The organism is Pseudoalteromonas phenolica, assembly GCF_005876835.1.
Lineage (GTDB): Bacteria > Pseudomonadota > Gammaproteobacteria > Enterobacterales > Alteromonadaceae > Pseudoalteromonas > Pseudoalteromonas phenolica_B.
On the sequence record NZ_PPSW01000006.1, the window covers coordinates 172404 to 230074 of the forward strand.

Genomic DNA, 57671 nt, shown 5'->3' on the forward strand with positions numbered 1-57671 from the left:
GAATTCTTCGCCACATAGTAAAAACTCTACCGTACCTGCACCACGATAGTTAATTGCTTGAGCACAACGTACCGCTGCTTCACCCATCTCGCGGCGAAGTTCGTTAGATAAACCTGGGGCTGGGGCTTCTTCAATCACTTTTTGGTGACGGCGTTGTAAAGAGCAATCGCGGTCGCCTAAATAAACACAGTTACCGAGGGTATCTGCAAAGACTTGTACTTCAACGTGACGTGGTGTATCGACGTAACGCTCGAGTAATACTAGGTCGTTTCCGAATCCAGCAAGCGCTTCACGCTTTGCGCCTTCTAAGGCGCTCACGAACTCTGACGCTTCGCGTACAACACGCATGCCTTTACCACCGCCGCCAAATGCCGCTTTGATAAGCACTGGATAGCCAATTTTCTCAGCTTCAGCCGTTAAAAAGTCAACATCTTGGTTTTGACCATAATAACCTGGTACAAGCGGTACATTAGCTTCAGCCATGATCTCTTTAGCGCGTGTTTTTGAACCCATGGCTTCAATAGAGCTTGCAAGTGGTCCTAAAAAAGCAATACCCGAGTCTTCGCACTTTTGAGCAAAAATATCATTTTCAGATAAAAAACCATAGCCCGGATGAATACAATCTGCGCCAGCCATCTTGGCGACTTCTAGCACTCTATCAGCAACTAAGTAAGAATCTTTACTCGGTGCTGGACCAATATGGTAGGCTTCATCAGCCTGTTTAACATGCAGGGCATTGGCATCTGCATCTGAATAAACAGCAACTGTACGCAAACCTAAGCGCTTAGCTGTTTTCATAACGCGGCAGGCAATTTCACCACGGTTCGCAATTAGAATTTTCTTTAACATTGTAATGACCTTATTGCTTTGCGGCGGTTTGCCAATTAGGCGCACGTTTGTCGAAAAATGCAGATAAGCCTTCTTGGCCTTCTTCGCTTACTCTGATTTCAGCAATGCGTTTTGCCGTATGAAGGATTAACTCTGCGTTGATGTCTTGATTAGCCACTTCATTAATTAATGACTTTGCTGATTTAACAGCGGCAGGACCGTTGTTAAGTAATAGTTCAACAAACTGGTCTTGTGCAGCAGCTAGATCATCATTAATCTCATGAATTAAGCCCATATCTAGCGCTTTTTCAGCCATAAACACTTCGGCCGTTAAAAAGTAGCGACGCGCTTGGCGCTCACCAATGGCTTTAATGACATAAGGGCTAATAACCGCAGGAATAAGACCTAGCTTAACTTCGCTTAAACAGAATTTAGCGTTGCTATTAGCAACTGCAATGTCACAACAGGCGATTAACCCCAGTGCGCCACCAAATGCGGCACCTTGAACTAAACAAAGAGTTGGGTGAGGGCTGGTAGCCAACAAATGCATTAACTTTGCAAGTTGCTCTGAATCTGCGACGTTTTCATCGTAATTATTCCCGGCCATTGATTTCATCCAACCAAGGTCAGCACCTGCAGAGAAGTGTTTGCCTTCGGTTTTTAAAACCAAAGCGCGGATATCAAGGCTATTTGCATGCTCAATACATTGGATCAACTCGTTGATCACGTGCGAGTCAAAGGCGTTATGTTTTTCAGGGCGACTTAGTTCTAAAATCGCCACTTTTGTTTTTGTTATATTTAAAGTGACCGACATAGTGCGCTCCTTACATTCTGAAAATGCCGAACTTAGATTCTTGCTTAGGCGCGTTAGCAGCGGCTTCAAGTGCAAGACCTAAAACAGTACGAGTATCAGCTGGGTCAATGATGCCGTCGTCCCATAAACGGGCGCTTGCATAGTACGGGTGACCTTGCTCTTCGTATTGTGCAACGATTGGCTTTTTGAATTCAGCAACTTCTTCGTCAGTCATGCTTAAACCTTTACGTGCAAGACCATCTTGACGCACTTGTGTAAGCACACCTGCAGCTTGTTCGCCGCCCATCACTGAAATCCGCGCGTTTGGCCACATCCACATCATGGTAGGCTCGTAAGCTCGACCGCACATACCATAGTTACCCGCGCCGTATGAGCCACCAATTAGTACAGTAAACTTAGGTACGTCAGCACAAGATACAGCAGTTACCATTTTGGCACCGTGTTTGGCGATACCTTCTGCTTCGTATTTTTGACCCACCATGAAGCCTGTGATGTTTTGTAAAAACAGCAAAGGAATATCGCGCTGTGCACATAATTGAATAAAGTGTGCACCTTTTTGTGCTGACTCTGAGAATAAGATACCGTTGTTGGCAACAATCCCTACTTGGTGACCGTAGATTTCAGCAAAGCCAGTAACAAGGGTTTCACCAAAGTAGCGCTTGAATTCGTCAAATTGAGAATCATCAACAATACGTGCAATTACTTCACGTACATCAAATGGTTTTTTAAGATCCGTACCGACAATGCCATACACTTCACGAATATCGTAACGTGGTGGTTTTTCGTCTTTCAGTATTGGTGCAGTAGGGCGCTGATGGTTTAAACGGGCAACACATTGACGGGCAATCGATAGGGCATGTTCGTCGTTTTCTGCGTAGTGATCGGCAACACCTGACGTTTTACAGTGCACATCTGCACCGCCTAAGTCTTCGGCAGAGACTTCCTCACCCGTAGCTGCTTTTACCAGTGGTGGGCCAGCTAAGAAGATCGTGCCTTGTTCTTTTACGATGATACTTTCATCGGCCATTGCTGGTACATATGCGCCACCTGCGGTACATAATCCCATTACCACAGCAATTTGTGGAATGCCTTTAGCCGACATGCGCGCCTGATTATAGAAGATTCGACCGAAATGCAGTTTGTCTGGAAATACTTCGTCTTGTTCAGGTAAGTTTGCGCCCCCTGAATCAACTAAATAGATACAAGGTAAATGACAGCGCTCTGCGATTTCTTGGGCGCGTAGGTGCTTTTTAACAGTCAGTGGGAAGTAAGTGCCGCCTTTTACGGTTGCATCGTTACCGACAATCATACACTCAACGCCTTGAACTCGGCCGATACCAGCAACCACACCTGCACAAGGTATATCTTGCTCGTATACGCCGAACGCAGCAAATTGAGAGATTTCTAGAAAAGGAGAACCTTCGTCGAGAAGGGTATTGATACGGTCACGAACAAACATTTTTCCGCGACTTTCATGACGAGCGATAAGTGATTCACCACCGCCTTGTGCAAGTTGAGCAACTTTGTCGTTTAAATCTGCAACCAGTGAAGCCATGGCTTCACTGTTTGCTTTAAACTGACTGTCATGCACATTAATAGATGAGTTTAAAACAGTCATGGTGTGTCCTTAGCGGCTTTCTGTGAATAGTTCACGACCAATCAACATACGGCGAATTTCAGACGTACCCGCACCAATCTCATAGAGTTTGGCATCACGAAGTAGACGACCCGTTGCGTATTCGTTGATGTAACCATTACCACCTAAAATTTGGATCGCATCTAGTGCAAGCTTAGTTGCCAACTCTGCAGCATATAAAATGGCACCTGCAGCATCTTTACGGGTTGTTTCACCACGGTCACAAGCTTTTGCTACCGTGTATACGTATGAACGCGCAGCATTCATTTGCGTATACATGTCAGCGACTTTACCTTGAATTAACTGGAACTCACCAATTGATTTATTGAACTGTTTACGCTCGTGAATATACGGCACAACAATGTCCATACACGCTTGCATAATACCCAGTGGTCCACCTGCAAGCACAACACGCTCATAATCAAGACCACTCATTAGCACCTTAACACCTTCGTTTAGGGTGCCTAGAATGTTTTCTTCTGGTACTTCACAGTCTTCAAAAACCAGTTCACAGGTGTTTGAGCCGCGCATACCTAATTTATCTAGCTTTTGTGCGGTAGAAAAACCTGGGAAGTCTTTTTCAATGATGAATGCTGTGATCCCTTTAGAACCCGCTTCTAAATCAGTCTTTGCATAAACGACTAACACATCTGCGTCTGGGCCATTGGTGATCCACATTTTATTACCATTAAGAATGTACTTATCGCCTTTCTTTTCAGCTTTTAGCTTCATAGAAACAACGTCAGAACCCGCATTTGGCTCACTCATAGCAAGTGCGCCAATGTGTTCGCCGCTAATTAACTTAGGCAGATACTTTTGTTTTTGCGCGTCGTTACCGTTGCGGTTAATTTGGTTTACACACAGGTTAGAGTGAGCGCCATAGCTTAAACCGATAGAGGCACTTGCACGGCTGATCTCTTCAATCGCAATTACGTGTTCAAGGTAGCCCATATTTGCACCACCAAATTCTTCAGGTACGGTAATACCTAATAAGCCCATCTCCCCGAATTGTGGCCAAAGTTGATTTGGGAATGCATTGTCTAAATCAGTTTTCTCAGCAAGTGGTGCAATTTCAGCACTTGCAAAGCTGTTTACATGATCACGTATCATGTCAGCTGTTTCACCTAATCCAAAGTTTAATTCTTTATATAAAGATACAGTGCTCATCTTGGTTATCCTGTGTGAGAGTTATTATAAATTTATTTAGTCTTCGTGCTCTTCAAGCTCTTTTAGGGTGTCGTGACAACGACGCTCTGCGGTAACGAGTTCCATCAAAACCACTTTAATGTCATCCATTTGTTGACTTAAATCAGCTTTCTTTTCTTCTATTAACGCCAGCATAGTGGTGAGCTGTTTCGCACTTGATTTATCGGCATCGTATAGTTCAAATAATCGGCCTGTTTCAGCCAGAGTGAAGCCTAAGCGCTTGCCGCGTAAGATAAGTTTTAGACGTACTTTGTCTCGTTTTGAATAAATGCGGGTTTGACCATTTCGCTCTGGCGAAATTAATCCCTGATCTTCATAAAAACGAATAGAACGGGTGGTAATGTCAAATTCCTTAGCCAATTCGCTAATAGAGAATGTAGGTTCGTTAAGGTTATCTTGCATAATTGTTTAACACTTACTTCAAAACAGATTAGACCAATATAAGTGAAGTTTACGTAAAGGTAAAGTTGCGTTTTGGGGAATGTATTATTGAGTGTTAACAAAAAGAGTGAATATTTAATGCAGTTCTAATTAAATAAACTGCCTTTTCGCAGTTTTCAGCAGTATTGGCAAGGAAAACGTGCAACTTAAGTTTACAGTTTAAGTCAACGCAATTAAGTTGATTTTAGATTTACGTTGGCGTAAACGTAAATATTAGGTATGCTCAAATCATCATTTTGAAACAAACAAGCAAGAAGCTTGTGAACAGGAGTTTAACATGAGTAACGAAGCAGTTGTAATCGTAGCAGCAAAACGTACCCCTATGGGTGGCTTTATGGGTGCACTTTCAGGCGCAAGCGCAACAGAGCTTGGCGCAACTGCAATCAAAAGCGTTATGAGCGAAACAGGGCTTACGGATGCATCAATTGATGAAGTGATCATGGGTTGTGTACTACCGGCAGGTCTTGGTCAAGCACCAGCACGTCAAGCTATGCTGCATGCAGGTCTAGCACGTTCAACCGGTGCAACAACGATTAACAAGGTATGTGGCTCAGGTCTAAAAGCAGCCATGCTTGCTCACGACCTAATTAAGGCGGGCAGCATTTCATCTGCAATTGCAGGTGGTATGGAAAGCATGACTAACTCACCATATTTTATTCCTAAAGCGCGTGGCGGTATGCGTATGGGTCATGGTGAGATTAAAGATCACATGATGGCCGATGGTCTTGAAGATGCATACGACAACAAAGCGATGGGTTGTTTTGCACAAGCAACTGCGGATGATTATGGCATCACCCGTGAAGAAATGGATGAGTTTGCGCTTAGCTCTTTAAGCAAAGCAAATGAAGCGATTGAAAGCGGCAGCTTCAATAACGAAGTAGTTTCTCATGTCTTAAAAACGCGTAAAGGTGACGTTGAAGTAGCCATTGATGAGCAACCAGGTAATGCGCGTCCAGATAAAATTCCAGGTTTACGTCCAGCATTCAAAAAAGACGGCACGATTACCGCAGCAAACTCATCATCGATTTCAGATGGCGCTGCAGCACTTATTTTAATGAGTGAGTCAGAAGCTAAAAAGCAAGGTTTAACACCGCTTTGTAAAGTGGTTGCTCACGCGACTCACTCACAAGCGCCAGCAGAATTCACGGTTGCTCCAGTTGGCGCAATGAACACGCTACTTGAAAAAGCGGGTTGGAACAAAGCTGACGTAGATTTATGGGAAATCAACGAAGCATTTGCCATGGTGACTATGCTAGCAATTAAAGAGCTAGGTCTTGAGCAAAGCAAAGTTAACGTTAATGGTGGTGCATGTGCCCTTGGTCACCCAATCGGTGCAAGTGGTGCGCGTATCCTCGTTACTCTAATTCATGCCCTACGTAATCGCGGCCTTTCAAAAGGTGTTGCATCACTGTGTATCGGTGGTGGTGAAGCGGTAGCACTGGCAGTCGAAGTTTAATCACACCAAGTTGTAGGCACCGTATAAATAATATAACAGCGGTGCCTTTTTTCTATTTACCAGGGGAGGAGTGCAGATGCACCAAGTACCTTTATACATCAACGGCGAATTCACTCAATCATCATCAGAGCAATGGATTGATGTTGTTAATCCAGCAAACCAAGAAGTACTTGCAAAAGTACCTTGCGCGACAGAGCAAGAAGTAAAAGCAGCGATTGACTCTGCACAAGAAGCATTTAAGACTTGGCGCAACGTGCCAGTACCAGAGCGTGCGCGTATCATGATGAAATACGCGGCGCTTTTGAAAGAGCACCAAGAAGAAATCGCGACCATTATCTGTCATGAATTAGGTAAGACGTTCGAAGATGCAAAAGGCGATGTATGGCGTGGTATTGAAGTGGTTGAACAAGCTGCAAATGCCCCTGCAATGATGATGGGTGAAACTGTTGAAAACGTTGCCCGCAACATTGATACGTATTCTTACACTCAACCGCTAGGTGTGTGTGCCGGTATTACCCCATTTAACTTCCCGGCTATGATCCCACTTTGGATGTTCCCAATGGCGATTGTATGCGGTAACACTTTTGTACTTAAACCATCAGAGCAAGATCCACTTACGCCAATGCGTTTAGTCGAGTTATTCGAAGAAGCGGGTGCACCAAAAGGCGTGCTGCAAGTTGTACACGGTACAAAAAACCAAGTTGACCAAATTCTAGAAGCACCAGAAATCAAAGCGGTGTCATTTGTTGGTTCTTGTAATGTCGGTCATTACATTTATAGCAAAGGCACACAGCACAAGAAACGTGTTCAAGCGTGCGTTGGTGCTAAAAACCACATGGTGATCATGCCTGATGCGTCAAAAGCACAAACAGTGAATAACCTAGTTGGTGCGTCAGTGGGTGCTGGTGGTCAACGTTGTATGGGTATTTCGGTAGCTGTGTTTGTTGGCTCATCGAAAGAGTGGGTAGAAGACATTAAAAAAGGTTTTGAAGGCGTACGTCCAGGTCTTTGGAACGACCCTGAAGCGGCTTATGGCCCGCAAACAACACCACAAGCAAAGCAGCGTATTCTTTCACTTATTCAAAGTGGTAAAGACCAAGGCGCAACCTGTTTAGTTGATGGTTCAGATTATACCGTTGAAGGTTATGAAGCAGGTAACTGGGTAGGCCCGACGCTATTTACTGATGTGAATGAAGAGATGGAAATCTACAAAGAAGAAATCTTTGGTCCAGTTTTAAGCTGTGTATTTGTAGATACGCTAGACGAAGCAATCGCGCTAATTAACCGCAACCCATACGGTAACGGTACGTCTTTATTTACAGCAAGCGGTGCAGCAGCACGTAAATTCCAACAGCAAATTGAAGTAGGTCAAGTGGGTATTAATATTCCAATTCCTGTGCCACTCCCTTTCTTCTCATTCACAGGTTGGAAAAACTCTTTCTATGGTGACCAACACACTTACGGTAAGCAAGGCGTGCGTTTCTACACAGAAACGAAAACGGTGACTTCACGTTGGTTTGATGATGAGGTCGTGACTGGCCCTAATATGAGCATCAACTTACGTTAATCCTTTCTATTCTATTTTTATAATAACAATGTGAGCCGACATGAGCGGCTCACCTTTGACAACAAGAGGTCTTTTATGGACTTTAATCTAAATGAAGATCAACAGGCATTTGCCGAAACAGCATATCAATTCGCAATGAGTGAACTAGCGCCAAATGCTGCGCTGTGGGACCGCGAACATATTTTCCCTAAAGACGTGATTAAAAAAGCCGGTGAACTTGGCTTTTGTGGTTTATACACGCCAGAAGAGGCAGGTGGCCTTGGTTTATCACGTTTAGATTCAAGCATTATTTTTGAACAGCTTGCTATGGGCTGTACAGCAACAACTGCCATGCTAACAATCCACAACATGGCAACTTGGATGATCGCAAGCTTTGGTACTGACGCCGTTAAAGAGCAATATATCGATCAACTAGTGATGGGTGAATTGTTAGCATCATATTGTTTAACTGAGCCAGGTTCAGGCTCTGATGCCGCATCGCTTAAAACTAAAGCTGATAAAGATGGCGACAGCTATGTGTTAAACGGCTCGAAAATGTTTATCTCAGGTGCCGGTGAAACAGACGTACTTGTGGTAATGGCACGTACTGGTGAAGCGGGTCCGAAAGGTATTTCTGCGTTTGTTGTACCAGCGGATGCTGAAGGTATTTCATACGGTAAAGCTGAAGAGAAAATGGGTTGGAATGCACAACCAACACGCCTTGTCACACTTGAAAACGTGCGTATTCCTGCTGCAAACCTAATGGGTGCAGAAGGTGAAGGCTTTAAATTTGCGATGCAAGGCTTAGACGGTGGTCGTATTAACATTGCAACTTGTTCAATCGGTACTGCACAGCAAGCGCTTAACACAGCTAAGCAATATATGACTGAGCGCGAGCAGTTCGGTAAGCCTCTTGCGGCATTCCAAGCACTACAGTTTAAAATTGCAGATATGAATACTGAGCTTGTTGCTGCGCGACAAATGGTTCGCCTTGCGGCATTCAAACTAGATACCAATGACAGCGAAAAAACCACTTACTGTGCAATGGCTAAACGATTTGCTACTGATGTAGGTTTTAAAGTGTGTGACGACGCATTACAAATTCATGGTGGTTACGGCTATATCAAAGAATATCCACTAGAGCGTCATGTTCGTGATGTACGTGTTCACCAAATTCTTGAAGGTACCAATGAGATAATGCGCGTGATAATCGGCCGTCGTATTTTAGCTGAAGGCGCGCCAAGCGTATTGTAATAAGGAAACCCAAATGACTGCACAACTTAAATTAGAAAAGCAGGGTAACATCGCGGTAGTAACAATGAGCAACCCGCCTGCGAATACATGGACACGTGATACCTTGGTAGGGTTAAAAAACCTTGTACACGAACTAAATCAAGATAAAGAAATTTATGCTTTAGTGATCACAGGTGAAGGCGAGAAATTCTTCTCAGCAGGTGCTGATTTAAATGTATTTGCTGACGGTGACAAAGGTGTTGCTGCTGATATGTCTCGTGTATTCGGTGAAGCGTTCGAAACCTTGAGTGATTTCAGAGGTGTTTCGATTGCCGCTATCAATGGTTTTGCTATGGGTGGTGGTCTTGAAGTGGCATTGGCTTGTGATATTCGTATTGCAGAAAGCCAAGCACAAATGGCGTTACCAGAAGCTAAAGTTGGTTTACTGCCTTGTGCTGGTGGTACGCAAAACCTATCGTGGCTTGTTGGTGAAGGTTGGGCTAAGCGCATGATTTTATGTGGCGAGCGGCTAAAAGCTGACAAAGCACAACAAATTGGTTTAGTGGAAGAAGTCGTAGAAACTGGCGAAGCACTCAATGCCGCACTTGCTCTAGCTGAAAAAGTGGCAGATCAAAGCCCAGTGGCGGTGACAGCTTGTAAAGCACTTATTCAAAAAGGTCGTACAGGTACAATTAACAGTGCGCTGCCACTAGAGCGAGAACTGTTTGTAACGCTATTTGATACACAAGACCAAAAAGAAGGCGTGAACGCGTTCTTAGAAAAACGTAAACCAAACTGGGTGAACGGCTAATGGCAAAATTACAGTTATTAAACCAAGCAGATGCGCCGGTCGTATTTGAGTTGGCTGACTGTGATAATGGCAAAAAGGTGGCGTTTGCCACCTTAAACGTGCCAAAAGCACTGAATGCACTCAACTTAGATATGATCCGTTTATTAGCGCCTCAGCTAACCGAATGGGCAAATGAAGATGACATCGCTTTGGTGGTGTTAAAAGGTCATGGTGAAAAAGCGTTTTGCGCCGGTGGTGATGTAGTTAGCTTATACAAAGCGATGGCTGCCAATGATGGTAACAACCACATCGAAACCTTCTTCAGCGAAGAATATACACTTGATTACCAAATCCACACTTATGAAAAGCCAATCTTACTTTGGGGTAACGGCATCATCATGGGTGGCGGTTTAGGTCTAATGGCAGGCGCTAGTCACCGTGTAGTGACAGAAACAGCCCGTATTGCCATGCCTGAGATCACAATTGGTCTTTACCCAGATGTCGGTGGCAGCTATTTCTTGAATAAAATGCCTGCAGGTGTCGGTTTATTCTTAGGCCTGACTGGCGCATCAATTAATGCCAAAGACGCACAATTTGTTGGTCTGGCAGATCATTTTGTTAATGCTGAACTTTATGGTGAGCTGCTTGCCACGTTACTTGGTACAGATTGGAAAGACAATGAAGAATATAACCATGGTTTACTTTCTGAGCTGTTACACAGCTTACAAAGCCAATCTAGTAATGAGCCAGCAAGTGAAATTGAACCACTACAATCTGTGATAGCTGAGCTTGTAACTAAAGACAGTCTTGAGTCGCAAATCGATGCCATCTTGTCCCTTGATGCAACAGATAACAAATGGCTTTCTCGTGCACAAAAATCATTACACCATGGCTCACCATTAAGTGCAAAGCTGGTTAGTGAGCAATTAAATCGTGCAAAAGGGTTGAGCTTAGCTGATTGCTTTAGATTAGAGCTTGGTATGTCAGTGACTGCAGGTGAATTTGGTGAATTCCAAGAAGGTATTCGCGCATTATTAATCGATAAAGATGGCGCACCGAATTGGCAGTTTGAAAATACACAAAGTGTGACAGATGACGCGATTAACACTTTTTTCAAAGCGCGTTGGTCAGATCATCCACTTCAAGGTTTGTAAGGAATGTAACAATGGCAAAAATTGGATTTATTGGTTTAGGGAATATGGGTGGTCCAATGGCCATCAACTTGGTTAAAGCCGGTCACGAAGTACGCGTTTTTGATTTAAGCCCAGATGCAATCGCAACCCTTGTAGAAGCCGGTGCAACAGCTGTAAACGCGGTAGAAGAAGTCTGTGAGAATGCTGATTTTGTTGTCAGTATGTTACCTGCAGGCAAGCATGTAAAAGCGATTTACACTGGCGAAAATGGGCTAGTTAACCATTTAAACAAAAACACCTTAGTCATTGATTGTTCAACAATTGATGCTGAATCAGCACAATTCGTTGGTAAAGCACTTGGCGAAGCAGGTATTAAATTTGTAGATGCGCCAGTGTCTGGTGGTGTTGCTGGTGCTGCTGCCGGTACGTTAACCTTTATTGTTGGCGGTTCAACGACTTGTTTTGAATTAGCGAATACGATACTGCCTAACATGGGTAAAAATATTTACCATGCAGGTGACATTGGCGCCGGGCAAGTTGCGAAGATCTGTAACAATATGCTGTTAAGTATACTTATGGCAGGGACCAGTGAAGCGCTACAGATGGGTATAGACCATGGTCTAGATCCAAAAGTACTGAGTGAGATTATGCTTAACAGCTCAGGTCGTAACTGGACGTTAGAGCTTTATAATCCTTGTCCAGATGTACTTGAAAATGTTCCGAGTTCAAATGGCTATAAGCCGGGCTTTATGGTGGACTTAATGGCCAAAGATTTAGGTTTAGCTCAGCAAGCTGCGCAACAAACTAACTCGGCAACACCTATGGGCGCATTGGCGAAAAACCTTTATAACTTGATGCAAAATCAAGGTAAAGGTGCCGAAGACTTTAGCGCAATCTTTAAACTTTATAGTGAAAAATAGACTGCATTATGGACATTAAAAATAAAACGGTTGTCATTACCGGTGGCGCGCAAGGCCTTGGCTTTGCAATGGCGACACAAATGGCAGAATTAGGCGCTAATCTTGCGTTAATTGATATGCAAGATGAAGTATTGGCTGAAGCAAAAGCTGAATTGGTTAAGCTCGATGTTAAAGTTGAAACCTATGTGGCTAACGTGAGCGTTGAGGCTGAAATTGAAGCGGTTTTCAATAATATCGTTAGTGATTTCGGTGCCGTACATGTACTGATCAACAACGCTGGCATTCTGCGCGATGGTCTGCTATTGAAAGCAAAAGATGGCGTAGTGACTGCAAAAATGGAATTATCACAATACCAGTCTGTTATTGACGTTAACCTAACGGGTGTTTTCCTTTGTGGCCGAGAAGCTGCTGTAAAAATGGTTGAAAGCGGTGAAGGTGGTGTCATTGTTAATATGTCGAGCGTAGCTCGTGCTGGTAATATGGGTCAAACCAATTACGCTGCAGCTAAAGCGGGCGTGGTTGCCATGACAACGACATGGGCGAAAGAGCTTGGTCTTTTTGGTATTCGTGTTGGTGCAATTGCACCAGGTGTGATCCGTACCAAAATGACGGATGCGATGAAACCTGAAGCGAAAGAGCGTTTGGTTAAGATGAAACCGGTTGGTCGTTTAGGCGAAGCAGAAGAAATTGCGCACACAGCAAAATACATCATTGAAAATGACTTTTTCACAGGTCGTGTTGTCGAAGTAGATGGCGGTATTCGACTTTAAAGATTGATATTATCAAGGCTTTGCTCCATGCAAAGCCTTTTTTTTACTCAAATTTTTTCCTATTTTCTCAGCTGTTTACTATCTTTTAAGTACTAATCTTCGTGCAATGGATCTCTTGTCATGTTTGATGGCTTGATTAATAACTTAAAAATTAAAACCAAAATTACACTCCTCAGTGTTATCCCAACATTTTTTGTTTTAATTAGTTTTATTTATTTGGTTTTTTCTCAATTTATAAATTATAAGGAAGCATCACGATTAGAATCTTATGTTAATGCAGTTCGTGTATTAGACAATACTGCACATAATTTTGCCGTAGAGCGCGGTCTAACAGCTGGTTTTCTTGCCTCTGGCGGTAACGGGAAAGAAAAGGTACTAGCGCAGAGAAAGAAAGCTGATTCAGCCAAAATACAACTTTTTAAGCTAGCATCAGAGCAGCTTGATGACTTCCCTAAATCTACCCAACTCATTATTAACGATTTACTTAAGCACTTTGAAGCATTAGATATAGTTCGAACTCAGGTAGACCAACTAGATAAACAATCTGGCGCATTTGGGTTTTATTCTAAGGCAAATAAATATGCATTAGATGCAGCAAGTACTTTTGCGAATTATATTGATGACCCACATGCTACCAAAAGTATGAAGAGCTTAATCGCCATTCTTTGGATGAAAGAGCGTGCGGGGCAAGAACGTGGCCTTTTAAACGGTGTTTTTAATCGCGGCGATATTTCGCTGCCTCAACTTGCTAGTTTATCTTTATTTCAAAGTGACCAACTACAGCAAGTCGATTTCATTAAGCAATTACTTGATGCTAAATTATTTAAGTCAGAATTTTCTCAGCTAAATAACCTTGACGAACAAATACTGCCATACCGTGCATTTATCTCAGAACAACTCAGTAGCGGTAATTTAGTTTTTTCAGGGCGTGATAACTCCAACTGGTTTGTAGATGCAACAAGCAGAATAAAGTCGATTAAAGGCATTGCAGATAAAAAATCGCATTTAATCAGCCAATATGCGCAATCTACTAAAACAAAAGCCATGTCACTTCTAATTATTTCTTTAGTGAGCTGTTTGGTTATTATTTACTTAATTGTCAGTTTTGCATCGAGAGTCGCTAAAAGTTTAAATGATGGCTTGCAAAAGCTTAGTGGGTTTATTAACAAAGTAAACCAAGATTTTGATTTTTCCAAATCGATTAGCTCAGATCTTAACGATGAGGTTGGTCAAGCGACACGGTCATTTAATAGCTTTTTACAAGAGTTAAATGCGGTAAATAGTGAAATTCAGTCTGTAATGAGCCGAGTTTCAAATGGTGATTTCAGTCATAGAGTACATTACCCCTGTAAAGGCGATATGTCAGTTTTAAAAGAAGGAGTTAATAACAGTAGTAATACCCTTGAATTTACTATGAATGCGCTTGATGAAGTTATGAATGGGCTTGCTGAAGGCGACTTTACTGTAAGAATGTCACCAAGTGTAAAAGGGCCGCTAAGGGCTAAAGTCGATAACTCAATTGAAACCATAGATGATGCCATTAAAGAAATCTCTAAAAGTATGGAGCAGCTTCAAAGCGGTAATTTTTCGGGGCGCATCTTATCTGAACAAAAAGGCGCATTGAATGAACTAAAACTATCATTTAATGAAAGCATGTCGTCGCTCGAAAATGCAATGAACGAAATCTCAGGCTCGTTACTGTCGCAGAAGAATGGCGAATTTGACAATCGACTTGAAGGTAATTATAGCGGTCGTTTGTTACAACTTAAAAATGCATTTAATGAATCATCAGAAAACTTAGAACTATTTGTTTCCGATATTGAGAATCTATTTGAGCATTTACAAATGGGAGAATATTCGTCACGAATCACAAATGAGTATTCAGGTCGACTGGCTTCGCTTCAGACGAATGTCAATTCATCATTAGAAAATTTAGAAAGTGCAATTCTCAACATAGTTCAAGTTTCAGTCCATCAAAGTGAAGGTGTATTAAGCTCTCGCGTTGTCGGAGAATACTCAGGTCATTTAGAAAAACTGCAACGCGCAATGAACCTCTCAAGTGAGAGAGTTGAGGAAGTATTAAATGAGTTAGCAGGTGTTGTTGAAAGTATAAAGTCAGGTCAGTTTGATAAACAAATTCAAGGTGATATGCATGGACAATATGCCAGTTTAAAAGCAGATATGAATGAAATGCTTCATTTACTAAATAGTGCGATGGAAGAAATTCAAACGTCGTCAGAATTACAGCAACAAGGTGCATTATATCACCAAATAAGCAAAACCTTTCCTGGTGATTTGGACAAAATATGTTCAGCAATTAATACGTCAACAATTGAACTTAAAAGCGCTTTCAAAGATATCAATAAGTCAGCAGAACACACTCTTGCATTGTGCACAGATCAAAAACAATTTTCAGTTGATATTTCGAAGCGCAGTACTGAGCAAGCCGTGGCCCTCGAGCAAATAGCTGCCTCTATGGAACAAATGGCATCAAGCGTAAATGAAACAGCAGATCAAAGCCTTGTTGTTACAAAGCAAATGCAAGATTCGAAACAAATTGCTGAAGATGCCATGGAAGTGATGAAAGGCTCCGTAGATGTAACACAGAGTATGCGAGATTCAAGCCGAGAGATTGCACAAATAACGGTTATGATTGATGAAATTGCGTTTCAAACTAACCTCCTTGCCCTAAACGCTTCCGTTGAGGCAGCAAGAGCTGGAGAACAGGGTAAAGGTTTTTCTGTGGTAGCTAGTGAAGTGCGAGAACTTGCGCAACGTTCGGCAGACGCGGCTAAAAAAATCAAAGAGTTAGTCTCTGAGAATATAGATAAAGTTGAAATTAGTTTTAATAGCTCACAAGACTCACATCAACGTCTAGAAAATATTCAATATAATATTTCTGAAGTAAATAGCATGATGCATAATTTAAATGACGCCACTAGACAGCAAAGCACTAGTATTAGTGAGGTTAATTCAGCGGTTAGTAACCTTGATAGGTCTACGCAACAAAATACCTCTATGCTTGAACAAATGTCTCAAGATATGTCGAAGCTTGAAAGATCAACAAAAGAAGTCAGCAACCGATTAAGTTTTTTCAAATTAAAACAAGAACAATAAAAAGGTGAGTGTTTGAAAGTTACGTTATTATTTAATGTTTTATTCATCTGCTTACTAAGCACTTTAGGGGCTCACGCAAAAGAGTCATTAAGATATAATTTAGCAGCTTCAGAGTCTTGGTATCCGTACTACATACCAGACGAAGACAAACCAGGAATTTTAGGCGAGTTAATTCCACTTATTTTAGATAAAGCAAAAATTCATGGTATTGAGTTACGGTTTCCGCCAAAGAGAACCATCTATGCAATGGATAATGGCCTACTTGATTTTGACGTTGTTTCACCTGTTTGGTTTCCAGGCGGTGATGCTGGTGAACAGTTTGTATTTTCACACAAGTTGTTTGGTATTGAAGAGTATTACGCGAGTCTAGATGGAACTCAACTTGGACCAATGGTTTATAAAGAAGAAGTTGGAACCATACTAGGATATTACTATTTCGATGAAAATACTTTCACACGTATCGACTTCGCTTCTGAAAAAGAGCTTGTTCTAGCATTACATAAGAATAGGGTGGAGCGTATTTTAATTGGTGATTTACCTGCGAAATACTGGGCAAACAAATTGAGTGTTTCAATTCGCCTTGATCAGCTTCATACCAAAGGTGAGCTTAAAATCAGGTTGAACAAGTCAAAGATTCACTTATTGCCATTATTAAATAAAGCCATTACAGAGCTTCAACAAACGGGGAAAATTGACATACTAGTAAGTAAATACACGGTCAACCAAAAATAAAGGTGTTGTTTAGTTTAATTAAACAACACCTACACTAAACACAAGATTAAGCGTTATAGCTTATGTGTTGGAAAAAGCGCACATTGAGTGCTTGTCTTTGAGCCGACAATTCTAATGTCTGTGATAAACCTCTGATCATAGACTCGACATTATTCATAAACTTGCCATATCCGACATCTTTATTATCACTGGCTTTGGCAACCACAACAAAATGTAACGTATCTACCAACTGGTTTTTATCCCAATGGGCTTTGTATTGTGTTTCTTCAGAGCAAATATCAAAGCTTAACTTTTGCAGTTCACTATTTTGTGCAGACTTATCAATTTTACTATTTCTGACCAGTGGTAACCGACCATCTGCGATGAAAGCGGCCTGGCTGATCTGCTTATAGCCACAAGCACTGAAAAACTTATCTTCAATAAATGAATAAAATTGTGTGTAATGTTCGTCTTCGAGTAAATGTTGAAATTGTGTTTTTAAAGCACGCGTCATTGGAATATTGAAAGTGACATAGGTCATTTCAGTGTGTTCGGCTGGAATTTCACACTTTCTTGCTTCATAGCGTGGATATAAACTTCTCAGTTTATAGCCGTACGTTTCTTTGTGGCCTTTAACGCGAGCAAATAAATCATAAGTTAAATGCTGGTGGTCTCTTATCTTAAAAGCATCTTCAACGCCCAAGTTTACTTTTAAATCATGTAGTGTCTTTTGAACTTTATTATGAAAATTTGCAGCATTTGCTCTAAGCTCGTCACCTGTTGCTAAAAACAGAAGGCGTACTTTCTTTGCTCTAACACCTTGTTGCCAATAAAACTTATGTGCTTCATGGTATTTGGGGTTGTAGAAAAACAACATTTGCTTCTCTGTTTGTAGGCAATATGACTCTTCATGAAAACGTGTAATAGGCAACTTATCGTTGGCAATCATATGAACGTTGTACAAGCCATTTTCTTCACAGGCTAAAAATAACTTTCGTGCAATGCGCTCATAACAACTATCAATGTTGTCAAAGCTTGATACAAACTCATCGCTTGGTTTGAACTCAGCTAAAATGTACTGGTTATTTCTTGCGTTTGTTGGAATATAAACTCGGTTAGAACTGCTAGATGCCATTGTCTTAAATCCTTGGTAATCAATCTGTGGCGAACATTAACGAGTTTTCATGAAAGATTTATTGCGTTAGGACAATATTTGCGACAATTGTCACAATTTTGAACGGAAAGATAAATCTAGCCGAGTTTATACAAATAATAAGCTCTAGCATCTGTTAGTTCTTAATTGTTTTTGTAATAATGCGGCATGTATAAGAATGCTTGATTCAGAGGAATGCATATCTATGGCGGAAACAGAAAATCGCCCAACTAACTTTATTCGAAATATCATTGATGCTGATTTAGCAAGTGGCAAGCATCAATCTACGCATACACGTTTTCCACCTGAGCCAAATGGTTTTCTACACATTGGCCATGCGAAATCTATTTGTTTAAACTTCGGCATTGCTCAAGATTACCAAGGTTTATGTAACTTACGTTTTGATGACACAAACCCAGAAAAAGAAGACATCAACTACGTTAAGTCGATTCAAGAAGACGTATCTTGGTTAGGTTTTAACTGGGATGGTGAAATTTGCTATTCATCTAATTACTTCGATAAGCTTCATGGCTATGCAGTTGAACTTATCGAAAAAGGTTTGGCATACGTATGTTTCCTATCGCCTGATGAAGCGCGTGAATACCGCGGCACATTAACAGAGCCAGGTAAAAATAGTCCGTACAGAGACACACCAGTTGATGAAAACTTAGCTTTATTCGAAAAAATGCGCAAAGGTGAGTTCAAAGAGGGCGAATGTGTTCTTAGAGCTAAGATTGATATGGCTAGCTCATTCATGGTACTTCGTGATCCTATCATTTACCGTATCCGCTTTGCACATCACCACCAAACAGGTGATAAGTGGTGCATTTACCCTATGTATGACTTCACTCATTGTATTTCTGATGCGTTAGAAGGCATTACACATTCACTATGTACACTTGAGTTCCAAGATAACCGCCGTCTTTATGACTGGGTTTTAGATAACATCTCTTTAGAGTGTCACCCTCAACAGATCGAATTTTCTCGCTTAAACCTTGAATATACGGTTATGTCAAAGCGTAAGCTAAATGATTTAGTGGTTGAGAATCATGTTGATGGTTGGGATGACCCACGCATGCCTACTATCGCAGGCCTTCGTCGTCGTGGTTACACACCTGTTTCAATTCGCGAGTTCTGTAAGCGTATCGGTATCACTAAGCAAGATAACATGGTTGAAATGGGCATGTTAGAAGCATGTATTCGTGATGACCTAAACAATAACGCACCACGTGCGATGGCAGTTATCGACCCTGTACGTATTGTGATAGAAAACTTTGATGAAGGTAAAGTTGAGCAATTAGTTGCGCCTAACCATCCTTCTGAAGAATCTATGGGCACGCGTGAATTACCATTTACGAAAGAGTTATTCATTGAGCGTGAAGATTTCCGCGTTGAAGCGAATAAGAAGTTCAAGCGTCTAGTACTTGGCAAAGAAGTACGCTTACGCAATGCTTATGTCATTAAAGCTGAACGTATTGAAGAAGATGCTGAAGGTAATATCACAACTATCTTCTGTAGTTATGATGCAGATACACTAGGCAAAAACCCAGCTGATGGCCGTAAAGTAAAAGGTGTTATTCACTGGGTATCTGCAACACACTGTGTAGAAGCTGAAGTACGTCAGTATGACAGATTGTTCAATGTACCAAACCCAGCTGCAGCTGAGTCGTTTGTTGCAACGCTTAACCCTGACTCACTCACTGTGATTAAGTCAGCGAAACTTGAGCCGTCTTTAGCACAAGCAGCCGTTGAACAAGGCTTCCAATTTGAGCGCTTAGGGTATTATTGCCGCGACAATAAAGAAGAAGGTCTTGTATTCAACCAAACGGTTGGGTTAAGAGATTCTTGGGCTAAAATAGAACAAGCTTAATCTTCAATTTAAAAGGCCGATTTATCGGCCTTTTTTGATCAAAATAACAATATTTATGACTGCCAAATCAATCAATAATTTCTATATAAACGAACAGCAATCTATTTATCTTCTCTCTCACCACGACGCAAAAAAGCATAGGCAGTGGCTAAATATATGTAAGAAGCAATTGCAGTTACTGGGTTATAGCGATGTTGAAGAAATTGGCTCAGGTGCGTTTGGATTTGTTTTCGCAGGCATTGGTGAAGACGAGCAGGAATGGGTGTTTAAGTTTTCTCGAATTACTCTTGCTCAAAGTGTCAGAGATAGACTTGAAGACGAAGCCTATATGCTATCGCAAATAAACAACCCCATGGTGCCTAAGTTTTTTGCTTTTGAACGGGTAAAAAAACAAGGTATTTTGATGATGGCACGAGCAAAAGGGGAAGACTTAGAAAAAATCTCACTTAAACGTGGTCGTTTCTCGGTACAAGACATTATGAGCTTAGCGTTAAAACTCAGAAATGTCTTACTTGACTTGCGCAAACATAAAAATGGTTTAAGCCCACAACCTATTGTCCACGGAGACATCAAACCCTCTAATATTGTTTGGGATGTTGATACTGATGAGTTCTCTCTGGTTGATTGGGGAAGCTCTGTTTATGCGCAGATTGATGAATACGGAGAAGTCGTTGCCAGCAACATCATGGATTTAATGTCAGCAGATTTATCGAGTACCAATGCCCGCATGGGCGATGTGTATTTTATTGGTGATGAACAAATGTCAGGCATGCAATCATCGCCTCGATTCGATGAACAAGGTGTTGCGTCAACACTCTATGCTTTGGCAAGTGCACAATCATGCCGTTTTGGGGTGGGTGTTATCCCAGCGGCAAGTCTTGGCTTACCTCAGGAGTTTGCGACAGTCATAGACAATATGCTGTCAAAGGATAAAAAATTAAGAGATGCGGCAGGAGACTACTTTATCCGCAATATGCCAAGTATGGCTAAAGTTTACTTGCCTGAACTAGATAACAAAACAGTCAAAGCGAACATTCCATTTTGGGTTAATGAATTTGAATTTGAACCTGACACAGTTGTTTACAGTTCTCGCAAAGAGTTCTTACGAAGAGCAGATCATAATCAACAACTGCTTGATGTTAACGATGCACAATTAGATAGATACTATAAAGAGTTTTTGTTTGATACTGGAGATACCGAAAAAGCCTTTTTAGCGTCAATCAGTCGCCTTGCAAAATTTCCCGTAGTTGGTGGCTTAAGTTTTCATTGGCGAGAAGAAAATCTGCATATTGAATCAAGTCTGATTTTGCACGATGAAACTCTACATCAAGCATTTACCGATTCTGTTAATGCAACGGTCATGCTTGCGCAAGGCATAACCCAAAAAGGCTTGTTTAAATGTTGCTTGTTCGATGCAAGGCAAACAATTCAGTTAGAAAGAGACAGCACGGGTGCGTTTATTTTCGATGTATTACCTCAGCTACATTACTCGGTTGTTGATACCAGTAGCCAAGAAATTACCCGACCACATAGTTATTTTGAAGATGGTAAAGATCCTGACGAGCAATTACAGCTACCAAAAAGCATTATTCAATGTGTTTTTGAGCTGAATAAAATTCACCACACAGGGTGTATTATTTTTGAATCGGTAGAAAACCGTTTAAAGATCCACCATTATTACCGCTTATTGGATGCATCTAAAGAAGCGCAATTTAAGACGCTTTTAGAAGAAATCATGCAGTACGCCTTATGTATAGACAACTTTGGTGTAGCAGGGTTTATGAAGCTACCCTATAAAAATACCCGTGAATTTGACTTATGCCAGAGCCAGCCTACAAACTTCTATCCAAGAAACCCCAAAGCACTAAATAACCTGAGCTGTGGCTAATAAACTTATCTCCAGCGGCTACTTTCAACGTTAACTGCGTTGAATTCACTTGCAATAGGCCAGCTATTGACGCGTGAATTCGCCTTGTTATCACTAAAAGTTTCCGGCTGCAGAGTTGAAAAACTTTAATTACTTAAATATTAATGCGTAAGTAAATCTCTTAACCAAAGCTCAGGTTAAATAATTCAATATAAGATATGACGAAAGGCGTATTGAAGATTTCTGCATATTGATCAAAGGTAAAGACATGTGGAGCTTTGTATTAAATAATACATTTAAAAGATATTTACGGCCTAATTTAAATCCTAGAGGTGTGCTATGGAAAAGCAGCAGAGACAAGATATTTTAACTTTAAGTTGGTCAATTCATGACCAAGTTGAAGAAGCTATCAGGACGCACCCTGCAAGTCGTGCTGATGAAAATTGGCAAGAAAAACAACGTTTGCTTATGGCCGATATGGCATTACATTTATTGCAAACGGCATTAAAGCCAGGTGAGTTGCAAAAAGAAAAGTTAGTAAATAACTTAAATGCAATTCTGACGTTGAGTGATGACTACATTGAAAATGTAGATTTAAGAAAAGTGTCGGACTCTTTATATGACACACGTAAATAAACCGATATTCAGTGAGATAAATATCCGGCCTGAAATCGCCGGATATTTAGTGAGTCTACTTTTTATAGCTCTTCTGGGCGGTATGTTTTCATCATGATATAAACGTATGCGTTAACAAATGCCGTTTCTTGATATTTCTTAAGCCCAGTTTCTTCAAAGTCGATTGGTAAAGGGTTACGCTTCAATTGTTCTTTGATTTCAGTTGCAGATAAAATTTTAACATCCACGTCTTTTATTAATTGAATGGCAGCTTCGATTTTAAAGCCTGTCGCACTACCTGCAAACTTACCCTTTGGTGCGCGTTGCTTTATAGCAACAGAGTCAATTTGGTAATCTTCTAATAATTTTGCAAAATCAAATTGGAATTTGCGCATATCTTCAGTTTCTTGGCCAACCTGACCAAGGGTAAAGCGTGTTTGACGTACATCGCGAATATCAAAAACGTCTTCTTCTTTTGTCAGCAAGCATAAAAGTACTTCACTGCCTGTGATTTCAACACCACATGTTCTCATAATCTTTCCAATATATTGAAACTAGTTATTAATTATAACGGTGAGCAGAATAAACCTAAAGCTTAAACTGATAAATCAATCATGATGGCCGCATGATCTGAATAACGAATGTCTTCTCCGTCTCTTTGTGTGGTTAAGTGTCCATCAAAAGTAGCATAGTTTAATTCGTTAATTACACAGTTATGATGAACAGGGTCGAAGTGTTGAGACAGTAAAATATAATCTAATACATTACCTTTACCACGATAAAAGTGTGTTGCTGGTTTCTGTTTTCCTTCCATTGCTTGTTGTGAAAGTGTGTAACTATCAATTAAGCCACTTTCTGACGGAACGTCTTTGAACGAATGATCATTTGCTATATTAAAAGGTAACAAGCTGGCATGTTCAAGGTTATGATTAAAGTCACCCAAAACGACAACAGGCATATTTTGATTATTGGTCATCACATCATGCATGATTATAGAGGCTTCTAAGGAGCGATCTTGGCTATTTCTTAGTAATGCAAAAGATTGTTCGTAGTAGTGACGAAGTTTTGGCTCTGCATTGATTTGCTTGAATAGGTTGCCATCAGTGATAAGGCGCTGTGATTTTAAATGGACCACATAAAAACTGACAAAGCCAACGTCTGGCAGGTTTATCTTGCACTTGATTGGTGTCCGATTAAAACCAAAAGGTGTTTGATGACCAAAATAATCGAGCAAGTCCTTATTTGGCAGCAGACAATTTAAAGATTCAATTGGGTATTTAGAAGCGATTGCAACAACCGGTGAATACAGTACATCGGGTTTTAACGCTTCATGTTTTACAGCCGAAACGGCAGAGAAATAGGGGAGGCCTTGCTCTTTACAAATCTCTTTTAGTTCTTTAACTGAAAACACTTCTTGAAAGGCAATCACAGTTGGTGACATATGAGCCAACAATTCTGAAATAAATAAAGTTTTAGATTGCCACTGACTGTGTGTGTAGCCTTCAAACTCTGAATAAAAGCGATAAGGCGGCGCTGCAAAATTAAGCAGATTTAACGTAGCAATTTTTATAGATTTTTGTTCAGGCATTTAAAATTTCATTTATTCATCGATTTACAAAGTTAATTTTAGTCTTTCCCTTGAATTTAGTCACTGTGAAGGCCAAAATAAGCTTCACTAAAAATCCTTAGTTAACTTAGTCAATAAGTTTATCAATGCTTATTCGTAAAAGCGTTGTAAAAGGTACTCAATTTTTTAATTTTAATACACGTGATACTTGGTAGGTGTCACCACTGTAAATAGGAATTATCATGCCTGTAATTACGCTTCCTGACGGCAGTCAGCGTGCCTTTGAAAACCCAGTAACAACTTTAGAAGTAGCTCAAGATATCGGTCCTGGTCTTGCTAAGGCAACCATCGCTGGACGAGTGAATGGTGAAAGAGTTGATGCATGTGATTTAATCACTGAAGATGCAAACCTACAAATCATCACCGCAAAAGATGAAGATGGCTTAGAAATTATCCGTCACTCATGCGCTCACTTAATTGGTCATGCAATTAAACAGCTTTTCCCTGATGTAAAAATGGCGATTGGTCCGACTATCGACAATGGCTTTTACTACGACATCGATTTAGATCGTTCTTTAACACAAGAAGATTTAGATGCAATTGAAAAGCGCATGCTTGAGCTTGCTAAAACAAATTATGACGTTGTTAAGAAAACAGTATCTTGGCAAGAAGCAAGAGACACCTTTGAAGCACGCGGTGAGACTTACAAAATTGAAATCCTAGACGAAAATATCTCGAAGGATGACAAACCAGGTCTATATCATCACGAAGAATACGTAGACATGTGTCGTGGCCCTCACGTACCAAACATGAAGTTCTGTCAACACTTTAAGATCATGAAAGTGGCTGGCGCGTATTGGCGTGGTAACTCAGATAACAAGATGCTACAGCGTATTTACGGTACAGCTTGGGCCGATAAGAAGCAGCTTAAAGCGTACTTAAAGCGTCTTGAAGAAGCTGAAAAGCGTGATCACCGTAAAATTGGTAAAGCATTAGACTTATGGCACTGGCAAGAAGAAGCGCCAGGCATGGTATTTTGGCACAATGATGGCTGGAGCATTTACCGTGAACTTGAAGACTTTGTTCGTGAAAAGCTACGTGAGTACAGCTACGAAGAAGTAAAAGGCCCATTAATGATGGACCGTGGTCTTTGGGAAAAGTCTGGTCACTGGGATAAGTATTCAGATGCGATGTTTACAACTGAATCTGAAAAACGTGAATACGCTATAAAGCCTATGAACTGCCCGGGTCACGTGCAAATTTTCAATCAAGGCCTAAAGTCTTATCGTGATCTGCCATTACGTATGGCTGAGTTTGGTTGTTGTCACCGTAATGAGCCATCAGGTGCACTACATGGCTTAATGCGTGTACGTGGTTTCACACAAGATGATGCGCATGTATTCTGTACTGAAGAACAGGTGATGGATGAAGTGTCAGCTTGTATCAAGATGGTATATGACACGTATTCAACATTTGGTTTTGAAAATATTGTTGTTAAGTTATCGACTCGTCCAGAAAAGCGTATTGGTGACGATGAAATGTGGGACAAATCAGAAAAAGCCTTGGCTGATGCATTAGAAGCGAATGGTATTGAATTTGAATACCTACCAGGTGAAGGCGCATTCTACGGTCCTAAAATTGAATTCACATTGTATGATTGTTTAGACCGTGCATGGCAGTGTGGTACAGTGCAGTTAGATTTTGCATTACCGGGTCGTTTAGGTGCAACTTATGTTGCAGAAAACAACGAACGTAAGACGCCAGTTATGATCCACCGTGCAATTTTAGGTTCTATCGAACGATTCATCGGTATTTTAACTGAAGAATATGCGGGTCTTTTCCCTACTTGGTTAGCACCAAAGCAAGTGGTGATAATGAATATCACCGATAAACAAGCTGATTATGTACAAGAAATTGTGCAAAAATTAAATAAACTTGGAATTAGAGCCTGTGCTGACTTGAGAAATGAGAAGATAGGCTTTAAAATTCGCGAGCATACTTTAAAACGTATTCCGTACCTACTTGTTGTTGGTGACAAAGAAGTTGAACAGCAAGAAGTTGCGGTTAGAACACGCAAAGGTGAAGATCTTGGCAAGTTCTCGGTTGATGACTTTATCGCAAAGGTAAGCGAAGAGATTAAAAACCGTAAATAAAATTATGGCGTGTGGCTAACAACAATATATACAGCTACACGCTCTATCTTTTGATTTTTTGGAGGATCGTACCATTAGAGGCGGCAAAAAAGGGCAACCAACAGCTCAAAAACAACATCGTATTAACGAAGAAATCACAGCGAGAGAAATTCGCTTAACAGGCGTTGAAGGCCAGGAACCAAGTATTGTTTCGTTAAGAGAAGCTCAAGCTATTGCTGATGAACTAGGTGTAGATTTAGTAGAAATTAGTCCAAATGCTGAACCGCCAGTTTGTAAGGTGATGGATTACGGTAAGTTCCTTTTCGAAAAAGCAAAAGTACAAAAAGAACAAAAGAAAAAGCAGAAGCAGATCCAAATTAAAGAGATCAAGTTCCGTCCAGGTACTGATTCTGGTGACTACAACGTTAAACTACGCAATCTAAGAAAATTCTTAGAGGGTGGAGACAAAGCAAAAGTTACTATTCGCTTCCGCGGCCGTGAAATGGCTCACCAAGACATTGGTCTAGATTTATTAAACCGTGTAAAAGCTGATTTGGAAGACATAGCAACAGTAGAATCTTTCCCAAATCGTGTAGAAGGTCGTCAAATGATTATGATGTTGGCGCCTATTGCTAAAAAAGCATAAACACGGCATAATACGCTCCGATTTTGGACTAGGTTACAAATGCTTCGGCTACCTAGTTCAACTGGTCTGTAAAAGTAGATTAATTTCTCACCAGAACATAGGTTGTAATAAGGCTCTACAAGTGGTTTATCCCGCCTTGTTACATTGATTAGCGCAATACATTTGGAGTTATTGCAATGGCTTACAAGCTAAAAACACACAGAGGCGCAGCTAAGCGTTTCAAAAAGACTGCTTCAGGCGGTTACAAGCGTAAACAATCGCATCTTCGTCACATTCTGACTAAGAAATCTTCAAAGCGTAAACTACACCTTCGTGCTAAGTCTATGGTTCATAAGAATGACCTAGGCCTAATCGATCGTATGTTACCATTCGCTTAATAGAGGATATCAGAAATGGCAAGAGTTAAACGCGGTGTTATCGCACGTGCACGTCACAAAAAAGTATTAAAGCAAGCTAAAGGTTACTACGGAGCACGTTCACGTGTTTACCGCGTAGCGTTCCAAGCTGTAACTAAAGCAGGTCAATACGCTTACCGTGACCGTCGTGCTAAGAAACGTACTTTCCGTCAATTATGGATTGCACGTATCAACGCAGCTTCACGTCAGAATGGTCTTTCTTACAGCCGTTTCATCAATGGCCTTAAAAAGTCATCTGTTGAGATCGATCGTAAGATCCTAGCTGATATCGCAGTATACGACCAAGTAGCTTTCGCAGCATTAGTTGCTAAAGCAAAAGAAGGTCTAGCTGCTTAATAAGTCTTGAACTTATTGATTTAAAAGGAGCCAATGGCTCCTTTTTTAGTTTTAACGATTCTTTATTAAAATTTTATCAAGTAATCTAGTACTTAATATTCTTCGCATCACGCCCATGAAATAGGTTGGGAATGTCACGTAGTAGCGCGGCTTAGGTTTTACGGCATTGATTGCATGCAAAAGTTTTTCAAGAACAGCTTCAGGGCCTAGAGTAAATTTTTGTGGTGCAGTTTGGCTTTCTAGACGGTTTAGCTGTGCGCGATAATTATCATTATGTGCACTTTCTTCAATACTGATATTTTTTATAAACGCTTGTTTTGCATTATCTCTAAATTTAGAAGCGATCGGTCCTGGTTCAATTAAGCTAATGTGAATATTTGTATCTGCTAATTCCATGCGTAATGTATCAGTCAACCCTTCTAACGCAAACTTACTGGCATTGTAAGCACCTCGATAAGGCAGAGCTACAAAACCTAACACGGATGAATTGTGAATGATTCGACCATGTCCTGTTGATCGCATATGTTTAATTGCCAAATTTGTGAGATGATGCCAAGCAAAAAAGTTGACTTCAAATTGTGCGCGTAATGTATCTGTTGGTAAATCTTCTACTGCGCCGGGTTGTCCATAAGCACCATTGTTAAACAATACATCTAAATGTCCATCACATATATCAAGTGCTGTTTTAAAGCCTTCCTCTATACTCTTCTGATCAGCTAGATCTAATTTAATACAGGTTAAACCTTCTTCTAAAAGTCGGACAACATCTTCATTTTTACGGCAACTGGCTATGACTTTATAACCTGATTTATGTAGCTCTTTTGCACAGTGATAACCGATGCCGGTAGAGCAGCCCGTGATCAAGATTGATTTCATTTTGTTATTTCGCTGTATTAAAGTAGATAAAAAATGCCAAATATGTCATTTGCTGCATTTTTTTGTTGAATCACCGCACATTCTAAATTGGTTTGTAAAAGATTGATATAATTCATCTAACTTATAAATTATTAATGAGTCTTTTACATGTTTGCAAACGTCATAATGTTGTCCACTGTGTTGAGTATGAATGGTCATTTACCACCATTAATACCTTGGCAAGGGAAAAGTTTGCAGCTAATTCAAAGTTCTGGTCCTTTAACAACAGACTTTGAACTAAGTGGTGGGGAAGTATCGCCAACTTATGAAGACACAATGAAGTTCGTTGATAGATTGATTGCGGCAAATCCAACGCAGTTCAGCAGCTTATCAATTGGTGAAAGTTTTGGTCAGCGTGAAATCAAAATGATTGTTGCCAGTGAAAATGGCCAATTTTCTTCAAACATGATCAAAAGCAATGGCAAGCCGACAATTTTAATTCAAGCAGGTATTCATTCTGGTGAGATTGACGGTAAAGATGCAGGCTTTATGTTGCTAAGAGATATCGCAACGGGCAAAAGAAGAGATCTGCTAACAAAAGTAAATATACTTTTTATACCAATCTTAAATGTTGATGGCCATGAGCGTCGAAGCGAGTTTAATCGAATTAACCAGCGTGGCCCAATTAAGATGGGTTTCAGAACGAATGGCAACAACTTAAATCTCAATCGTGATTACACTAAGTTAGATACGCCAGAGGTTAAGGCTGTATTGAAGGTAATTAATGAATTTGAACCAGATTTGTATGTAGACGTTCATGTCACAGATGGTGCAGATTACCAATACGATGTTACTTATGGCTACACACCAGCATTCGCAAGTGAATCACCACAAATAGCAACGGTGTTAGCTGAAAAGTTCCAGCCTCATATCGATAAAACATTAGTAAAATACGACCATATTCCTGGGCCGCTTGTATTTGTAATGGATAAAAGAGAGTTTAAGAGTGGCTTAGCAGGTTGGGTTGCAGGACCTCGTTTCTCAAATGGCTGGGGAGACCTTGCTAATGTGCCAACAATTTTAGTCGAAAATCACTCACTTAAACCCTATAAGCAACGTGTACTTGGTACCTATGTATTTTTAGATGGCGCAATAGATGCTTTGTCAATTCATTCTCAAGCCCTTGAAAGTGCAGTTAAAAAAGAGCAGGAAACGCCAGAACGTCTGGTGCTTAATAGAAAATATGCAACAGAGCCTGACTTTATCAGCTTCAAAGGGATTAAATATAAGAGATTTAACAGTGCGCTTTCTGGGCAACAAGAGGTTAAGTATCTTGGAGAACCCGAACACTACGAAAAGCTTCCGATCTATTGGAAAAAAGAGGTTGTTTCTGAAGTAGATGTACCTGATGCATTTTATATACCTCAGTCATACAGCTTCATTCCAGAAAAACTATCAATACACGGTATCAATGTTGAAACCGTCACTTCTACTGATTTAGTTTCTAACCTAAAACTTGCAGAAGTTAGTGATTATGCTTTCGACAAAACACCTTTTGAAGGTCGTTTTAGAGTAACTGCACAGTTCGCTTATAGCGACATTGAACAGAAAAATTTAGAAGGGTGGTATAAAGTAACGACTCAAAAAGCAAGAGGCAAGCTGGCAACTCATTTACTGCACCCTGAAGCCCCAGACTCTTTTTTCTCATGGGGAAGTTTTCATACAATATTCCAACGAACAGAATATGTTGAAAATTATGCATTAGTACCTTATGCCCGTTCAATGTTAAAAGATAACCCTAAACTTGCGCTAGAATTTGATAAGAAGTTAAGAGAAGACAAAAACTTTGAATCAGACCCTAAAGCACGTTTAAATTGGTTGTATTCAAAAACGCCATATTTTGATCAAGGCTACTTAAAATACCCAATTTTAATGCAATATAAACCAGAGCAAAAAGAAGTAGAGAAGTAATCAGTGAAAGTCGTTACCAAGCCTGTCACTGCATTTATGCAAAATACGCGTTTCATTACTTGTGAAGAAACTGGCGATACAGCAATACTCGACCCCGGTGGAGATGCACATTTATTATTAGAGCACATAGCTAGTAATAATCTCACAGTTAAGTGTATTTTGTTAACTCATGGTCATCTAGATCATGTTGGTGCAAGTGTAGAAATAGCAAGCAAACTTGATATTCAAATTATTGGTCCAACCGAAGATGAACGTTTTTGGTTTGATGCTTTGCCAATGCAATCGCAAATGTTTGGATTTGATCCTCATGAAGTGTTTTACCCTGATCGTTGGTTAGAACATGGTGAAGTCTTTAATTTAGGTAATTTAAACTTTGAAGTGAGACATTGCCCAGGGCATACGCCTGGCCACATTGTTTTTTATGAGGCCAGTAAACAAGCTGTATTTGTAGGTGATGTTTTATTTAAAGGCTCAGTTGGCAGAACTGATTTTCCTAAAGGAAACAGTGAGCAATTAAAAACATCTATCAAAACACAGCTTTTTACCTTACCAGATGACGTTGAAGTTTTTTCTGGGCACGGACCAAATACTTCAATTGGTTATGAGAAGGCACATAATCCTTTTATGAGTGGCCGATTCGGCTAAAACGCACTAAAATTTAATCTAAGAAAGAGAATAAAATTCTCATAATTTTAAGAGAACGTATTAAATATGTCTTTAAATCAAGTTGACAGACAAATATTGGCCTTAATCCAACAGGATGCAAGTTTATCAACAGCAGAGATTGCAGATAAAGTAGGTCTTTCACAATCACCATGTTGGCGCAGAATTGCAAAGCTAGAGCAAGATGGCTATATCAAAGGTAAAGTCGCATTGTTAGATGACAAAAAGTTGGGCTTTGATATGTTGGTTTATGCCAACGTTAGGTTGTCAAACCACGGGCGAAATAACCTTGCGGAGTTTGAAGAGCTAATTTTAAGCTATGACGAAGTGACAGAATGTTACACCATGGCGGGCACCATGGATTTCATGCTAAGAATTATTTCAAAAGGCATCGATGGCTATGAGCGATTTGTTCGTGATAATTTATTGAATTTGGAATATGTTCAAGAAGTACATTCAAATGTAACTATGACGTGTGTAAAGAGAACAACTGCTTTACCACTTTAAAACCTCTGTCACGTATTTCGACTATACTTATCTGATGTAGTCAGTTTGTTAAAAGCGCTGGATTTCGCTATAATCCAGCGCTTTTCTGTTCATAATTATTATAAATACACATCTAACACATCGAGGAAATGAATGTTTAATCTGATAGGCAAAGCACCAAGCTCTGCTAAAAACGATATCCTTTCCGGCTTAACCGTTGCATTAGCACTGGTACCTGAAGCTGTTGCATTCGCATTTGTTGCGCATGTTGATCCCTTAGTTGGCCTGTATGCGGCCTTTATAGTCGGCTTAATTACCTCTATTTTTGGTGGTCGTCCAGGCATGATATCTGGTGCAACGGGGGCGTTAGCTGTTGTTATGGTGAGCTTGGTCATTGAGCACGGTGTCGAATACTTATTTGCCACTGTCTTATTAATGGGTGTGCTGCAAATATTGGCGGGCATATTTAAGCTCGGCAAATTTATTAGAATGGTTCCACACCCAGTGATGTTGGGTTTCGTAAATGGGTTGGCAATTGTTATCTTCTTAGCTCAATTAGGGCAGTTCAAAGTAATGGATGGTAATGGTCAACTTCAATGGATGCAAGGCTCAGAGCTATATGTGATGGGTGGTCTTGTTGCTTTAACGATGGCAATCATTCATTTTTTACCTAAACTTACAACAGCGATTCCTTCATCACTTGCAGCTATTTTGGTAGTGACAGGACTAGTTATTGGTTTAGATCTAGAATCTCGCACTGTACTCGATTACTTAAAAGACATGTCAGGTGATTTGAATGCAACAATTGCAGGCGGATTCCCTGAGTTCCATATCCCGGCTGTACCGTTTAATTTTGAGACTTTCAAAATTATCTTCCCTTATGCATTAGTTTTAGCAGCGATTGGCCTGATTGAATCGCTTTTAACTTTAACACTAATTGATGAAATCACAGAAACACGCGGTAACTCAAATAAAGAATGTATCGGCCAAGGTGCTGCAAACGTTACATGTGGTGTATTTGGTGCAATGGGTGGTTGTGCAATGATTGGTCAATCAATGATAAATATTAATTCTGGTGGGCGAAGCCGTTTATCAGGGATAACAGCGGCTATATTGTTACTTTGCTTTATTCTATTCGCTGCAAGCTTAATTGAAATGATCCCATTAGCTGCACTAGTCGGTGTGATGTTTATGGTTGTTTTAGGAACTTTTGAATGGTCTAGCTTTAGATTAATGAAAAGAATTCCAAAGACAGATGCATTTGTGATAGTGCTTGTGTCTGGTGTTACCGTTATTACTGACCTTGCGGTTGCTGTTTGTGTTGGTGTGATTGTCTCTGCACTTGTATTTGCTTGGGAGCATGCAAAACATATTTACACCAATAATTATATTGATGAAGAGGGTTCAAAGGTATACGAACTTCATGGCCCGTTATTCTTTGGTTCGGTTAAAAACTTTTCTGAATTGTTCGATATCAACAACGACCCAAATGATGTCATTATTGAGTTTAAATATAGTCGAGTTGCAGATCACAGTGCAATTGAAGCCATTGATAGTTTGGCGGAACGCTATAAAAAAGCAGGTAAAACAGTCCATTTACGTCACTTAAGTCCGGACTGCATTGAGTTACTTAATAAGGCAAAAGATTTAGTTGAAGTGAACGTTATCGAAGACCCTAATTATAAGGTTGCTTCAGATAAACTTGCATAAAAATCTAAGTTGATTGGATAAAGGGGCACATTTTTTGTGCCCCTTTTCTTTGCGGTAAGCCGATGAAATTATGAGATTGGTAGCAGTGCGACACACTGATACATTACGTATAATTTAGGGATTAAATAGGAGTTATATAATCCGTTGAAATGGCAAGCTTTAGTCGATAACCGACAACGATTCTTTTGGGTGCTTCAAATTGCAGGCTGGATTGGCTATGCATTGGTCAATTATATTGGCTCAAAAGTTTTCGAAATGAGAGATATATATGTATTCGTCATTGTATTAAATGCCTATGCTGGGTGTTTAATGACAGTGCCGTTACGTTACCTCTATAGAATTATATGGAACTCTAAACCTTGGGTTTTAATCGTTGTTGTTTTTAGTGCTTCATACATTACCGGTACCCTTTGGTCAGTCATTCAAAAATTCAACTTGTGGGAGATATACCGTCATGGTTACAGACCCACTGAATGGTTTTATTATTTCCAACAAGGCTTAGATTCTGTTTATATCATTCTTTGTTGGAGCGGCCTGTACTTTGGTATTAAATACTATCAGTTATTGCAAAGTGAGCGTCAAAAAGCACTTAAAGCAAACACTATGGCGCACGAAGCGCAGTTAAAAATGCTTAGGTATCAGCTAAATCCTCACTTTTTGTTTAACACACTTAACGCCATTTCTACACTGATACTTGTTGAAGAAAATAAAGATGCCAATCAGATGGTATCTAGGCTCAGTGACTTCCTTCGTTATACACTCAATACTGACCCCATAAAGAAAGTACCATTAGAACAAGAAATTCATGCTTTAAATTTATATCTAGAAATCGAAAAAGTACGTTTTGATGAACGACTATCAATTGATGTGAGCATGACAGAAGAAGCGAAACATGCGCTAGTACCAAGCTTGTTGTTGCAACCATTAATCGAAAACTCAATCAAATATGCCATCGCTCATATGACTGAAGGCGGTAAATTAGAGATAAAGGCGCAAGTCTTTGCCAATGAATTATTATTAGAAGTAGGGGACAATGGACCCGGTGCTGAAATAGAAAATGGCAAATTATTGAATGCGTCAGGAGTGGGTATTGCCAACACTCAAGATAGGCTTAAAACTTTATACGAAAATAATTACTCGTTTGCTCTATCACATAACACACCAAACGGGCTAAAAGTAAATATTCGCGTTCCATACGAGAAGGCAGAAAGTAATGAGTAGAATTAAAACATTAATCGTTGATGACGAACCATTAGCAAGAAAAGGCCTTGCTGTACGTTTAAAAGAATTTGAACAATTAGAATTAGTAGATTTGTGCCCTACAGGCGAACAAGCCATTCAAGCTTGCAATGAAAACGACATTGATTTGCTATTTTTAGATATTCAAATGCCAGGAATGAATGGTTTTGAAGTTGCCAAAACGCTCAGTGAAAAGCCAGGTCCGATGCCTGCTGTTGTGTTTGTAACGGCGTTCGATCAATATGCGGTGCAAGCATTTGAGATCCATGCCCTCGATTATATTTTAAAACCCGTTGATGACAACCGATTAGAACAGGCGGTGGATAAAGTGCAAAGCTATTTAAAAACACAGCAAGATAACGCCCATAAAAAGAAACTAGCTAGTTTCGTTGCTGGTATTACAGGTAATAACTGTGAAGAAATCTTGAAAAAATTAGCAACAGGTGATGCGTTAGAAGACAAAAAATACCCTGAATCTTTGGCTGTAAAAGAGCAGGGCGAAATAATTCGTGTCACTACGTCATCAATACAATGGGTTGATGCTGCGGGAGATTATATGTGCCTGCATTGCAACGACGGAAAAACACATATTCTCCGTAAAACAATGAAAGAACTTGAACAAGAGCTAGACCCTGCGTTATTTGTTCGTGTTCACCGTTCAGCAATTGTGAATACTAAACAGATTAGCAAATTAGTTACACAGACAAGCGGCGAGTATTTATTAGTGCTAGAAAACGGGCAAGAATTAAAAGTGAGTCGTAGTTATAGAGATAAAGTAAAAGCAGCGCTTGCAAGTTAATTTTTTTGCACAAAAAAAGAGCAGATTTTAAGCTGCTCTTTTTTCGCAATGAGTACCGAGTTTATACAGTAATTATCTTCATTGTATTAGTTGCACCCACGGTTTCCATCTTGTCACCGTGTGTAAGTATAACGGTATCACCTTTTTCAAGTGAGCCTCGTTCAACGAGTGTATCTAGTGCGTCTTTGATCATACATTCTTGATCATGTTTAGTTGAATCAAAGTATACTGGGTATACACCACGGTATAGCGCTGTTTGACCAAGAGTAGAAGCATGACGAGATAATGAGTAAATAGGGTGACCAGAGCTAATACGTGACATTAGCTTTGCAGTTTTACCTGACTCAGTTAGCGTTACGATTGCTTTCACGCTGTCTAGATGGTTTGCCGCATACATAGCAGATAATGCGAGTGTCTCTGAGGTGTCTGAGAACATGCTGTCTAAACGATGTTTTGAAATATGAGCTTCAGGTTGTGATTCAGCGCCTAAACATACACGCGCCATCGTCGCTACCGTTTCTTCAGGGTAATCACCTGCAGCAGTTTCTGCAGAAAGCATAACTGCATCTGTGCCATCTAATACTGCGTTAGCCACATCCATAACCTCTGCACGTGTAGGCATAGGGTTATCAATCATTGATTCCATCATTTGTGTTGCTGTTACAACAGTACGGTTCAAAGAGCGAGCACGGCTGATAATTAATTTTTGCTTGCCAACTAAAGCAGCATCACCAATCTCAACACCTAAATCACCACGTGCAACCATTACTGCGTCAGAGGCGAGCACGATATCATCAATTGCCTCAACGGTTTCTACGGCTTCAGCACGCTCGATTTTTGCAAGAAGTTGAGCGTTAGAACCGGCTTTTTCAGCAAGTGAACGCACATAACGCATATCGTCGCCACTGCGTGGGAAAGAAACAGCAATATAATCAACACCAATTTCAGCTGCAGTGATTAAGTCTTGTTCGTCTTTTTCAGTGAAAGCTGGTGCAGTTAAACCACCCCCTAAACGGTTAATACCTTTATTATTTGATAACACACCACCGACTTTAACTGTGGTATGAACAAGTGCACCCTCGACCGAGTCAACAACTAGCTGAATTAAGCCGTCATTCAATAGAAGTAGGTCACCTTGTTTTACGTCTTGTGGCAGTTCTTTATAATCGATACCAACAGCTTCAACAGTACCTTCACCTTTAGCCATTTCAGCATCAAGAATAAATTTAGCGCCAACTTCCAGGTTTACTTTACCATCTTTAAAAGTAGAAACGCGGATCTTTGGGCCTTGAAGGTCAGCTAGGATTGCAACATGTTTGTTCAGTTTGGTTGCTATATCTCTTACAGCTTGTGCTCTGTCTTTATGGTCTTGAGCAACGCCGTGAGAAAAGTTTAGGCGAACTACGTTTGCACCCGCTTTTATGATTTTTTCTAAGTTGTTATCGCGGTCAGTTGCAGGTCCAAGGGTTGCTACAATTTTTGTGCGTCTAAGCATCAGGTTCTCCTGTAGGCCTATTTAGATAGGTAGATATTAATGAATGCGAAATAAAACCAACAAATTTAAGCAAAGATAGCTCAATATTTGATTAAAAACGCATTAGATGTTGAAAGAATTTGCATTAACTCTTTTTAACACCGTAATTAAGTTATATGATCTATATGACATCATTATGACACCGGTGTCAGGATGCGTCAATCACAAGATTCTGGTGTCTTTATATACAAATGAATCAAAAGAAACCCAGAAGGTATGGTGTTAAACCATTTTTTCTTGGAGATTCTTAACCCCATATAAAATTTGTTTGTATAAAAGATTTAAATAGTAGTAATTGGTATCTTACAAAGCTAAGACATATAATAGGCTACTGAAGTATTGCTCAAATTAGTTGTTACCGAGGAGGAACTTAATGCAAGTTGCATTAGTTGGTTTAGGTGTAATGGGTAAAAACCTTGCACTAAATCTCATTGAACAGGGTTTAACGTTAGTTGCCTACGACAGAAACCCGGACGCAGGTGCTGAGCTTTTAAGCTGTGCTCAGTCACTTGGCTTAGCTGAACGCTTGCACATTGTTTCTGACCTTGGTGATATGATCCGCCGCTTAGAAACACCTCGTTCAATTTTACTGCTTGTTCCTGCCGGTGAGTTAGTAGATAGAGTGTGTTCTGATTTAGTTGAAGCGGGTGTAGATAAAGACGATATCATCATTGATTGCGGTAACAGTAATTATAAAGACGGTATTGCACGAAAACTTAAATATCAAAATAAATTTGAGTTCGCGACCATGGGGATCTCAGGTGGTGCAGAGGGTGCACGTCACGGTCCTGCGATGATGGCAAGTGGTTCAGAAGGCGGCTGGGAACGAATTATTCCTTGGTTTGAAAAAGTAGCTGCAAGTTATAATGGCGATTCTTGTTTCGCTCGTGTTGGTCAGTCTGCTTCTGGTCACTTTGTAAAAATGGTACACAATGGTATTGAGTATGCATTAATGCAATTGATCGCTGAAATGTACCAACTGCTTCGACATGGCACAGGTAGAACACCAAAAGAAGTCGCAGAAGTATTCAAATCTTGGTCGGAAGGTAATTTAAATAGCTACTTACTATCGATTTCAAGTCATATTTTAGAGCTTGAAACGGATAATCAAGAGTCATTAGTTGATCTAATTGATAACAAAGTTGGTGCTAAAGGTACGGGTCTTTGGACTGCGCAAAATGCGTTAGAGTTAGGTATTGCAGTACCTTCGTTAGTCGCTGCAGTTCAAGCGCGTCACTTGACCAATACCATCGATACACATGCTGCGAAAGAAATGACTTATGCATCGCAGCAAACGGCGAAAATAGATATTGATTTAGATGAGCTTAAATCAGCTTTCTATCTTGCAAGTCTGCTATGTTATCGCCAAGGTTTAGCGTTAATCAAAGGAGCTTCACGTGCACACCAGTGGAAGGTTGACCTTGGTAAAACACTACAAACTTGGCGTGCAGGTTGTATCATTAGAGCCGATTATCTGGATGATATTGCTGAAGGTGTGGAGTTCATCGATACTTTACAAGCAGAGTCTCTAGCACTTCGCAAAGTAACAGGTCTTGCAGTGTCATCTGGCCTTGCGTTCCCTGTATTGAGTTCTACACAAACTTATATTGCGACACTAAGCACACCGAGTAACGGTCATCTTGTTCAAGCGCAACGTGATTACTTTGGTGAGCATGGTATTAAAACCCATTCGGGTGAAACGTGCCACCTAACAGATTTAGTCGAGATTGACGCAAAAGTCAGATAAAGTACTAGTTAAATTAAAAAAGGTCAGCGTTTCTGACCTTTTTTGTATCCAATAGATAGAGACTCAATTATTATCGAGTTAATTCACCACGTAAATTATCTTGCATAAGGTGTCTGACAGTTTCTAGTTCTAAATTCTGACTAAATAAATAATGTAGCTTAGTTAGACACGCTTCTAACGTCATATCATAACCGCTTAACACTCCACAATTTAACAGCGCATTGCCTGTAGCATACCCCCCCATATTCACTTGGCCTTGAATACACTGTGTGAGGTTAACAATCACGGTGCCATTGTCTGTGGCATTTTTAAGGATCTCAAGAAACTCAGGTTGCTGTGGGGCATTACCAACACCGAAACTAAGTAAGATTAAGCCTTTGACGTCTTCGGTGATGACATTTTTAACCATTTCAACCGAAATACCAGGATACAAATATAAAATTGCTATTTTTTGTGACTGCACCGAAGTTACTTGCAGTGCTTGCTCAACATATGGACTTAATTTTCCCTCAATCAACTGAATGTTTATACCTGATTGAGCAAGGGGAGAAAGATTTGGAGAAGCAAAAGCATTGAAACCATCAGCATGTGCTTTTGTTGCTCTATTACCTCTAAAAAGTTGATTGTTAAAGAATAAGCTCACTTCAGCAATCGGGTAGTTTGCTGCTAAGTACATTGCATTAAGTAAATTGACTTGGCCATCAGAGCGCAATTGTGAAAGTGGGATTTGCGAACCTGTGACAATGACAGGTTTAGTCAGGTTTTCAAACATGAATGATAAAGCTGAAGCCGTATAAGCCATGGTATCTGTACCATGAAGAACAACAAAACCATCGTATTGATCATATTTAGACTTAATATCATCAGCGATTAATTGCCAATGATGAGGGGACATATCAGAAGAGTCTATTAACGGACAATATTCATGAATATCAAACAGGGGCATTTCTTCTCGGGTAAATTCGGCATTGTTTTTAACGGTTTGTGTTAAATAACCAGCAACGGGCACATAACCACGAGACGACTGTTTCATACCGATTGTTCCGCCAGTATAGGCGATGTAGATTTTTTTTCTTTTCATAAAAATAAGCCCAGATATCTATCTGGGCTTATTATATTCGTAAGCTTGAATTTATGACAGAGGATTAGTAATTCACTTCACATGTTAAACATCGTGTGTAGATGTGATTAGGGTCATTAAACTCATTAACAATATTCAGTTGCTCAACTACTTGCTCACCAAGACCACCAAATAACTTTGATAGCTTGAACATGATGTTGTCAGATGTTCCGTCAGTTTCAAAAAATGAACTAATCATTGCAGAGCCAAATAAGTCTCTTAATAGCTGGTCTTTCTCTGATAGCGTTTGCTCGATTGTAATGACATCAAATTCTTCAAGTTGTGCAAGAGATGCCGCTGCGTTAATTGCATCTTGCTTGTCACCTAATTTGTCAACTAACCCAAAGCTTTGTGCTTGAGTAGCAGTCCAAACGCGACCCTGTGCAACTTCATCAACTGCTGATTTTTCTAATCCACGCTCTTGAGCAACTAAGGAAATAAATTTGTCATACGCATTTTCAACACCCAGCTGGAATACCTGTGAGAGCTTGTCTGAAATGCCTCTTGATAGAGAGATATTATTCAATTCCGTTGTTGCAACCCCGTCAGAATAAATACCCATCGAATTTAACGAATTCTCAAATGTTAAAATAGTGCCAAATACACCTATTGAGCCAGTGATAGTACTTGGTGCAGCCCATATTTCATCTGCAGACATTGCAATCCAATAACCGCCAGAAGCTGCAACAGAGCCCATAGATGCAATAATTGGTTTACCAGCTTCTTTAATGGCGAGGACTTCGTTTCTAATAATTTCTGAAGCGAACATACTGCCACCACCAGAGTCAATTCTAAGTACTACCGCTTTAACCTTTTCGTTCAAACGAGCCTTTTTTAGAAGCGCAGCCGTAGAATCTCCACCAATACGTCCTGCTTTGTGTTTACCATCTACAATATTGCCTCTTGCTACAATTACGGCGACTTTATTATCTGAAGGCATTTCAAAACTAGGTTGGTTATTTAACGATTCAAGATATTTGTTAAAACTGATGTTCTTAAATGTTTTCCCTGAAGCATTTGTACCTACTTGTTCTATTAGTTTTGCCTGAAGCTGTTGATCAGTTTGTAATGTATCTACCCAGTTATTTTGCAATGCATATTGTGCATAATCACCATTAACAGCCTGAATCTTTTCTAAATATTGATCTGCTTTTTCATCAAAATTACTCACTTCAAACTTTCGTGCTGAGGCAATATCTGACTTGTACTGAGCCCATAATTCATCTAACCATAACTGGTTGGCTTCTTTTGCAGCAGGAGACATATCATTACGGATAAAAGGCTCTACCGCAGACTTATATGTACCCACTCTAAATATATGCTGAGTTACTTTTAGCTTTTCGAGTGCATCTTTGAAGTAAAGCGGGTAGTTTGCAAAGCCTCTTAATTCAACGCCACCATATGGATGAAGAGAGATTTCGTCAGCATATGAAGCCAAAAAATATTGGCTTTGAGAGTAATAAGCACCATGTGCAATGACTTTTTTTCCAGATTTTTTGAAATCAATGATTGCCTGCGCGATAGCATCAAGCTTGTTTAAATGAGCACCATGTAAAGATTTCAGATTTAGTAGCAAAACTTGTATACGGGAATCCTGAGCTGCAGAGTTGATGACATTGACGACATCGTCGACCAAAATCTCTTTTGGCTGTTCTTTGCTAGAAAATACTTCGCCGAAGGCGGCATCGACTGGGTCTACGTATGTTAGCTCTTCAACTAGCGAACCATTAAGGTTTAAGTTTAAAACAGCGCCATCAGGTACGTTTACCTGCGTCTCTTGTTGCGGGATAGATAAAATAATCACAGCAAGAAGGCCGAAGAAAACTAAGTTTAATACGAGTTTTCTCGAAAAATTTATTGCGGCCCACAGGCCTTTAAAGAATTTACCTATATAAATCAAAGCTCACCTTTATTGTCTAAATCTAATCTTTTTCACTACTTTTATAATAACTGAGTTAATTTAAGAGTGTTATACCTAAAACGTAACTAAGTATTTATAAGCTTATAGAACGTACAGTTAGATCAAAATTAAGCTTTTTTAAAAGATAAACTTTGCTAATTTGTTAAAAATTGCTAAGGTCTCAGGAGGTACGACCAGTTTTGAGAAATTAATCCATGTTAGAAGCACCATTAGAATTAAAAAATACAAGGTTGCGAAATAGACTCGTTATGGGCTCGATGCATACGGGCTTAGAAGAAGGGTGGTCAAATAGAAAAAAATTGGCTGCATTTTATGAAGAGCGTGCAAAAGGTGGCACAGGGCTAATAATAACAGGTGGTTATAGTCCTAATGTTCGAGGTAAGTTGACACCATTTGCATCTTCATTTAACACAGCGTTTGATGTTATAAAACACAAAGCCTACACCGATGCAGTCCACAAGCATGATGGGAAGATATGTTTGCAATTACTCCATGCAGGAAGATATGCGTATCACCCTTTCAGTGTAGCTCCAAGCGCATTAAAGGCGCCAATTACACCATTCAAACCAAAAGCTATGTCAGTAGGGCAAATAAAAGCTACGGTGAAAAGCTTCGCTAAATCAGCAAAACTGGCTGAGAAGGCGGGTTATGATGGTGTTGAAATCATGGGCTCAGAAGGCTATCTAATTAATGAATTTATGGCACCACATACTAACAAGCGTAAAGACAGTTATGGTGGTAGTCTTGAAAATAGAATGAGGCTTGCAAAAGAGATTGTCGAAGCCGTAAGAAATCAAGTATCTGATAAATTCATGATCATTTTTAGACTTTCTGTCATGGATTTAATTCCTGAAGGTTCTACTACCGATGAAGTCGAATATCAGGCTAAAGAACTTGTTAAAGCTGGCGTTGATATTATCAACACAGGTATTGGTTGGCATGAAGCGCGAGTACCTACAATCGCGAGCATGGTACCGGCCGGCGCTTTCAGAGAAGCATCACAAAGATTGAAAGAATGGGTAGATGTGCCAGTCATTGCTGTGAACCGTATAAATACGCCTGAAATTGCAAATGAGATATTAAATGCTAACCAGTCTGATCTTATCTCTATGGCACGACCTTTATTGGCAGATCCTGAATTCTTTAATAAGTACAAGCAGAATAAATCAGAACAAATTAACATCTGTATAGGTTGTAACCAAGGGTGTTTAGATCATGTGTTTAAGGGCCAACGAGCAACATGTTTGGTGAACCCTCAGGCTTGTTATGAGCTTGACTATCCATTAGAAAAAGCCTCTAAAGAAAAAGATGTATTAGTTGTCGGTGCCGGTCCAGCAGGTTTATCAGCGGCGATATACTTAGCTAAAAAAGGTCATAAGGTAAAAATTATAGAGCGAAATAGCTACGCGGGTGGGCAGTTCAATCTAGCGATGCAAGTGCCTGGGAAAGAAGATTTTAAAAAGACATTAAAATATTTCTTGCAAGAGGTTGAGCGTGTAAACATTAGTCTCGAATTAAACTGTGAATACTCACCTGATATGGACAGTAACTTTGATGATATTGTTTTTGCATCAGGGGTTAAACCGCGTGTAGCAAGTTTCCCATGTAAAGATGGCAAGCGTGTCTATCACTATGATGAAGTTATTCGCGGCGAAGTTGAAATTGGAGACAAAGTTGCCATTCTAGGCGCTGGTGGTATTGGTTTTGATATGGTTGCATTTCTGCAAGAAAAGCCAAAGCAATCAATTGATGAATTTAAAGCACAATGGGGCATAGAAACTGAACAGCAGCATACAGGACCTCAAAGACAGCTTTATATGTTAAAGCGAAGTGAAGGGCGCTTTGGTTCAGAGCTTGGCAAAACAACAGGCTGGATCCATAGACAGGTTGCAAAACAGCATAATGTTAAACAATTATCGGAGTGTGAATATTTAGGTTTTGACGAACAAGGGTTGAAGATTAAACATAAAGGTGAAGAGCAATACCTAGATGTTGATACCGTGATAGCCTGTATCGGTCAGGTTTCAAATAGTGAAATATTCAATAAAGACGCGTTACCAGATAATCATCATGTGATTGGTGGAGCGAAACTCGCTGCAGCGATCGATGCTAAGCGAGCAATTTTTGAAGCGCTTCAGGTTGCTCGAAAAATATAGTCCTTTCTAAATCCATTAAAATAAAGCCCGTCTTGAAAAAGACGGGTTTGTTCCTTTTGTAGACACTGACGTACACACAATCTTGATTATACTGAAAATGTAGACAGTACGATCTGTTAATTTTTTCTTTGGCAATATAGCTAAGCGAAAAAGTTTTATATTTGGTACATATCACCTTCTTAACAGGGTTTTTCTTTATCCTTAAATCTGCTTGAAGGTGAAGGCAGTATGAAAGTGAACTCGTTTGTATAATAGCCGTTTCAAACCTGCTTACTTTGATTCATAAACTTTTTAATAGTTAGGATCAATTATGTGGCGATACACTTTTTATTTATGTTTTTACATGTTTATTGGGTGTAGTTTTTCAGTTGCTTCATCAGAGCAGACTCTTTTGAAGATCTCATCAGCATTTAATAAACAAAAAACAGAAGAGTCATTTCGACTTGCTGAAATGTTTTTCGATGAATTAGCTGGGACACCTGAGTTTGATGCTTTATATGGCAAAATTTGTCTCAAATTAAATAAAATTGATGAGGCCGTATTTGCGTTTGAGCGAGCAGTCTCTGAAAAGCCAAATGATTATAGCGCTTACTACCTGTTAGCTTTAAGTTATGCCAAACAAAAGAACCTGAACCAATCAGAACGAACACTTAATACTTTACTTCTACTTCCAATACCAAATGATCTGAGAATAAATATTGAGGAGACATTACGTTTTGTAAAAAGTAAAAGGCAAACTTTAGACTCTAATATAAGTCAGCGTATTTCGGTTAACTTGGGATATGATTCAAATGTGAATAGTGGTTCATTAGACGACCGGGTGGTTGTTTCGGGAATAGAAATTTTATTAGATGAAGCGAGCCTAGAATCGTCAGACAAATTTGCTCGGTTTAGTTATGAGTTTAATGGAAAGTGGCAAAATACACAGTATGATGCTTGGCGATTAAATCTTAATTTGTCTCAGCAAGCACATCATAAGCTTTCTCAATTTAACAGAAATCAGGCAAATATCGGCTTTGGATATGAATATGCCAAATCAACTTATCGTTTTAATCTGCTGGGACTCGCTTCAGTTATGTCACTAGATGAGGCAACTTATCAACAACAAATTGGTATAGCTTCTAGCATACAGTTTCAGTTGATGAAAAGTTGGGCGTTGGAAATAAATGGTAAAGCATCATCGATTAATAATGTTCAAAATGAAAATCTAGATAGTGATATTTTAGAATTAGGTTTAGGTTTCCTATACTTTGAAAAGAGCTTTTTAGCAAAAGTCGCTCTTGTAAATGGTAAACAAAATGCTGATTTACCGATTGCCAGACATTATGGTCGAGACTACAAAGCTGCCTCTGTTTATTTTTCTTATAACTTATCTTCTCTCCATGAATTTGTATTTAGTAGTCAATTCAAAAAGGTTGAGCATCACGACATCCACCCATTCTTTCTGATTTTGCGCGATGAGAAAATACTAAATGCCTCATTTGAATGGCGTTATAACTTATCCACGCACTGGCGGTTACTAACACGCTTTAGTCATTACGAAAAGGCGAGTAATTTAGCAATTTATGAATTCGATCGAAATGAGTTGTACCTAGGAGCTAGTTATGAGTTCTAAACAGCAAATACTTTATCTTTTTACCATGATTAGTTTTGGGTTGTTCATTAAAAACGTTGATGCACAGCAACAACACGCAGGAAAAACGTTGCTTGCAAAAGGGACTGTTGAGGCTATTTCTCTTGAAACGTCTGAAGTAAGGAGTTTAAAAAGAAGAGCCCCAGTCTTTAAGGTTGATAAAGTTTCAACTTATCAAAAGAGCCAAGCGCAATTGAAAATGATTGATGGCGCTCTTTTGGCACTCAAAGAGAATACAGAACTACATATTGAAGAGTATTTTTTAAGTGCTGAAGGTAACAATGGCTCTGTTGTGATGGAATTAGTCTCAGGCGGCCTACGAACGATTACTGGCAAAATAAAAGGTAAGTCAGAAAACTACAAATTAAAAACACCAGTAGGAAGTATTGGGATAAGAGGCACACATTACGAAGTAGAATTAGTAAATGGTGAATTATTTTTGGCAGTTTGGGATGGAACTATAGAAGTATCAAGCAGTATGCTTTCAGAGCCCCTTATTCTTGGCAATGATGGTACTCACGCATTCGCAAAAATATCTGATGGTGGTGAAGTTAAGCCTCTATTAAAACCACCAGCAGAGCTTAGCCCACTCTCAGGCCAAGTAAAAAAAGACACAGAAAATGAGAAAGAAAAAATTACGGAATTAGTGAGCTCTGTTAATTCTGAAAAGCCAAACCTTGGGCTCGCTACTCAAAACAATCAACAACCTTTAAATACAGAAGATATAAAAAAGACCCTTGAAGATACCAGTTTCTTAACCGAAGAAGTGTTAGATACTTTCGCAACAGAGGATACAGAGTCTTTGTTGGCTGAGCGAACTGGTATTATCGAATACTCTGACGTAGAGCAATTTGCAATCACATCAAGTAAAGGCGCTGTGAGCGACTTCTCAATGCGTATCAATGTAGATTTTGATAATGGCACAGTCCCCTTGGGTGAAATGTCATTCTCGGACAATGGTGGCGAATGGTTTGCAACTTTTAATGGCTTAATCAACACAAATGGCATGCAACTCGGTGTTAATTACGCGAGTCATGGGCAAAATTTGGCTGATGGAGATATCAAAGCACAATTCAGTGATGAGCTAAGTAAAATAAGAGGGAATTTCAGCTTATATGAAATTGACAATATAACGACCACCGCGGGTGGTTTATTCGTCATTAAAGAGAAGTAGGTTTACAAGATGAAAAAAATCACTCAGCTTTTTTGTCTGTTACTAGTAACTCTAATTCTCGGTTGCGGTAGTGAGAAGAGTTCAGAGCAACCCATACCTAATAGAAGTCATTCTGATGGTGTTCAGGGCACTTCTTTTAGCAAGCACATACATCCTTTTTCTTACAAAAGAATGGTCAAAGGTAATACCTTTAGGAAATCTCGACTTGTGCCTGCAGACTTCATGAATTCGAAAGCACAAATAAACACCCCGCAAAGTGGCGATATTATAAAAGGAAATATAACTGTCACAGCAGATCAAATTGAAGATGAAGAGGGGATAAAAAAAGTTTGGTTAGGTTTTTCACAAAGCGATAAAGCATTTCTATTATGTAGCGAGAATTGCACATCGCCTTACCAACTTTTTGAAACAGGCATTAATCCAAACAATTTCAATCAATCACTGGGATCAATACAGCTACAAATTTGGGTTGAAGATTTACAAGGGAATGTGTCTATAGCACAAAGCCGACAGTTTAACTGGTTACCTGAAAAAGTCATCATGCGTGAAAGCATAAGGGAAGATGACTCAGTCACATTAAATTGGTTAGCATCATCAAGCATATTACGATACAACGCTTATTTGTCTGAGTCACCCATAGATGATTTATCTGATTTTATTCTGACTGAGCCAAACCAACGTATGATATCCATCACCAACAACTCTCATGTGTTTGGGAAACTATCAGCGAGAAAAAACTATTATGCGAGAGTGACAGGTATTGATGGTAGTGGTGAGAGTGCCTTTAGTGAAAATATATTGATCTCGGCACAAGAAGTTATTTTTCCAAGAGCTGTTAATGATGAATTTTTAATTGAACAATTTGAGTCATTAAGTGGAAATTTACTAACAAATGACCAAGATAATGGCCTGTCCCCAATTATATTAGAGCTTACGCCATTAATTGCCCCAGAGCATGGTGAGTTGAACTTGTTTGAAAATGGTGATTTCACTTACACGCCACAAAATAACTTTTCTGGAATAGATAGTTTTAAATATAGAATTATAAACCCACAAGGTCTTACATCTGAGGCGATTGTAACGATTACAATAAAGCAAATAAACACAGCACCAGTTGCATTATTCAATGAGTTTCTAGTTTCTGCAAACAGTGAATTCCGTGTCATTTCAAACGCTCTCATACTCAATGATATTGATTTTGATGGGGGACAATTATCTATCAGTACTATACCAGTTAAAGATGTTGAACATGGCACTTTGCTTTTAGATAGTTCAGGTTCATTTAGCTACACGCCCGAACAAGGGTTTATTGGTGAAGATTCGTTTACTTATCAACTTCAAGATGGACAAGGGGGGGAAGACACCGCAGAAGTAAAACTTACTGTTGTTGAAGAAGTAAATCAACCTACTCACGTGAGTGTAAATGATGTTTATTTACTAAATGAAGATGAGGTATTGATAATTGATTCGCCTGGTATCTTAGGTAACGACATTGGAGAAAATCTAGAGTCATATAATTTATCAATATCTCAAACGACTATGAATGGGGTTTTAGAGCTATCAGTTACTGGTTCATTTAGGTATTTCCCAGACGAAAATTTTTATGGCTCTGATTACTTTATATATGAAGTTGAAAACGCTGAAGGAGTAAAAACATCAGCGTTCGTATTGCTGAATATCAGCGCAGTTAATGATGCACCTATCACGCAAAATGATGATATAACAGTCAGTCAAAATCAGTCTATCACTATAGCCGTTTTAGAAAACGACTATGACGTTGACAGTGAAATAGACAGAGCAAGTTTGCAGATTATCGAGCAAGCGACGCATGGCGATGTAACATTAAACCTAGAAGCAGGCACAATTGAATATAAAAGTGCCACAGATTTCAGAGGACAAGACAGCTTTAGTTATGTTGTTTCTGATACAGAGGGGTTAGATTCAAATCCATCAACAGTCTATCTTGATGTAACGGGTCCAAACAAAACACCGATTGCTATGAATGATAGTGCCGTGACTCAACAAGACACATCGATTGAAATAAATATTCTAGATAACGATACCGATATTGATGGCACTATTGATTTGAATACCATCAAGCTATTGGCTGAACCACAAAATGGTACAGCTACTTTCTCTGTTGAACTAAGTAGAATGATTTACACGCCTAAGGAAGGCTTTCATGGCACAGATGTTTTAACTTATAGTTTTAAGGATAATGAAGGGGCTTCTTCAAATGAAGCCACAGTCTCTATTACTGTCACTAGAGTTAACAAACCGCCTATAGCCATTGACGATACTTTTGATGTTGATGAAGGCACAGCGCTTGAGCTGAATTTACTACAAAATGATTCAGATACCGACGGCGCCATTAATATTTCAACAATGGAAGTAATAGACGCTGCCCAATTCGGTGATTTAGAGGTTTTATCTTCTGGTAATGTGTTATACACAAATACTGACCAAAGCACTGCATTAGATAGTTTCACATATCGGTTTAAAGATAATGAAGGTGTATTTTCTAATAGTGCAACTGTGACAATAAACATTTTAGAAGTAGATACTTCTCCCATTACACAGAGCGATAGTACTGAAACATTCAAAAATCAATCTATAAGTTTAAATGTTTTAAATAATGATGATTTCAGAGGAATAGCCATCTCAGAATCACCTTTAATCATCGAAACTCAGCCAAGTCATGGTGAAGTTTCAATCGTGAACCAAACAGGCGAAATAAATTACACACCTAATTTCAATTTTGTCGGTAACGACACATTGAGCTACAGGGCAATAAATAGTAAAGGTGAAAGTTCACTGCCAACATCTGTAACTATTTTAATTAATAATAAAAACTATGCTCCGACCATTGAAGCTTTAGTGGTCGATATAACAACAGAATTTAATCAAGGAGATATGATCGCAACGATTACAGCATCTGACCCCGACAATGATGACATTGTTTATACGTTGTCTGGAGAATCTGCTGCATTATTTACCATAAATAACATAGGCCAAGTTACTATTGGTGATATTGAGACAATCATTGCTAATGGAGATGCGCAATATAGTGTCGTGACTAAGGTATGTGATGTGATTGATCCTCCGCTGTGTGCTGAATCTACACTAACAGTTAATGTTGAAGAGATCTTACCCATAGAAATAGCCGTCCTTAATAGCGAGTTTGCGAATGCAGGCATTGCTTCGATTAATTTAAGGGCATCACTTGAGCACCATGAAGTGGGTAAAGCCATTACTATTTCTGACGGAAGTATATTTATAGCGTCAGGCATTGGTCATTACGACGAAGTTCAAGGCAGAAATATTCACAGAGCAGTTGTAACAAAAGTTACGCCATTTGGTGACATTGACAACAGTTTTGCTCATGAAGGGGTATTTGAAACGGATTTAGGTATTCAAGTTGATGGGTTACCTCAAAATGTTGTCGCACAAAATTTAGTCTTTGATGATGTAAATAAATTTGTTTATGTTTCAGGTTATATAGACCAAGTCAGCTCCCAAGACTTCTTCATAATGAGATTGACTGAGCAAGGGGAGCTGGATACAAGTTTTGCGAACACAGGTTATTTTATTGTAGCTTCTGACACGGATAAAAAAGCGTCTTCAGTAAGCTTAATACTTGATTCGAATGTGCTCATTGCTTTGATTAATGACACCACAAGTATCGATGGTGCTGATCTGACTGAGGCAAGGCTTATCCGTTTTGATTTATCGAATTTTTCTGTATCTCACAGTGCAGTTCTCATTGCAGAAGTTGGCAGTGAAGCAAGCGGATTTACACTGTTATCAGATAATAAATTAATGGTGTTTGGCAACACTCAAAATTCGGGCAACAATTTAGATATTTATTTAGCAAAATTGAATACCGCTGATCTGTCGTTAGATAGCAATTTTCAAAACGCGGGCTATCTTCAGTTAGACATAGCCAACCAAAATGTAGATAACAGAGTGAAGTCAATGATTGTTTTACCTGATAATCAATTGATGCTGACAGGTGACCATTTAACCTTTGCAGGTGACTTCTCATCACCAAGTAAATATAGTCTCTTTTTGTTAAAAATGGCTCAAGACGGTAATCTTGATACGACTTTTAATGAGTTAGGTTACCGAATTTATGCTGAAGAAGACTTGCCTACTCATGATAGCGATAATGATTTGTTAAGTTTAAGCGCCCAAGGAATAGATTTAAAAGCCGTGTCGGACTCCATATATGTCACAATTAATCGTGAGATTTATAGTAGTAATAAAGCAGTGCAATTAATGAAGGTTGGACTTGACGGAAAAATAGATGCGAATTGGTCTGCACCTTACTCAGGTGTAACAGTTTATGATATTGAAGGCATAAGGAGCCATGGCACTTTATCAACCACCTCAGCATTAGTCTTATATGGTCATAATCACGGTAATATTGGATATAACTATTTTGCAAGTCAGTGGCTTGCTAAAGTAAGTTTAACTGGTGGATTAGACACTGAATTTGGTTTTCAAGGTCAAACGACTTTAAACTCTTCATCCTCTGATGAGGTTGTCATTGCAAGTGCGAAACAAAGCGATGGCGATTTACTCCTTGCCGGACATGCCCTTAATTGGCAAAACGAACGTGTGCCTTATATTTATAGCTTAGACTTTACTGGAAATGTAAATCAATCATTTGGCGATCAAGGTTTAAGTAGGCTTAACTTCTACTCTGATGCTAATTCAACGTTTTTATCAGTTAACGATGATGATTCACTGTTTTTAGTCGGCAATGAAAGTGACAGCTCGGCATTTATTTCAAAATTAACCTCATCTGGCATACCTGACAATTTCTATGCTCATGGAAATGACGTCAGTTATTTACCGTCCTCAGATTTTACCGCTGAATCAATTAAACCTTTGTACATACACGAACTAGCAAGCCAGGAACAATTATTATTAAGTGATATTTACGATGGCTGCATCACTAAATCAGTTGGCGTTTATTTATCTTCAACGGGAAGCAATTTATCTGATTTTACGTTTGAGCCCCCATCAGGGTACGAATGCGCTAACACAGCCTTTAAAATAGATGAAATCAAAGTCACGGATACTGGAATATTTGGTATAGGCATTGATGGACAATCTTATACTTCTCCCCGTATTGTGATTGTGAATGTAGATAGTGAGGGTAATTTAGTCCCTGAATTTGGAGAAGCGGGTATTGCAGTCATTGATGTCGGGGCATTGCTCGGTCAGAACTTATCAGTAAATGGTTATTTGCTTGACTCATCTGGAAGTTTTTATATTTACGGGCAATTAGCTTCATCTAACTTCATCGCAAAAGTGAATAACCTTGGAGATCTCGATGTTTCTTTTGCGACAAATGGCATCTTTAATTTTAGTAATTATTCGGATGATTTAGTTACAATTAAAAAAGTTGTTTTTGACTCGCAAAATAGATTGATGCTTTTCTCTCAGTCTCAAACAATCAATGCAATGTATATATCAAGATTACGGCTTGATGATCTGACAGACTTATTAGACCTGCAGTTTAATGAGTCAGGTTTCCAATTATTAGATATTGATACCGCGGACGAACTTATTGATGTTCAATACCATAATAGCAATGACAGCTTCTTACTCGTATTACAAGATACTATTAACAAAAGAATCAGTGTGGCAGCTATTCAAATAACTGAACAGTAACAGGAGTTTTTGATGAAATTAACCTTTTATGGTGTAAGAGGCTCTGTGCCAACTCCTGGGCAAAACACAGTCAAGTATGGCGGTAATACGACCAGTATACTATTAGAAAATAAAGGTTCTGATTTTTTAATTTTAGATGCAGGAACAGGCATTAGAAACCTAGGAAAGGACATTCAAAAATATGCTAATGATATATATATTCTGTTAAGTCATAATCATTGGGATCATATTCAAGGCTTTCCATATTTCATACCTGCCTATATGCCTGAAAAAAACATAAACATAATACCGGGCTTAACAGAAGAAGATGAGCCAAATGCAATTCTTAAGCAAATGAAAGGAAGTTTTTTTCCAATAAATTCAAATGAGCTTTCAGCAACTGTTACAATCACTCCGATAAAAAACAATTCTTGGAAATATCAATCTTTTCAGATATCACGTTGCAGAATGAACCATCCAGGAGGGGGAAGCGCTTATAAAATTATTGCAGATGACAAGTTACTTGTTTATGCAACTGACAATGAATTATTTCCCCCTTACCCAGTTGCTACCACTTTTGAAAAATGGGTTCAGTTTTGCGCTAAAGCAGACTATTTAATTCATGATGGGCAGTACTTACCTGAAGACTATCCATTCAAAAGAGGTTGGGGGCATAGTCAGATACAGCATGCGTTAGATCTTGCCATGCAAGCACAAGTGAAGAACTTAGTTCTTGTAAGTCATGATCCGGATAGAACAGATGAACAAATTGACAAGTTACAATCTGAGTTACAGAAGGGGGAGTACCCGTTTAATATTCTATTTGCTTATGAAGGTTTAACGCTCATATGAGTGTGAGAGCAAATTGGTCACGTTTCAAGTTTCAATGGCTTAGCGGCTTCTTCATAATCTTACTTTGTATCTTCATACATCTTTCATTTTTAGTACCTGGCAGTAAGCAGGGCGATTTTTTTAAGCGCCTAGAAGGCTTAGCTTATGATTTAAGACTTCAGTCAACTTTAAAAATGCACCCCAAACGAGCGTTCTTACCGATCATTATTGTTGATATAGATGAAAAGAGTATTAAAAAGCTTGGCAGATTTCCATGGAGTCGCTCTGTCGTTGCACAATTACATAAAAAGCTGGTAGACGCAGGTGTATCCGTCATTGCTTACGATGTGTTGTTTTCTGAGCCTGAAATAAACCCGATTGATAGGGTAATCAATAAGAGCAAAAACGCTATACTTAATAACGCGCTTAGTCAGATCAGAGACAACTATGACGCAGATAAAGCGTTTTCTACTGCTTTAACAGAAAGTGACTCTGTAATAGGTTTATTGCTAGAGCACAATCAAACTTTGCAAGTTGGCACGCTGCCAGAATCTGTTTTTCAAAGCGATGTTTTAATTGAAGCATTACCAGCCCCTGAATTCTCTGGTTATGTAGCTGGTCTTGAGCTTTTACAACAAAGTGTACTTGGAAATGGTTTTATAAATAGTGCGCCTGATGAAGATGGATTCGTAAGATACGCTATGTTGTTGGCAAAGCACAATGGGAAGCTTTACCCTTCTTTATCACTCGAAGTCGCAAGACTTTATACCTTATCGGATAATATAAAAGTTGAGTCTACAGAGTTTGGTGATAACTATACGATCACTGGGTTAAAACTAGGTATGGAAACAATTCCAACCGATGACTATGGTAGAGTGGCGATTCCCTTTAGAGGTCCTGCATTTAGTTTTCCTTATGTTTCTGCAAGTGATGTATTAGATAGTAAATTTGATGCAACTTTATTTGATCAATCTATTGTGTTTGTTGGTACATCCGCAGTCGGTCATGCTGATTTAAGAACAACCCCTGTCGGGGTTCAATATCCAGGTGTTGAGGTTCATGCAAATCTATTAGAAGGATTAATCTTTCCAGAGTTATTACCTAGTAGACCTGATTGGATAGACGGCGCAGTAGTTTTAGTACTTCTCGTTGTTGGGCTAGTCGGTGTTTTTGTTTTACCCACACTCGAACTGACAGGTATTGTTGTATATTCGTTTGTTTCTATCAGTTCGTTTTTATCATTAAATATTTATGGTTGGAGTCTGCATTATTTAGATTTCCCTCAAGTCTCAATTTTAGCAATGTTGATCCTCCAAGTAGTCGTACTAGGTAGTTTGAGCTTTCTAAACGAACATAATCAAAAGGTCCAAATCAAGAGTATTTTTGATCAATATGTACCACCTGCCCATATTCAATCGATGTTAGATAACCCCAAATCGCTGTCTATGTCTGGAGAAAAAAGATATATGACGGTTTTATTTGCAGATATTCGGAATTTTACTGCTATTTCAGAGCAGTTAAATGCGTCTGAACTGAAAGCGTTACTTAATCTTTATTTTACTCCTATAACGCAAATCATATTTAAGCATGAGGGCACGATTGATAAATATGTTGGTGATATGGTTATGGCTTTTTGGAATGCACCTCTAAAAGTGAATAAGCATGAACAACACGCAGTGTTATGTGCTCTTAAAATGCAGCGTCAAGTTCAAGAATTAGAAAGCGAACTTGCAAAACAGAATATGCCAAAACTAGAAATTGGCATTGGCATTAATTCTGGTGATATGAATGTCGGGGATATGGGTTCAGTTTATCGTAGAGCATACACAGTAATAGGCGATGCAGTGAATTTAGGATCAAGATTAGAGGGTATAACTAAATATTACGGCGTCAAAATACTCGTTAGCGAATTAACCTACTCAACCTGTAAGGACATCACTTTTAGACCTATAGACAGAGTTAAAGTAAAAGGAAAAGAAACGGCGGTTTCTATCTATGAGCCTGTGGGATTAACAGCGGAATTAGATTCTGAAAGAATTAAAAAAGTTAATTTACATAAAAAAGCATGGTCTTCATATTTAAGTCAAAATTGGGATGAATCATTACTAGGATTTACTACACTTATGAATAATCACCCAGAAGAAAAACTGTATTCTATTTTTTGTGAGCGAATCAAAAATCTAAGAACGACCGATCTGGGTGAGGATTGGGATGGTAGCTATAAACATGTTACTAAATAAGGTTTAAAAATGACCCAAGCAATTGCTGAGAATCCAAATACTATTGATGCAAATGGCAGTCAACTTGCATTAGAGCACCTACTAAAGTTAGCAACAGATCTTGCTTCTGAACGTTGTACTGAACGTTTGCTAGAAAATATATTGTTAAGTGCTATGGCTCTGACAGAGTGTGATGGAGGGACCATATATTCAGTAATAGAGCATGAGTACTTAGGGTTTGCGACATTAATTAATAAACCGTTAGAACTTCATTTAGGTGGTACTTCAGACAAAGACATTCCGTATTCTCCGATTCCTATATTTATCAATAATAAACCGAATGAAAAAGCGCTCGTGGCAATATCAGCAGCGACTAGAAAGCCCATTTGTATTGAAGATGTTTATGCTTGTGCTGAATATGATTTAACCGCTGCTAGGCAAATGGATGAAAAAACGGGCTATCACACGCAATCCGTACTAACTATCCCACTTGAAAACCACGAAGATGAACTTAACGGGGTTTTGCAGCTTATTAATCCTAGAGTAAATGGACAAGTTGTGCCTTTTACAAAAACGCAAGTAAATTTAATATGTTCAATTGGAGCTTTGGCTGCTGTGGCGCTCACCAACAGGCAGCTCATTGATAATATGGAAGAGTTGTTTCAATCTTTCACACGCTTGATTGCAAAAGCCATCGATGAAAAATCACCATACACTGGTGGTCACTGTAGAAGAGTGCCTATATTGACCATGATGATTGCAGAGGCCGTTCATCAATATCAAACAGGCCCACTTAAAGATTTTACGATGAACGACGCTGATAAACATGAGTTATCAGTCGCTGGCTGGTTACATGACTGTGGCAAAATCGCTATTCCAGAGTCTGTAATGGACAAATCAACTAAGCTTGAGTGTATTTTCGATAGAATCGATTTGATAAAGAGTAAAATAGAAATAGCTAAAAGAGATGCAGAAATTACTTATTTAAGAAATAAGCTTAATACTCAAGGTCGTGGTATCGAAGAGCTTACACAGTTAGAAGGTGTTTATCAGCAAGAAATTAGTTATTTAGAATCTGAGCTGTCATTTTTAAAGCAAATAAACTTAGGAGGCGAGTTTATGTCTGATACTTTCAAACAACGTGTATTAGACCTTGCTGAACGCTTTAAAGTAACAATCGACGGCGAAGTCCAGCCAATCTTGTCAGACAATGAAGTCAAAAATCTAAATATCACTAAAGGCACGTTAACCAACGAAGAAAGAGACATAATCAATAAGCACATGGATATTACCATATCTATGCTTGAAGCTTTGCCATTTCCTAAACATTTAAAACGTGTTCCAGAGTTTGCTGGTGGCCATCATGAAAAGATGGATGGTACTGGTTATCCAAAGGGGTTAACTAGAGATCAAATGTCAGTACCAGCAAGAATGATGGCGATTGCTGATATCTTTGAGGCGTTAACCGCCGCTGACAGGCCTTATAAAGAGGCAAAACCACTCAGTGAGTGTTTAATGATTATGTCGAAAATGACGCAGCATGATCATTTAGATCCAGACTTATTTGAGATATTTCTAAAGTCAGGTGTTTATCTTAATTATGCGAAGCAGTTTTTAAAACCTGAGCAAATCGACCATGTTGATTTGAGTAAATTCACAACAAACTAGTTCACTTAAGACAAAAAGAGGAGGGGGGATGCTCAGATTAGGGTTTATTCCATTTTCCTATTATGTCATTGCTGATTGCTTTGATTTTCACAGTCATAAATCAATCAGCGCAGAAGTGTTATTTAAACAGATCAGATTTACAGGCCTTGAAGCCTTGTCTCTCATTTTTACGATCTCTTTTGTATTGAGCGTTTTAATCATAGCGCAGGGGTACCCAATCCTCACCTCTATAGGCCAACAAGCATTGATATACGACATACTGATAGTCAGTATTGTCCGTGATGGCGGCCCATTTATTGTTTGCTTTATTGTTTTGGCACGCTCAGGCACCGCAATCACTACGGAGCTTGGCAATATGGTTGTGGCAAAAGAAATGGATGCACTCAATGCAATGGGGATTTCACTCATTTCATATCTTGTTGTCCCCAGAGTCTTGGGTATGCTTTTTTCAGTTATTTTATTGATGAGCTATTTTGTGTTAGCAGGCACCTTAAGTAGTTTTCTTACTGTGTCACTGTTTAATCATATGCCTTTGGTACGTTTTATAAGTGAGCTTTTAAATCAACTAACGCTTGTAGATTTGATCATAATGTTTGCTAAGGTTGTTTTATGTGGGTTGTTAGTTGCACTCATTTCATGTTTTCACGGTTTAAAAGTCAATAAGGCAATAACAGAAGTACCGCAAAGGAATATAAAAGCAGTTGGTCAAAGTTTAACTATAATTTGTATAGTCCATTTAGTTTTGAGTTCGACCCTATTACTTGACTTAGGTGTTTTATGAACCTTTCATTACGAAAAATACATCATAAACTGCAAGGACGAGATGTTTTTAACAACTTGAACTTAGAAGTTCAATGTGGTGAATGTTGTGTAATTAAAGGTGTTTCGGGCTCTGGTAAGTCGCTACTATTTAGTATGCTCTGTGACATTGTTAGACCCCAGAATGGCTGTGTTGTATATAACAATGTGTGTTTACCAGATATGGATAAATCGCAATATTACAGCTATAAAAAACAAACAGGCGCTATTTTTCAACTACCAGCACTGATCTCAAACCTTACTTTAAAAGAGAATTTACTTT

At 39.3% G+C, this 57671-nt stretch carries 44 protein-coding genes (2 of these 44 cut by a window edge); 32 read left to right on the forward strand and 12 right to left on the reverse strand.

The window, feature by feature from the left end; all coding sequences use genetic code 11:
• The 5 genes in view from C1E24_RS03300 to C1E24_RS03320 are tightly spaced (at most 36 nt apart) and all read right to left on the reverse strand, a layout consistent with a single transcriptional unit that may run on beyond the window.
• A protein-coding gene (locus tag C1E24_RS03300; protein ID WP_138478699.1) for an acetyl/propionyl/methylcrotonyl-CoA carboxylase subunit alpha crosses the window boundary here: on the reverse strand, window positions 1-849 show its start. The gene continues 1116 nt to the left of window position 1, outside the view; 849 of the gene's 1965 nt are visible here — the first part of the coding sequence; it begins with the start codon at window positions 847-849; its stop codon lies off the left edge, out of view.
• 10 nt (window positions 850-859) lie between these two features.
• Window positions 860-1642, reverse strand: coding sequence for an enoyl-CoA hydratase-related protein (locus C1E24_RS03305; protein ID WP_138478701.1), 783 nt, complete (start codon window positions 1640-1642; stop codon window positions 860-862).
• Between the two features lie 10 nt (window positions 1643-1652).
• On the reverse strand, window positions 1653-3260 hold the full coding sequence (locus C1E24_RS03310; protein WP_138478703.1) for a carboxyl transferase domain-containing protein: 1608 nt from the start codon (window positions 3258-3260) through the stop codon (window positions 1653-1655).
• 9 nt (window positions 3261-3269) lie between these two features.
• On the reverse strand, window positions 3270-4445 hold the full coding sequence (locus tag C1E24_RS03315; protein WP_138478705.1) for an isovaleryl-CoA dehydrogenase: 1176 nt from the start codon (window positions 4443-4445) through the stop codon (window positions 3270-3272).
• Between the two features lie 36 nt (window positions 4446-4481).
• The gene (locus tag C1E24_RS03320; protein ID WP_138478707.1) at window positions 4482-4886 is read right to left on the reverse strand and encodes a MerR family transcriptional regulator; all 405 of its coding nucleotides are present in this window, start codon (window positions 4884-4886) and stop codon (window positions 4482-4484) included.
• Window positions 4887-5202: 316 nt separating this feature from the next.
• On the opposite strand from C1E24_RS03320, the gene C1E24_RS03325 reads away from it, so the two are divergent.
• The 9 genes from C1E24_RS03325 to C1E24_RS03365 all read left to right on the forward strand — a co-directional run bounded on the left by C1E24_RS03325 (window position 5203) and on the right by C1E24_RS03365 (window position 16622).
• Complete coding sequence (locus C1E24_RS03325; protein ID WP_138478709.1) at window positions 5203-6381, forward strand: thiolase family protein; 1179 nt, start codon at window positions 5203-5205, stop codon at window positions 6379-6381.
• A 76-nt stretch (window positions 6382-6457) separates the two neighbouring features.
• The gene (locus C1E24_RS03330) at window positions 6458-7948 is read left to right on the forward strand and encodes a CoA-acylating methylmalonate-semialdehyde dehydrogenase (RefSeq protein ID WP_138478711.1); all 1491 of its coding nucleotides are present in this window, start codon (window positions 6458-6460) and stop codon (window positions 7946-7948) included.
• A 75-nt stretch (window positions 7949-8023) separates the two neighbouring features.
• Entirely contained in the window at window positions 8024-9181 is a 1158-nt protein-coding gene (locus C1E24_RS03335; RefSeq protein WP_138478713.1) for an acyl-CoA dehydrogenase family protein, read from the forward strand.
• A gap of 13 nt (window positions 9182-9194) precedes the next feature.
• Entirely contained in the window at window positions 9195-9971 is a 777-nt protein-coding gene (locus tag C1E24_RS03340) for an enoyl-CoA hydratase (protein ID WP_138478715.1), read from the forward strand.
• A complete protein-coding gene (locus C1E24_RS03345) occupies window positions 9971-11104 on the forward strand; it encodes an enoyl-CoA hydratase/isomerase family protein (RefSeq protein WP_138478717.1) in 1134 nt (377 codons plus the stop codon). The genes C1E24_RS03340 and C1E24_RS03345 overlap by 1 nt, the downstream gene beginning before the upstream one ends.
• An 11-nt stretch (window positions 11105-11115) precedes the next feature.
• Window positions 11116-12003 (forward strand): 3-hydroxyisobutyrate dehydrogenase, encoded by an 888-nt coding sequence (gene mmsB / locus C1E24_RS03350; RefSeq protein ID WP_138478719.1) that lies wholly within the window; start codon window positions 11116-11118, stop codon window positions 12001-12003.
• 8 nt (window positions 12004-12011) lie between these two features.
• Window positions 12012-12773, forward strand: a complete 762-nt coding sequence (locus C1E24_RS03355; RefSeq protein ID WP_138478721.1) for an SDR family oxidoreductase — start codon at window positions 12012-12014, stop codon at window positions 12771-12773.
• 120 nt (window positions 12774-12893) lie between these two features.
• Complete coding sequence (locus C1E24_RS03360) at window positions 12894-15890, forward strand: methyl-accepting chemotaxis protein (RefSeq protein WP_138478723.1); 2997 nt, start codon at window positions 12894-12896, stop codon at window positions 15888-15890.
• A 12-nt stretch (window positions 15891-15902) separates the two neighbouring features.
• Window positions 15903-16622, forward strand: coding sequence for an amino acid ABC transporter substrate-binding protein (locus C1E24_RS03365; RefSeq protein WP_138478725.1), 720 nt, complete (start codon window positions 15903-15905; stop codon window positions 16620-16622).
• Window positions 16623-16668: 46 nt separating this feature from the next.
• On the opposite strand, the gene C1E24_RS03370 is transcribed toward C1E24_RS03365, so the two are convergent.
• A complete protein-coding gene (locus C1E24_RS03370) occupies window positions 16669-17736 on the reverse strand; it encodes a DUF3083 family protein (protein ID WP_138478726.1) in 1068 nt (355 codons plus the stop codon).
• A 223-nt stretch (window positions 17737-17959) separates the two neighbouring features.
• Here C1E24_RS03370 and glnS point away from each other — a divergent pair, with 223 nt between their 5' ends.
• The 3 genes from glnS (at window position 17960) to C1E24_RS03385 (ending at window position 22127) form a co-directional block, all read left to right on the forward strand.
• Window positions 17960-19624 (forward strand): glutamine--tRNA ligase, encoded by a 1665-nt coding sequence (gene glnS, locus C1E24_RS03375; RefSeq protein WP_138478728.1) that lies wholly within the window; start codon window positions 17960-17962, stop codon window positions 19622-19624.
• A gap of 55 nt (window positions 19625-19679) precedes the next feature.
• The gene (locus C1E24_RS03380) at window positions 19680-21512 is read left to right on the forward strand and encodes a protein kinase domain-containing protein (protein WP_138478730.1); all 1833 of its coding nucleotides are present in this window, start codon (window positions 19680-19682) and stop codon (window positions 21510-21512) included.
• 318 nt (window positions 21513-21830) lie between these two features.
• Entirely contained in the window at window positions 21831-22127 is a 297-nt protein-coding gene (locus C1E24_RS03385; protein WP_138478732.1) for a hypothetical protein, read from the forward strand.
• Between the two features lie 62 nt (window positions 22128-22189).
• Here the strand turns inward: C1E24_RS03385 and C1E24_RS03390 are convergent, their stop codons facing one another.
• On the reverse strand, window positions 22190-22639 hold the full coding sequence (locus tag C1E24_RS03390; protein ID WP_138478734.1) for a DUF3010 family protein: 450 nt from the start codon (window positions 22637-22639) through the stop codon (window positions 22190-22192).
• Between the two features lie 62 nt (window positions 22640-22701).
• Entirely contained in the window at window positions 22702-23694 is a 993-nt protein-coding gene (locus C1E24_RS03395) for an endonuclease/exonuclease/phosphatase family protein (RefSeq protein WP_138478736.1), read from the reverse strand.
• Between the two features lie 221 nt (window positions 23695-23915).
• On the opposite strand from C1E24_RS03395, the gene thrS reads away from it, so the two are divergent.
• From thrS to rplT, 4 genes are all read left to right on the forward strand, one after another.
• Window positions 23916-25826: a threonine--tRNA ligase gene (thrS, locus tag C1E24_RS03400; protein ID WP_138478737.1), complete on the forward strand. Its 1911-nt coding sequence runs from the start codon at window positions 23916-23918 to the stop codon at window positions 25824-25826.
• Between the two features lie 58 nt (window positions 25827-25884).
• A complete protein-coding gene (gene infC / locus C1E24_RS03405; protein ID WP_138478739.1) occupies window positions 25885-26451 on the forward strand; it encodes a translation initiation factor IF-3 in 567 nt (188 codons plus the stop codon).
• 176 nt (window positions 26452-26627) lie between these two features.
• Complete coding sequence (gene rpmI / locus C1E24_RS03410) at window positions 26628-26828, forward strand: 50S ribosomal protein L35 (protein WP_023398350.1); 201 nt, start codon at window positions 26628-26630, stop codon at window positions 26826-26828.
• A 15-nt stretch (window positions 26829-26843) separates the two neighbouring features.
• On the forward strand, window positions 26844-27203 hold the full coding sequence (gene rplT / locus C1E24_RS03415; RefSeq protein WP_058029851.1) for a 50S ribosomal protein L20: 360 nt from the start codon (window positions 26844-26846) through the stop codon (window positions 27201-27203).
• 51 nt (window positions 27204-27254) lie between these two features.
• Here rplT and C1E24_RS03420 read toward each other — a convergent pair whose 3' ends face one another.
• A complete protein-coding gene (locus tag C1E24_RS03420; protein WP_138478741.1) occupies window positions 27255-28079 on the reverse strand; it encodes an SDR family oxidoreductase in 825 nt (274 codons plus the stop codon).
• Between the two features lie 147 nt (window positions 28080-28226).
• Between C1E24_RS03420 and C1E24_RS03425 the strand changes: the two genes are divergently transcribed.
• From C1E24_RS03425 to C1E24_RS03450, 6 genes are all read left to right on the forward strand, one after another.
• On the forward strand, window positions 28227-30029 hold the full coding sequence (locus C1E24_RS03425) for a M14 family metallopeptidase (protein WP_138478743.1): 1803 nt from the start codon (window positions 28227-28229) through the stop codon (window positions 30027-30029).
• A 3-nt stretch (window positions 30030-30032) separates the two neighbouring features.
• Complete coding sequence (locus tag C1E24_RS03430; RefSeq protein WP_138478745.1) at window positions 30033-30674, forward strand: MBL fold metallo-hydrolase; 642 nt, start codon at window positions 30033-30035, stop codon at window positions 30672-30674.
• Between the two features lie 66 nt (window positions 30675-30740).
• Complete coding sequence (locus tag C1E24_RS03435; RefSeq protein WP_058029847.1) at window positions 30741-31199, forward strand: Lrp/AsnC family transcriptional regulator; 459 nt, start codon at window positions 30741-30743, stop codon at window positions 31197-31199.
• A gap of 132 nt (window positions 31200-31331) precedes the next feature.
• On the forward strand, window positions 31332-32888 hold the full coding sequence (locus C1E24_RS03440) for a SulP family inorganic anion transporter (RefSeq protein ID WP_138478747.1): 1557 nt from the start codon (window positions 31332-31334) through the stop codon (window positions 32886-32888).
• A gap of 144 nt (window positions 32889-33032) precedes the next feature.
• Window positions 33033-34109, forward strand: a complete 1077-nt coding sequence (locus C1E24_RS03445; RefSeq protein WP_138478749.1) for a sensor histidine kinase — start codon at window positions 33033-33035, stop codon at window positions 34107-34109.
• On the forward strand, window positions 34102-34926 hold the full coding sequence (locus C1E24_RS03450; protein ID WP_138478751.1) for a LytR/AlgR family response regulator transcription factor: 825 nt from the start codon (window positions 34102-34104) through the stop codon (window positions 34924-34926). The genes C1E24_RS03445 and C1E24_RS03450 overlap by 8 nt, the downstream gene beginning before the upstream one ends.
• A gap of 61 nt (window positions 34927-34987) precedes the next feature.
• On the opposite strand, the gene pyk is transcribed toward C1E24_RS03450, so the two are convergent.
• Window positions 34988-36421: a pyruvate kinase gene (gene pyk, locus C1E24_RS03455; protein WP_138478752.1), complete on the reverse strand. Its 1434-nt coding sequence runs from the start codon at window positions 36419-36421 to the stop codon at window positions 34988-34990.
• 412 nt (window positions 36422-36833) lie between these two features.
• Between pyk and gndA the strand changes: the two genes are divergently transcribed.
• Window positions 36834-38207 carry an NADP-dependent phosphogluconate dehydrogenase gene (gene gndA / locus C1E24_RS03460; protein WP_138478754.1) on the forward strand — a complete coding sequence of 458 codons (1374 nt, stop codon included), beginning with the start codon at window positions 36834-36836 and terminating at the stop codon, window positions 38205-38207.
• 70 nt (window positions 38208-38277) lie between these two features.
• Here the strand turns inward: gndA and ansA are convergent, their stop codons facing one another.
• Both ansA and sppA read right to left on the reverse strand, forming a co-directional pair.
• Window positions 38278-39288 carry an asparaginase gene (gene ansA / locus C1E24_RS03465; RefSeq protein WP_138478756.1) on the reverse strand — a complete coding sequence of 337 codons (1011 nt, stop codon included), beginning with the start codon at window positions 39286-39288 and terminating at the stop codon, window positions 38278-38280.
• A 64-nt stretch (window positions 39289-39352) separates the two neighbouring features.
• Complete coding sequence (sppA, locus tag C1E24_RS03470; protein WP_138478758.1) at window positions 39353-41227, reverse strand: signal peptide peptidase SppA; 1875 nt, start codon at window positions 41225-41227, stop codon at window positions 39353-39355.
• Window positions 41228-41442: 215 nt separating this feature from the next.
• On the opposite strand from sppA, the gene C1E24_RS03475 reads away from it, so the two are divergent.
• The 9 genes from C1E24_RS03475 to C1E24_RS03515 form a co-directional block, all read left to right on the forward strand.
• Window positions 41443-43404, forward strand: coding sequence for an FAD-dependent oxidoreductase (locus C1E24_RS03475; RefSeq protein WP_138478760.1), 1962 nt, complete (start codon window positions 41443-41445; stop codon window positions 43402-43404).
• A 310-nt stretch (window positions 43405-43714) separates the two neighbouring features.
• The gene (locus tag C1E24_RS03480) at window positions 43715-45019 is read left to right on the forward strand and encodes a tetratricopeptide repeat protein (protein ID WP_138478762.1); all 1305 of its coding nucleotides are present in this window, start codon (window positions 43715-43717) and stop codon (window positions 45017-45019) included.
• Window positions 45009-46211, forward strand: coding sequence for a FecR family protein (locus tag C1E24_RS03485; RefSeq protein WP_138478764.1), 1203 nt, complete (start codon window positions 45009-45011; stop codon window positions 46209-46211). Before C1E24_RS03480 ends, C1E24_RS03485 begins: the two co-directional genes overlap by 11 nt.
• 222 nt (window positions 46212-46433) lie before the next feature.
• Entirely contained in the window at window positions 46434-51893 is a 5460-nt protein-coding gene (locus tag C1E24_RS03490; protein ID WP_171040749.1) for an Ig-like domain-containing protein, read from the forward strand.
• A gap of 12 nt (window positions 51894-51905) precedes the next feature.
• Window positions 51906-52724 carry an MBL fold metallo-hydrolase gene (locus C1E24_RS03495; protein ID WP_138478768.1) on the forward strand — a complete coding sequence of 273 codons (819 nt, stop codon included), beginning with the start codon at window positions 51906-51908 and terminating at the stop codon, window positions 52722-52724.
• Entirely contained in the window at window positions 52721-54943 is a 2223-nt protein-coding gene (locus tag C1E24_RS03500) for a CHASE2 domain-containing protein (RefSeq protein ID WP_138478770.1), read from the forward strand. Before C1E24_RS03495 ends, C1E24_RS03500 begins: the two co-directional genes overlap by 4 nt.
• Before the next feature lie 9 nt (window positions 54944-54952).
• Window positions 54953-56590, forward strand: a complete 1638-nt coding sequence (locus tag C1E24_RS03505) for an HD domain-containing phosphohydrolase (RefSeq protein ID WP_138478772.1) — start codon at window positions 54953-54955, stop codon at window positions 56588-56590.
• 28 nt (window positions 56591-56618) lie between these two features.
• A complete protein-coding gene (locus C1E24_RS03510; protein WP_138478774.1) occupies window positions 56619-57371 on the forward strand; it encodes an ABC transporter permease in 753 nt (250 codons plus the stop codon).
• A protein-coding gene (locus C1E24_RS03515; RefSeq protein WP_138478775.1) for an ATP-binding cassette domain-containing protein crosses the window boundary here: on the forward strand, window positions 57368-57671 show its 5' end (the start). The gene runs 356 nt beyond the window's last position; 304 of the gene's 660 nt are visible here — the first part of the coding sequence; it begins with the start codon at window positions 57368-57370; its stop codon lies beyond the right edge, outside the window. The genes C1E24_RS03510 and C1E24_RS03515 overlap by 4 nt, the downstream gene beginning before the upstream one ends.

What these genes read in the sequence shown, in the direction of transcription:
- C1E24_RS03305 (WP_138478701.1), bottom strand. Translation starts at nt 1,642, where the DNA reads ATGTCGGTCACTTTAAATATAACAAAAACAAAAGTGGCGATTTTAGAA.
- C1E24_RS03310 (WP_138478703.1), bottom strand. Translation starts at nt 3,260, where the DNA reads ATGACTGTTTTAAACTCATCTATTAATGTGCATGACAGTCAGTTTAAA.
- C1E24_RS03315 (WP_138478705.1), bottom strand. Translation starts at nt 4,445, where the DNA reads ATGAGCACTGTATCTTTATATAAAGAATTAAACTTTGGATTAGGTGAA.
- C1E24_RS03320 (WP_138478707.1), bottom strand. Translation starts at nt 4,886, where the DNA reads ATGCAAGATAACCTTAACGAACCTACATTCTCTATTAGCGAATTGGCT.
- C1E24_RS03325 (WP_138478709.1), top strand. Translation starts at nt 5,203, where the DNA reads ATGAGTAACGAAGCAGTTGTAATCGTAGCAGCAAAACGTACCCCTATG.
- C1E24_RS03330 (WP_138478711.1), top strand. Translation starts at nt 6,458, where the DNA reads ATGCACCAAGTACCTTTATACATCAACGGCGAATTCACTCAATCATCA.
- C1E24_RS03335 (WP_138478713.1), top strand. Translation starts at nt 8,024, where the DNA reads ATGGACTTTAATCTAAATGAAGATCAACAGGCATTTGCCGAAACAGCA.
- C1E24_RS03340 (WP_138478715.1), top strand. Translation starts at nt 9,195, where the DNA reads ATGACTGCACAACTTAAATTAGAAAAGCAGGGTAACATCGCGGTAGTA.
- C1E24_RS03345 (WP_138478717.1), top strand. Translation starts at nt 9,971, where the DNA reads ATGGCAAAATTACAGTTATTAAACCAAGCAGATGCGCCGGTCGTATTT.
- mmsB (WP_138478719.1), top strand. Translation starts at nt 11,116, where the DNA reads ATGGCAAAAATTGGATTTATTGGTTTAGGGAATATGGGTGGTCCAATG.
- C1E24_RS03355 (WP_138478721.1), top strand. Translation starts at nt 12,012, where the DNA reads ATGGACATTAAAAATAAAACGGTTGTCATTACCGGTGGCGCGCAAGGC.
- C1E24_RS03360 (WP_138478723.1), top strand. Translation starts at nt 12,894, where the DNA reads ATGTTTGATGGCTTGATTAATAACTTAAAAATTAAAACCAAAATTACA.
- C1E24_RS03370 (WP_138478726.1), bottom strand. Translation starts at nt 17,736, where the DNA reads ATGGCATCTAGCAGTTCTAACCGAGTTTATATTCCAACAAACGCAAGA.
- glnS (WP_138478728.1), top strand. Translation starts at nt 17,960, where the DNA reads ATGGCGGAAACAGAAAATCGCCCAACTAACTTTATTCGAAATATCATT.
- C1E24_RS03380 (WP_138478730.1), top strand. Translation starts at nt 19,680, where the DNA reads ATGACTGCCAAATCAATCAATAATTTCTATATAAACGAACAGCAATCT.
- C1E24_RS03385 (WP_138478732.1), top strand. Translation starts at nt 21,831, where the DNA reads ATGGAAAAGCAGCAGAGACAAGATATTTTAACTTTAAGTTGGTCAATT.
- C1E24_RS03390 (WP_138478734.1), bottom strand. Translation starts at nt 22,639, where the DNA reads ATGAGAACATGTGGTGTTGAAATCACAGGCAGTGAAGTACTTTTATGC.
- C1E24_RS03395 (WP_138478736.1), bottom strand. Translation starts at nt 23,694, where the DNA reads ATGCCTGAACAAAAATCTATAAAAATTGCTACGTTAAATCTGCTTAAT.
- thrS (WP_138478737.1), top strand. Translation starts at nt 23,916, where the DNA reads ATGCCTGTAATTACGCTTCCTGACGGCAGTCAGCGTGCCTTTGAAAAC.
- rpmI (WP_023398350.1), top strand. Translation starts at nt 26,628, where the DNA reads ATGGCTTACAAGCTAAAAACACACAGAGGCGCAGCTAAGCGTTTCAAA.
- rplT (WP_058029851.1), top strand. Translation starts at nt 26,844, where the DNA reads ATGGCAAGAGTTAAACGCGGTGTTATCGCACGTGCACGTCACAAAAAA.
- C1E24_RS03420 (WP_138478741.1), bottom strand. Translation starts at nt 28,079, where the DNA reads ATGAAATCAATCTTGATCACGGGCTGCTCTACCGGCATCGGTTATCAC.
- C1E24_RS03425 (WP_138478743.1), top strand. Translation starts at nt 28,227, where the DNA reads ATGTTTGCAAACGTCATAATGTTGTCCACTGTGTTGAGTATGAATGGT.
- C1E24_RS03435 (WP_058029847.1), top strand. Translation starts at nt 30,741, where the DNA reads ATGTCTTTAAATCAAGTTGACAGACAAATATTGGCCTTAATCCAACAG.
- C1E24_RS03440 (WP_138478747.1), top strand. Translation starts at nt 31,332, where the DNA reads ATGTTTAATCTGATAGGCAAAGCACCAAGCTCTGCTAAAAACGATATC.
- C1E24_RS03450 (WP_138478751.1), top strand. Translation starts at nt 34,102, where the DNA reads ATGAGTAGAATTAAAACATTAATCGTTGATGACGAACCATTAGCAAGA.
- pyk (WP_138478752.1), bottom strand. Translation starts at nt 36,421, where the DNA reads ATGCTTAGACGCACAAAAATTGTAGCAACCCTTGGACCTGCAACTGAC.
- gndA (WP_138478754.1), top strand. Translation starts at nt 36,834, where the DNA reads ATGCAAGTTGCATTAGTTGGTTTAGGTGTAATGGGTAAAAACCTTGCA.
- ansA (WP_138478756.1), bottom strand. Translation starts at nt 39,288, where the DNA reads ATGAAAAGAAAAAAAATCTACATCGCCTATACTGGCGGAACAATCGGT.
- C1E24_RS03475 (WP_138478760.1), top strand. Translation starts at nt 41,443, where the DNA reads ATGTTAGAAGCACCATTAGAATTAAAAAATACAAGGTTGCGAAATAGA.
- C1E24_RS03480 (WP_138478762.1), top strand. Translation starts at nt 43,715, where the DNA reads ATGTGGCGATACACTTTTTATTTATGTTTTTACATGTTTATTGGGTGT.
- C1E24_RS03485 (WP_138478764.1), top strand. Translation starts at nt 45,009, where the DNA reads ATGAGTTCTAAACAGCAAATACTTTATCTTTTTACCATGATTAGTTTT.
- C1E24_RS03490 (WP_171040749.1), top strand. Translation starts at nt 46,434, where the DNA reads ATGAATTCGAAAGCACAAATAAACACCCCGCAAAGTGGCGATATTATA.
- C1E24_RS03495 (WP_138478768.1), top strand. Translation starts at nt 51,906, where the DNA reads ATGAAATTAACCTTTTATGGTGTAAGAGGCTCTGTGCCAACTCCTGGG.
- C1E24_RS03500 (WP_138478770.1), top strand. Translation starts at nt 52,721, where the DNA reads ATGAGTGTGAGAGCAAATTGGTCACGTTTCAAGTTTCAATGGCTTAGC.
- C1E24_RS03505 (WP_138478772.1), top strand. Translation starts at nt 54,953, where the DNA reads ATGACCCAAGCAATTGCTGAGAATCCAAATACTATTGATGCAAATGGC.
- C1E24_RS03510 (WP_138478774.1), top strand. Translation starts at nt 56,619, where the DNA reads ATGCTCAGATTAGGGTTTATTCCATTTTCCTATTATGTCATTGCTGAT.